Source organism: Pseudomonas gingeri (genome assembly GCF_013386115.1).
GTDB lineage: Bacteria > Pseudomonadota > Gammaproteobacteria > Pseudomonadales > Pseudomonadaceae > Aquipseudomonas > Aquipseudomonas gingeri.
In genome coordinates, this window is the sequence record NZ_JACAOR010000011.1 from 228,992 (window position 1) to 284,048 (window position 55,057).

General features: G+C 64.1%; 56 protein-coding genes (2 of these 56 cut by a window edge). 30 read left to right on the plus strand and 26 right to left on the minus strand.

The window, feature by feature from the left end:
• The 5 genes from HX881_RS22110 to HX881_RS22130 form a co-directional block, all read left to right on the plus strand.
• Positions 1–136 carry the 3' end of a class I SAM-dependent methyltransferase gene (locus tag HX881_RS22110; protein WP_017129540.1) on the plus strand. It extends 623 nt beyond the left edge of the window, so only the last 136 of its 759 coding nucleotides appear in the window; its start codon lies off the left edge, out of view; it ends in the stop codon at positions 134–136.
• Between the two features lie 90 nt (positions 137–226).
• Positions 227–679, plus strand: a complete 453-nt coding sequence (gene rnhA / locus HX881_RS22115) for a ribonuclease HI (RefSeq protein WP_017129539.1) — start codon at positions 227–229, stop codon at positions 677–679.
• On the plus strand, positions 672–1,427 hold the full coding sequence (gene dnaQ, locus HX881_RS22120) for a DNA polymerase III subunit epsilon (protein ID WP_017129538.1): 756 nt from the start codon (positions 672–674) through the stop codon (positions 1,425–1,427). Before rnhA ends, dnaQ begins: the two co-directional genes overlap by 8 nt.
• A 118-nt stretch (positions 1,428–1,545) precedes the next feature.
• Complete coding sequence (locus HX881_RS22125) at positions 1,546–3,801, plus strand: Orn/Lys/Arg family decarboxylase (RefSeq protein WP_177086588.1); 2,256 nt, start codon at positions 1,546–1,548, stop codon at positions 3,799–3,801.
• 14 nt (positions 3,802–3,815) lie between these two features.
• Positions 3,816–4,376, plus strand: a complete 561-nt coding sequence (locus HX881_RS22130) for a GNAT family N-acetyltransferase (protein ID WP_042937128.1) — start codon at positions 3,816–3,818, stop codon at positions 4,374–4,376.
• 31 nt (positions 4,377–4,407) lie between these two features.
• Here HX881_RS22130 and HX881_RS22135 read toward each other — a convergent pair whose 3' ends face one another.
• Positions 4,408–5,304 (minus strand): LysR family transcriptional regulator, encoded by an 897-nt coding sequence (locus HX881_RS22135; protein ID WP_177086590.1) that lies wholly within the window; start codon positions 5,302–5,304, stop codon positions 4,408–4,410.
• A gap of 100 nt (positions 5,305–5,404) precedes the next feature.
• Positions 5,405–5,644, minus strand: a complete 240-nt coding sequence (locus tag HX881_RS22140; RefSeq protein ID WP_017129534.1) for a hypothetical protein — start codon at positions 5,642–5,644, stop codon at positions 5,405–5,407.
• 217 nt (positions 5,645–5,861) lie between these two features.
• Between HX881_RS22140 and HX881_RS22145 the strand changes: the two genes are divergently transcribed.
• Positions 5,862–6,419, plus strand: coding sequence for an NADPH-dependent FMN reductase (locus HX881_RS22145; RefSeq protein ID WP_177086592.1), 558 nt, complete (start codon positions 5,862–5,864; stop codon positions 6,417–6,419).
• Positions 6,420–6,422: 3 nt separating this feature from the next.
• Here the strand turns inward: HX881_RS22145 and HX881_RS22150 are convergent, their stop codons facing one another.
• Entirely contained in the window at positions 6,423–7,085 is a 663-nt protein-coding gene (locus tag HX881_RS22150) for a TetR/AcrR family transcriptional regulator (protein WP_017129532.1), read from the minus strand.
• A 55-nt stretch (positions 7,086–7,140) separates the two neighbouring features.
• Here HX881_RS22150 and HX881_RS22155 point away from each other — a divergent pair, with 55 nt between their 5' ends.
• The gene (locus tag HX881_RS22155; protein WP_017129531.1) at positions 7,141–8,244 is read left to right on the plus strand and encodes a DUF2855 family protein; all 1,104 of its coding nucleotides are present in this window, start codon (positions 7,141–7,143) and stop codon (positions 8,242–8,244) included.
• A 22-nt stretch (positions 8,245–8,266) separates the two neighbouring features.
• Here the strand turns inward: HX881_RS22155 and phnX are convergent, their stop codons facing one another.
• Together phnX and HX881_RS22165 are read right to left on the minus strand one after the other, a co-directional pair.
• Positions 8,267–9,094 carry a phosphonoacetaldehyde hydrolase gene (gene phnX, locus HX881_RS22160; protein WP_177086593.1) on the minus strand — a complete coding sequence of 276 codons (828 nt, stop codon included), beginning with the start codon at positions 9,092–9,094 and terminating at the stop codon, positions 8,267–8,269.
• A 5-nt stretch (positions 9,095–9,099) separates the two neighbouring features.
• Complete coding sequence (locus HX881_RS22165) at positions 9,100–10,269, minus strand: 2-aminoethylphosphonate--pyruvate transaminase (protein WP_177086596.1); 1,170 nt, start codon at positions 10,267–10,269, stop codon at positions 9,100–9,102.
• 113 nt (positions 10,270–10,382) lie between these two features.
• Between HX881_RS22165 and HX881_RS22170 the strand changes: the two genes are divergently transcribed.
• On the plus strand, positions 10,383–11,240 hold the full coding sequence (locus HX881_RS22170; protein ID WP_177086598.1) for a LysR substrate-binding domain-containing protein: 858 nt from the start codon (positions 10,383–10,385) through the stop codon (positions 11,238–11,240).
• A gap of 28 nt (positions 11,241–11,268) precedes the next feature.
• Here HX881_RS22170 and HX881_RS22175 read toward each other — a convergent pair whose 3' ends face one another.
• Positions 11,269–13,152: a type VI secretion system Vgr family protein gene (locus tag HX881_RS22175; RefSeq protein WP_177086600.1), complete on the minus strand. Its 1,884-nt coding sequence runs from the start codon at positions 13,150–13,152 to the stop codon at positions 11,269–11,271.
• 216 nt (positions 13,153–13,368) lie between these two features.
• On the opposite strand from HX881_RS22175, the gene HX881_RS22180 reads away from it, so the two are divergent.
• Positions 13,369–14,073, plus strand: a complete 705-nt coding sequence (locus tag HX881_RS22180; protein WP_017129527.1) for a YebC/PmpR family DNA-binding transcriptional regulator — start codon at positions 13,369–13,371, stop codon at positions 14,071–14,073.
• 179 nt (positions 14,074–14,252) lie between these two features.
• Here HX881_RS22180 and HX881_RS22185 read toward each other — a convergent pair whose 3' ends face one another.
• Positions 14,253–15,563, minus strand: coding sequence for a leucine-rich repeat-containing protein kinase family protein (locus HX881_RS22185; protein ID WP_017129526.1), 1,311 nt, complete (start codon positions 15,561–15,563; stop codon positions 14,253–14,255).
• Positions 15,564–15,633: 70 nt separating this feature from the next.
• A complete protein-coding gene (gene zapE, locus HX881_RS22190) occupies positions 15,634–16,773 on the minus strand; it encodes a cell division protein ZapE (RefSeq protein WP_177086602.1) in 1,140 nt (379 codons plus the stop codon).
• Positions 16,774–17,105: 332 nt separating this feature from the next.
• Here zapE and HX881_RS22195 point away from each other — a divergent pair, with 332 nt between their 5' ends.
• The 8 genes from HX881_RS22195 to HX881_RS22230 all read left to right on the plus strand — a co-directional run bounded on the left by HX881_RS22195 (position 17,106) and on the right by HX881_RS22230 (position 24,081).
• Positions 17,106–17,444 (plus strand): hypothetical protein, encoded by a 339-nt coding sequence (locus tag HX881_RS22195; RefSeq protein ID WP_177086603.1) that lies wholly within the window; start codon positions 17,106–17,108, stop codon positions 17,442–17,444.
• Positions 17,445–17,692: 248 nt separating this feature from the next.
• Entirely contained in the window at positions 17,693–18,205 is a 513-nt protein-coding gene (locus tag HX881_RS22200; RefSeq protein ID WP_017129523.1) for a Csu type fimbrial protein, read from the plus strand.
• 102 nt (positions 18,206–18,307) lie between these two features.
• A complete protein-coding gene (locus HX881_RS22205) occupies positions 18,308–18,832 on the plus strand; it encodes a Csu type fimbrial protein (protein WP_017129522.1) in 525 nt (174 codons plus the stop codon).
• Positions 18,833–18,852: 20 nt separating this feature from the next.
• Positions 18,853–19,389: a Csu type fimbrial protein gene (locus HX881_RS22210; protein ID WP_042937119.1), complete on the plus strand. Its 537-nt coding sequence runs from the start codon at positions 18,853–18,855 to the stop codon at positions 19,387–19,389.
• A 5-nt stretch (positions 19,390–19,394) separates the two neighbouring features.
• On the plus strand, positions 19,395–19,895 hold the full coding sequence (locus HX881_RS22215; protein WP_177086607.1) for a Csu type fimbrial protein: 501 nt from the start codon (positions 19,395–19,397) through the stop codon (positions 19,893–19,895).
• Positions 19,896–19,930: 35 nt separating this feature from the next.
• The gene (locus HX881_RS22220) at positions 19,931–20,725 is read left to right on the plus strand and encodes a fimbrial biogenesis chaperone (protein ID WP_177086609.1); all 795 of its coding nucleotides are present in this window, start codon (positions 19,931–19,933) and stop codon (positions 20,723–20,725) included.
• 58 nt (positions 20,726–20,783) lie between these two features.
• Positions 20,784–23,093: a fimbria/pilus outer membrane usher protein gene (locus HX881_RS22225; RefSeq protein WP_177086882.1), complete on the plus strand. Its 2,310-nt coding sequence runs from the start codon at positions 20,784–20,786 to the stop codon at positions 23,091–23,093.
• A 16-nt stretch (positions 23,094–23,109) separates the two neighbouring features.
• On the plus strand, positions 23,110–24,081 hold the full coding sequence (locus tag HX881_RS22230; RefSeq protein ID WP_177086611.1) for a Csu type fimbrial protein: 972 nt from the start codon (positions 23,110–23,112) through the stop codon (positions 24,079–24,081).
• A gap of 18 nt (positions 24,082–24,099) precedes the next feature.
• Here HX881_RS22230 and HX881_RS22235 read toward each other — a convergent pair whose 3' ends face one another.
• From HX881_RS22235 to HX881_RS22265, 7 genes are read right to left on the minus strand one after another with little or no spacing between them, the layout of a single operon-like run.
• Positions 24,100–25,152, minus strand: coding sequence for an ABC transporter substrate-binding protein (locus tag HX881_RS22235; RefSeq protein WP_017129516.1), 1,053 nt, complete (start codon positions 25,150–25,152; stop codon positions 24,100–24,102).
• Positions 25,153–25,185: 33 nt separating this feature from the next.
• A complete protein-coding gene (locus HX881_RS22240; protein WP_177086613.1) occupies positions 25,186–26,301 on the minus strand; it encodes an NAD(P)/FAD-dependent oxidoreductase in 1,116 nt (371 codons plus the stop codon).
• The gene (locus tag HX881_RS22245) at positions 26,298–27,653 is read right to left on the minus strand and encodes an NAD(P)/FAD-dependent oxidoreductase (protein WP_177086615.1); all 1,356 of its coding nucleotides are present in this window, start codon (positions 27,651–27,653) and stop codon (positions 26,298–26,300) included. Before HX881_RS22245 ends, HX881_RS22240 begins: the two co-directional genes overlap by 4 nt.
• Entirely contained in the window at positions 27,650–27,940 is a 291-nt protein-coding gene (locus HX881_RS22250) for a (2Fe-2S)-binding protein (RefSeq protein WP_017129513.1), read from the minus strand. Before HX881_RS22250 ends, HX881_RS22245 begins: the two co-directional genes overlap by 4 nt.
• A gap of 7 nt (positions 27,941–27,947) precedes the next feature.
• On the minus strand, positions 27,948–28,742 hold the full coding sequence (locus tag HX881_RS22255) for an ABC transporter permease (protein WP_017129512.1): 795 nt from the start codon (positions 28,740–28,742) through the stop codon (positions 27,948–27,950).
• The gene (locus HX881_RS22260) at positions 28,743–29,618 is read right to left on the minus strand and encodes an ABC transporter permease (protein WP_017129511.1); all 876 of its coding nucleotides are present in this window, start codon (positions 29,616–29,618) and stop codon (positions 28,743–28,745) included. It lies immediately after the preceding gene.
• The gene (locus HX881_RS22265; RefSeq protein WP_177086617.1) at positions 29,615–30,643 is read right to left on the minus strand and encodes an ABC transporter ATP-binding protein; all 1,029 of its coding nucleotides are present in this window, start codon (positions 30,641–30,643) and stop codon (positions 29,615–29,617) included. Before HX881_RS22265 ends, HX881_RS22260 begins: the two co-directional genes overlap by 4 nt.
• Positions 30,644–30,884: 241 nt before the next feature.
• On the opposite strand from HX881_RS22265, the gene HX881_RS22270 reads away from it, so the two are divergent.
• Positions 30,885–31,724: an IclR family transcriptional regulator gene (locus HX881_RS22270; protein WP_177086884.1), complete on the plus strand. Its 840-nt coding sequence runs from the start codon at positions 30,885–30,887 to the stop codon at positions 31,722–31,724.
• 58 nt (positions 31,725–31,782) lie between these two features.
• On the opposite strand, the gene HX881_RS22275 is transcribed toward HX881_RS22270, so the two are convergent.
• Together HX881_RS22275 and HX881_RS22280 are read right to left on the minus strand one after the other, a co-directional pair.
• On the minus strand, positions 31,783–32,532 hold the full coding sequence (locus HX881_RS22275; RefSeq protein ID WP_177086619.1) for an anti-sigma factor family protein: 750 nt from the start codon (positions 32,530–32,532) through the stop codon (positions 31,783–31,785).
• Positions 32,529–33,035 (minus strand): RNA polymerase sigma factor, encoded by a 507-nt coding sequence (locus HX881_RS22280; protein ID WP_042937213.1) that lies wholly within the window; start codon positions 33,033–33,035, stop codon positions 32,529–32,531. Before HX881_RS22280 ends, HX881_RS22275 begins: the two co-directional genes overlap by 4 nt.
• A 181-nt stretch (positions 33,036–33,216) precedes the next feature.
• On the opposite strand from HX881_RS22280, the gene HX881_RS22285 reads away from it, so the two are divergent.
• Both HX881_RS22285 and HX881_RS22290 read left to right on the plus strand, forming a co-directional pair.
• Positions 33,217–34,296, plus strand: a complete 1,080-nt coding sequence (locus tag HX881_RS22285; RefSeq protein ID WP_017129506.1) for a catalase family peroxidase — start codon at positions 33,217–33,219, stop codon at positions 34,294–34,296.
• Positions 34,293–34,832 carry a cytochrome b gene (locus tag HX881_RS22290; protein ID WP_017129505.1) on the plus strand — a complete coding sequence of 180 codons (540 nt, stop codon included), beginning with the start codon at positions 34,293–34,295 and terminating at the stop codon, positions 34,830–34,832. The genes HX881_RS22285 and HX881_RS22290 overlap by 4 nt, the downstream gene beginning before the upstream one ends.
• 140 nt (positions 34,833–34,972) lie before the next feature.
• Here the strand turns inward: HX881_RS22290 and HX881_RS22295 are convergent, their stop codons facing one another.
• Positions 34,973–36,187 carry an MFS transporter gene (locus HX881_RS22295; RefSeq protein ID WP_177086621.1) on the minus strand — a complete coding sequence of 405 codons (1,215 nt, stop codon included), beginning with the start codon at positions 36,185–36,187 and terminating at the stop codon, positions 34,973–34,975.
• Between the two features lie 98 nt (positions 36,188–36,285).
• Between HX881_RS22295 and HX881_RS22300 the strand changes: the two genes are divergently transcribed.
• A complete protein-coding gene (locus tag HX881_RS22300) occupies positions 36,286–36,729 on the plus strand; it encodes a winged helix-turn-helix transcriptional regulator (RefSeq protein WP_103033061.1) in 444 nt (147 codons plus the stop codon).
• Positions 36,730–36,805: 76 nt separating this feature from the next.
• Here the strand turns inward: HX881_RS22300 and HX881_RS22305 are convergent, their stop codons facing one another.
• On the minus strand, positions 36,806–37,522 hold the full coding sequence (locus HX881_RS22305) for a FadR/GntR family transcriptional regulator (protein WP_177086623.1): 717 nt from the start codon (positions 37,520–37,522) through the stop codon (positions 36,806–36,808).
• Between the two features lie 349 nt (positions 37,523–37,871).
• Here HX881_RS22305 and HX881_RS22310 point away from each other — a divergent pair, with 349 nt between their 5' ends.
• Both HX881_RS22310 and gudD read left to right on the plus strand, forming a co-directional pair.
• Entirely contained in the window at positions 37,872–39,227 is a 1,356-nt protein-coding gene (locus HX881_RS22310) for an MFS transporter (protein ID WP_177086625.1), read from the plus strand.
• A gap of 28 nt (positions 39,228–39,255) precedes the next feature.
• Positions 39,256–40,608: a glucarate dehydratase gene (gudD, locus tag HX881_RS22315; protein WP_177086627.1), complete on the plus strand. Its 1,353-nt coding sequence runs from the start codon at positions 39,256–39,258 to the stop codon at positions 40,606–40,608.
• Here the strand turns inward: gudD and HX881_RS22320 are convergent.
• Positions 40,605–41,258, minus strand: a complete 654-nt coding sequence (locus tag HX881_RS22320; protein WP_177086629.1) for a carboxymuconolactone decarboxylase family protein — start codon at positions 41,256–41,258, stop codon at positions 40,605–40,607. The two genes, gudD and HX881_RS22320, sit on opposite strands and share 4 nt — an antisense overlap.
• 165 nt (positions 41,259–41,423) lie before the next feature.
• On the opposite strand from HX881_RS22320, the gene HX881_RS22325 reads away from it, so the two are divergent.
• Positions 41,424–42,416: a diaminopimelate epimerase gene (locus tag HX881_RS22325; RefSeq protein ID WP_177086631.1), complete on the plus strand. Its 993-nt coding sequence runs from the start codon at positions 41,424–41,426 to the stop codon at positions 42,414–42,416.
• 196 nt (positions 42,417–42,612) lie between these two features.
• Complete coding sequence (locus tag HX881_RS22330) at positions 42,613–43,203, plus strand: hypothetical protein (RefSeq protein ID WP_017129497.1); 591 nt, start codon at positions 42,613–42,615, stop codon at positions 43,201–43,203.
• A 6-nt stretch (positions 43,204–43,209) separates the two neighbouring features.
• Here the strand turns inward: HX881_RS22330 and HX881_RS22335 are convergent, their stop codons facing one another.
• Positions 43,210–44,181, minus strand: coding sequence for a hypothetical protein (locus HX881_RS22335; RefSeq protein ID WP_177086633.1), 972 nt, complete (start codon positions 44,179–44,181; stop codon positions 43,210–43,212).
• Positions 44,182–44,264: 83 nt separating this feature from the next.
• On the opposite strand from HX881_RS22335, the gene HX881_RS22340 reads away from it, so the two are divergent.
• Entirely contained in the window at positions 44,265–44,723 is a 459-nt protein-coding gene (locus HX881_RS22340; protein ID WP_177086634.1) for a GNAT family N-acetyltransferase, read from the plus strand.
• A gap of 19 nt (positions 44,724–44,742) precedes the next feature.
• Here the strand turns inward: HX881_RS22340 and codA are convergent, their stop codons facing one another.
• On the minus strand, positions 44,743–45,981 hold the full coding sequence (codA, locus tag HX881_RS22345; RefSeq protein ID WP_177086636.1) for a cytosine deaminase: 1,239 nt from the start codon (positions 45,979–45,981) through the stop codon (positions 44,743–44,745).
• Between the two features lie 26 nt (positions 45,982–46,007).
• Positions 46,008–46,784 (minus strand): AraC family transcriptional regulator, encoded by a 777-nt coding sequence (locus HX881_RS22350; RefSeq protein ID WP_177086638.1) that lies wholly within the window; start codon positions 46,782–46,784, stop codon positions 46,008–46,010.
• A 109-nt stretch (positions 46,785–46,893) separates the two neighbouring features.
• Between HX881_RS22350 and HX881_RS22355 the strand changes: the two genes are divergently transcribed.
• Positions 46,894–47,703 carry a sulfite exporter TauE/SafE family protein gene (locus HX881_RS22355; RefSeq protein ID WP_177086640.1) on the plus strand — a complete coding sequence of 270 codons (810 nt, stop codon included), beginning with the start codon at positions 46,894–46,896 and terminating at the stop codon, positions 47,701–47,703.
• A 51-nt stretch (positions 47,704–47,754) separates the two neighbouring features.
• Here the strand turns inward: HX881_RS22355 and uvrB are convergent, their stop codons facing one another.
• Positions 47,755–49,770 carry an excinuclease ABC subunit UvrB gene (uvrB, locus tag HX881_RS22360; protein WP_017129491.1) on the minus strand — a complete coding sequence of 672 codons (2,016 nt, stop codon included), beginning with the start codon at positions 49,768–49,770 and terminating at the stop codon, positions 47,755–47,757.
• A gap of 325 nt (positions 49,771–50,095) precedes the next feature.
• On the opposite strand from uvrB, the gene HX881_RS22365 reads away from it, so the two are divergent.
• Positions 50,096–51,292, plus strand: a complete 1,197-nt coding sequence (locus tag HX881_RS22365; RefSeq protein ID WP_017129490.1) for an amino acid aminotransferase — start codon at positions 50,096–50,098, stop codon at positions 51,290–51,292.
• Between the two features lie 122 nt (positions 51,293–51,414).
• Here HX881_RS22365 and HX881_RS22370 read toward each other — a convergent pair whose 3' ends face one another.
• A complete protein-coding gene (locus HX881_RS22370) occupies positions 51,415–51,876 on the minus strand; it encodes a DUF1640 domain-containing protein (RefSeq protein WP_177086641.1) in 462 nt (153 codons plus the stop codon).
• A 376-nt stretch (positions 51,877–52,252) separates the two neighbouring features.
• Here HX881_RS22370 and cfa point away from each other — a divergent pair, with 376 nt between their 5' ends.
• Positions 52,253–53,440 (plus strand): cyclopropane fatty acyl phospholipid synthase, encoded by a 1,188-nt coding sequence (gene cfa, locus HX881_RS22375; RefSeq protein ID WP_017129488.1) that lies wholly within the window; start codon positions 52,253–52,255, stop codon positions 53,438–53,440.
• Here the strand turns inward: cfa and HX881_RS22380 are convergent.
• A complete protein-coding gene (locus tag HX881_RS22380; protein ID WP_177086643.1) occupies positions 53,422–54,117 on the minus strand; it encodes a helix-turn-helix transcriptional regulator in 696 nt (231 codons plus the stop codon). The two genes, cfa and HX881_RS22380, sit on opposite strands and share 19 nt — an antisense overlap.
• 278 nt (positions 54,118–54,395) lie before the next feature.
• Between HX881_RS22380 and HX881_RS22385 the strand changes: the two genes are divergently transcribed.
• Positions 54,396–55,057, plus strand: partial view of an aminotransferase class I/II-fold pyridoxal phosphate-dependent enzyme gene (locus tag HX881_RS22385; RefSeq protein WP_177086645.1) — the 5' portion only. The gene runs 472 nt beyond the window's last position; the window shows 662 of its 1,134 coding nt (coding positions 1–662); the start codon lies at positions 54,396–54,398; its stop codon lies off the right edge, out of view.

Here is a 55,057-nt window from a genome sequence, read left to right on the forward strand (position 1 = left end):
CGGTGGCTTCTATCTGTTGGTGGCGCGCAAGATCGTGGTCGGCCTGCGGCCCGTGCGCCAGGTGCGACGCGAACCGGTCGGCAAGCTGGTGCCGTTGCCCATGGCCAAGGTCAACCGCCGCCACAGCGAACCCTAGGTGTTTTTTCCAGGGACCGGGTTCTCCGGTCCGGGCGTCGTCGGCCAGCTGCCGACGGGCCACAGGGCAATTTTCGATGGAAAGGTTGTAATGAGCGATAGCGTTGAACTCTTCACTGATGGTGCCTGCAAGGGCAATCCCGGCCCCGGCGGCTGGGGCGCACTGCTGGTCTGCAAGGGTGTCGAGAAAGAACTCTGGGGCGGCGAGCTCAACACCACCAACAACCGCATGGAACTGCTGGGCGCGATCCGCGGCCTGGAAGAACTCAAGCGGCCGTGCGAGGTGCTGCTGGTGACCGACTCCCAGTACGTGATGAAAGGCATCACCGAGTGGATGGTCAACTGGAAGAAGCGCGGCTGGAAGACCGCGGCCAAGGAGCCGGTGAAGAATGCCGACCTGTGGCAACTGCTCGACGAGCAGGTCAACCGTCACACCGTGAAATGGAAATGGGTACGCGGGCATATCGGCCATCATGGCAACGAGCGCGCCGACCAGTTGGCCAACCGCGGCGTGGATGAAGTGCGAGGAATCAAACATGCGTAGTGTGGTACTCGATACCGAAACCACCGGTATGCCGGTCACCGACGGCCACCGGATCATCGAGATCGGTTGCGTCGAACTGATGGGCCGCCGCCTGACAGGCCGGCACTTCCATGTCTACCTGCAACCGGACCGCGAAAGCGACGAGGGCGCGATCGGCGTCCACGGCATCACCGACCAGTTCCTGGTGGGCAAGCCACGTTTCGGCGAAGTGGCCGACGAGTTCTTCGAGTTCATCAAGGGCGCGCAGCTGATCATCCATAACGCGGCGTTCGACGTTGGCTTCATCAACAACGAATTCGCCTTGCTGGGGCAGCACGACCGGGCCGATATCAGCCAGCACTGCAGCATCCTCGATACCCTGATGATGGCCCGGGAGCGGCACCCGGGACAGCGCAACAACCTCGATGCGCTGTGCAAGCGTTATGGCGTCGACAACTCCGGCCGCGAACTGCACGGCGCCTTGCTCGACTCGGAGATCCTCGCCGACGTCTACCTGACCATGACCGGTGGCCAGACCAGCCTGTCCCTGGCCGGCAACGCCACCGACGGCAATGGTTCCGGCGAAGGTTCGGGCAACCAGGCCACCGAGATCCGTCGCCTGCCGGCGGACCGCAAGCCGAGCCGGATCATCCGTGCCAGCGAGAGCGAACTGGCCGAGCACCTGGCTCGCCTGGAAGTGATTGCCAAGTCCGCCGGAGCGCCGGCGCTGTGGACACAACTGGCCGAAGCCGAGTCGCAGTTGCACTAGGGATTTTCAGCGGGCTTTTGTTACAAGAGATCTCGCTTCAGTTCACATGTAGGGCAAACAGCTTCTACCCTGAAGGAATAGGCGGACAACGTTCCGCCGCTTCAGGACTGAAAAGCCCATGTACAAGGATTTGAAGTTTCCGATCCTGATCGTGCACCGCGATATCAAGGCGGACACTGTCGCCGGGGATCGGGTACGGGGAATCGCCAAAGAGCTGGAGCAGGAAGGCTTCAGCGTTTTCTGCGCCGTCGATTATGCCGAGGGGCGCCTGGTCGCCTCGACCCACCACGGCCTGGCCTGCATGCTGATCGCGGCAGAGGGCGCCGGGGAAAACACCCACCTGCTGCAGAACATGGTCGAGCTGATCCGCCTGGCACGGGTCCGTGCCCCCGATCTGCCGATCTTTGCCCTCGGTGAACAGGTCACCCTGGAAAACGCGCCGGCCGATGCCATGAGCGAGCTCAATCAGTTGCGCGGCATCCTTTACCTGTTCGAGGACACCGTGCCGTTCCTGGCGCGCCAGGTGGCCCGGGCCGCGCGCAATTACCTGGATGGCCTGTTGCCGCCATTTTTCCGGGCGCTGGTGCAGCACACCGCCGACTCCAACTATTCCTGGCACACGCCGGGGCACGGTGGTGGCGTGGCCTACCGCAAGAGTCCGGTGGGGCAGGCGTTCCATCAGTTCTTCGGGGAAAACACCCTGCGTTCCGACCTGTCGGTGTCCGTACCGGAGCTGGGTTCGTTGCTCGACCACACCGGCCCGCTGGCCGAGGCCGAGGCGCGGGCGGCGCGCAACTTCGGCGCCGACCACACGTTCTTCGTGATCAACGGCACTTCGACCGCGAACAAGATCGTCTGGCATTCGATGGTCGGGCGCGACGACCTGGTGCTGGTGGACCGCAACTGTCACAAGTCGGTGCTGCATTCGATCATCATGACCGGCGCCATCCCGCTGTACCTGTGTCCGGAGCGCAACGAACTGGGAATCATCGGCCCGATTCCCCTGGGCGAATTCAGCCGCGAGTCGATCAAGGCGAAGATCGATGCCAGCCCGCTGACCCGGGGCCGGGTGCCCAAGGTCAAGCTGGCGGTGGTTACCAACTCGACCTATGACGGTCTCTGCTACAACGCCGAACTGATCAAGCAGAGCCTGGGCAACAGTGTCGAAGTGCTGCATTTCGACGAGGCCTGGTATGCCTATGCCGCCTTTCACGAGTTCTTCGCCGGGCGCTATGGCATGGGCACCTCGCGAACCCCGGACAGCCCGCTGGTGTTCACCACCCATTCGACCCACAAGCTGCTGGCGGCCTTCAGCCAGGCCTCGATGATCCATGTGCAGGACGGAGGCGCGCGACAACTGGACCGCGACCGTTTCAACGAAGCCTTCATGATGCATATCTCCACCTCGCCGCAGTACAGCATCATTGCCTCCCTGGATGTCGCCTCGGCGATGATGGAAGGCCCGGCGGGGCGCTCGCTGTTGCAGGAAATGTTCGATGAAGCGCTGAGCTTCCGCCGGGCCCTGGCCAACCTGAGGCAGCACATTGCCGCCGATGACTGGTGGTTCAGCATCTGGCAGGCGCCACGGGTGGAGGGTATCGACCGGGTCGAGACCGCCGACTGGCTGCTGGAGCCGCAGGCCGACTGGCATGGCTTTGGCGATGTCGCCGAGGACTACGTGCTGCTGGATCCGATCAAGGTCACCCTGGTGATGCCGGGCCTGACCGCCGGCGGAGCGCTGAGCGAACGCGGGATTCCTGCGGCGGTGGTCAGCAAGTTTCTCTGGGAGCGCGGCCTGGTGGTGGAGAAGACCGGTCTCTATTCGTTCCTGGTGCTGTTCTCCATGGGCATCACCAAGGGCAAATGGAGCACCCTGCTGACCGAGTTGCTGGAGTTCAAGCGCAACTACGACGCCAATGTCGGCCTGGCCAGTTGCCTGCCGTCCGTCGCGAAACAGGGGCCGCAGCGTTATCAGGGGATGGGTTTGCGCGACCTGTGTGATCAACTGCACGGCTGTTATCGCAGCAATGCCACGGCCAGGCACCTCAAGCGCATGTACACGGTGCTGCCGGAAATTGCCATGAAACCGGCCGATGCCTATGACCGCCTGGTCCGTGGCGAGGTCGAGGCCGTGTCGATCGACGCACTGCAAGGTCGGGTCGCGGCGGTAATGCTGGTACCTTACCCGCCCGGCATCCCGTTGATCATGCCCGGTGAGCGTTTCACCGAAGCGACCCGTTCGATCATTGACTACCTGGCCTTCGCCCGCGCCTTCGACAGCGGTTTTCCCGGCTTTGTCGCGGACGTGCACGGCCTGCAACATGAAGACGACGGCCATGGCCGCTGCTATACCGTCGATTGCATCAAGGATTGAGGACAGTTCGCCCTATGCATTTAGTCATGAACCCGAAAGACCCCGACGTCTCGGTCCGGGTGGCCGACGAGGGCTTCTCCGAGTACATCTGGGGCAGCGATTTCAGTTTCGAAGTCAAGGCCTATGGCCGCGCCGAGATGAACCGCAAGGTCGACCAGTGGCCACTGGTCGCGGTGGCACCGTATCGCAAGTGCTATGGCATCGACCCCGAGGAGTTCGCCAGCTATCGGGGCGCGGCGGACAGTGCGATCTTCATGGCCTATCTCGATGGGCGGGCGGTCGGGCATGTGGTGGTCAGCACCAACTGGAACGGTTTCGCCCATGTCGACGAACTGGCGGTGGATGCCCGCGCGCGCCGCCATGGCGTGGCCAAGTCGCTGCTGGATGTGGTGCGGTTCTGGAGTCACAAGAAAAACCTGCCGGGGATCATGCTGGAAACCCAGAACAACAACCTGGGGGCATGCCGGCTCTATGAACGCTGCGGTTATGTGCTGGGCGGAATGGATCACCTGCGTTATCGCGGAATCGATGCCCAGACTTCCGAGGTGGCACTGTTCTGGTATCTGCTGTTCTAGCCACGGCCCTGCCTGACCGTCGATCCGCAGATCAGGACGGTGCCAGCATCGCCGTGGCTTTTTCGCCGACGATTTCCAGCAGGGCCTTGTGTGCCGCCGAAGGCTCGTGCTCCTTCAGGGTCAGGGCGTACAGGGTGATGGGAATGGCCGGCGACAGCGGACAGGCATCCAGCCCGCCGTCCCGGGCACCCACGGCGGTGAACGGGTCGACAATCGCCAGGCCTTCGCCGGCTTCGACCATGCTGCGCATCATCTGGTAGGTCTGGACCCGCGTCTGCACCAGCGGCTGCGGACGCAGGGCCTGCAGCTTGCCATCGAGCAGCAGGCTGAGGGTGTCCTGTTCCTCCAGGCCAACCATCGATTGTCCCGCCAGGTCCTGCAGGGAAATGTATTTCTGCCTGGGCTGCAGCCAGCCGTGGGGGGCGAGCAGTTGCAGTTTGCCCTGGGTCAACGCTTCGCACTGGATCTGCGGGTGTTCGGGGTTGTGCAGGCTCAGGCCAAGATCGATCTCGTGCAACAGCAGGCTGCGGACGATGTCGCGGGTGTGCTGGCTGGACAGTGTGCAGGGCGTTTCGCGAAAGCGTCGGCGCAGGGCCGCGATACTTTGTGGAAGCAGGTGCTGGGCGAGCGTCGGGGTACAGATCACCCGCAAGGGCGGCTCCTGATGCTGGCGCAGCTCACCGGCCAGGCGGCGCAGTGGCTCCAGCTCCCGATACAGGCGGTTGATCAGCGGTTGCAGTTCGCGGGTTTCACGCGTCGCCTGCATCCGTCCGCGCACGGTGGCGAACAACAGGAAGCCCAGTTGCTGTTCGGCATCCTGCAAGGTGGTACTGAGCGTGGACGCCGGCAGCTGCAGCAACTCGGCGGCGGCGCCGAGGTTGCCGGTCTGCAGGATGGCCTGGATTGCTTCGATATGGCGTAAACGCATGCGTGAAGTCCATGTCCAGCACAGAGGAGGTCAGTGGACTGATCCTAACTCAAGTTGGCGCGCAAGACTGCAGCTCAGGGTGACGGCTGATAACGATGAGTTATGAAGCGACAACGTTGCTCTCTGGCTCGCGGATGATGGTTATCCCCGATTGCACCAGCAGGAACTCGTTGTCGTCGAGTTTATTGACGCGGTCGCCAATGGCGAGCTTGTAGGTGGTGACTGGCTCCGTGCCGGCCAGGCCTTCGGCTGAAGGCGTGGATTCCTGGAACTCATGCACGGAATAGACGCGACCTTCCGCGTCCCTGGCATGAAATTGTCCGACGAGTACTGCGGCCATCTGTTTAGAACCTCTGGAAATGAACACCCGATTAGCGGCTCAGTAGACCGTGGTTTGGCGGGGGAAGTTTTGCACTATGGAAAAAATAGTCCGCTTATCCTACAGACTTCCGGTTTCGCGCGGGGTAATGCCGGACTGGCGGGAAGAAAATAGCGCGAGCCATGGCGCCTGATCATCTATAACTAAAGCTCCCTTATCCCGACTATCAGGAATGTCCATGAGTACTGTCCATACCGTCGCTGTCCTGGTCGGCAGCCTGAGAAAAGAATCGCTCAACCGCAAGGTCGCGCTGGCCCTGGCCGCTCTCGCGCCAGCCAGCCTCACGTTGAAGATCGTCGAGATCGGCGACCTGCCGCTCTACAACGAAGATATCGATGGCGCGCCGCCGGCGGCCTATACGACGTTCCGCCAGCAGGTCGCCAGTGCCGATGCGGTGCTGTTCGTGACCCCGGAATACAACCGCTCGGTGCCCGGCGTGCTGAAGAACGCCATCGACGTCGGTTCCCGGCCCTATGGCAAGAGCGCCTGGAGCGGCAAGCCCGGCGCGGTGATCAGCGTATCGCCGGGAGCCATCGGGGGCTTTGGTGCCAACCATCACCTGCGCCAGTCGCTGGTGTTCCTCAATGTGCCGTGCATGCAGCAGCCGGAAGCCTATTTCGGCGGCGCGGGCAGCGCCTTCGATGAGTCAGGCAGGCTGGCGGAACAGAGCAAGCCGTTCCTGCAGGGCTTTATCGATGCCTACGCGCAGTGGGTCGAGCAGCACAAGAAGGCCTGACCTTCAGGTCGCAGGCTCCAGGTGCCGGGTGACCAGCGCCTGGGTCTGCGCCAGCCAGTTGTCCATGGCCGCCGCTGACAGCTGCGCGAGACGGCAATAACGTCGTCCGCCCCAGACCAGTACCAGCCAGGCGTCGACCTGCCCGGCGGTCGGTGGCTGTGCGAGGTCGGTGCAGGCCGCGAAGGCCTGGTGCCAGGCCCTGGACAATTCCTCGAAGACCCGCTGGTGGTGCTTGGGCTCGGCGATCTGGTGTTCGAGCATCAACAACTCGTAGTCGAACAAGGGCTGGTCCGGCGCGGCGGGATGGCCGCTCAGGCGTATCAGGCGTTCTACCCGGGTCCGCCAGTCAAGGTCCGTGGGCTGGATCACCTGTGCGTCGAGCTGTTGCAGCAGGCGCTCGACACTATGGCGCACATACCCCGAGAGCAGGGCTTCCTTGCTCGGGAAGTAGTCGTACAGGGTGCCGACGGCCACCCCGGCTTCCAGGGAAACCGCGCGGGTGGTCAGGGCCTTCCAGCCGTCGCGCCGCCAAATCCGAACAAAGGCCTGGTAGATCGCCTCGACGGTAAAGATCGCCCGGGCCTGGCTGGGCCGCTTGAGCGGTTTGGCCCGGGGCTTGAGGCTGCTGGCAGTGGGCCTGCCGGCGTTTCCGAACCCGTTTTTCATGGTCTGCCATTACTCTGAGTGCATTCGCCATTATCCAAGCCAAAGGAGTTTGACCATGCCAAGTACCAGCACGGTAACACGGCTGCTCACCCGCAAAAATGCCCTCGACCGCAGCCTGCTCGATCAGGTGCAGCGCAGCCTGGTACCCGGGCCGGGTGAGGCCATCCTGAAGGTCGAGCGCTGTGCGCTGACCACCAATAACATCACCTACGCGGCCTATGGCGACTCGATGAACTACTGGGGATTTTTTCCTACCGGCGAGGACGACTGGGGTCATATGCCGGTGTGGGGTTTCGCCGATGTGCTGGCGTCGAATGTCGAAGGGGTGACGGTCGGTGAACGTTTCTACGGTTACTTCCCGATTGCCAGTCACCTGTGGATGAAGCCGGAGCGGGTGACCGAGCGCGGATTCTACGATGGTGCGGCGCACCGCCAGGAACTGACCTCGGCCTATAACCAGTACACCCGTTGCAGTTGGGACCCGTACTACAGCCCGGCGACCGAGAACCTGCAGATCCTGCTCAAGCCGTTGTTCCTCACCTCCTCGATGCTGGCGGACTTCCTGGCGGACAACCAGTTCTTCGGTGCCACGCGCCTGGTGTTTTCCAGTGCATCGAGCAAGACCGCGTTCGGCACCGCCGTCTGCCTGGAAGGGCAGTCGGGAGTGCAGCGCATCGCGTTGACATCGACGGGCAACAAGGCGTTTGTCGTGGGCCTGGGCTGTTACGAGCAGACCCTGGGCTATGACGAACTGAGTGAGCTGACGCAAGAGCAGCCGACGCTTTATGTGGACTTTTCCGGTGACCTGCAACTGCGTGACCGGGTCCATCGGCAGTTGGGCGGACGGCTGGTCTACAGCTGTTTCGCCGGCTCCGCGCAGACCACCGGCGAGGCCCGGTTGACTGCCATGGAAGGGCCCACGCCGGTGTTCTTCTTTGCGCCGATCCAGATTCGCAAGCGCAATGCGGACTGGGGCCCGGGACGTGTCAGTGCACATATCGGCGAGGGCCTGCAGCGGTTCTACCGGTTTGTCACCCAGGGGCCGCAACCGCTGCTGGAGGTTCAGGTGGATGAAGGTTATCCGGCGGCACGGCAAGTGATCTCGCAGCTCTGTCACGGCCAGGTGCCGCCTGACCGTGGACATGTCATCAAGCTCTGATATCGCTGGCGGGCCGTTCCGGTCAGCTGGCCTGGGGCATTTCCCCGTTTGCCAGGCGCTGGTTGATCGCCGCGATCACCTGGGGCAGCTCGTTGATGGTGTCGATCAGGTAGTGCGGACGCGAGCCTGCGAAGAGGCCGTGGATACGCTGGCGCTCGGCGGCAAGGCTGGCGCTGTCCAGCGCGCGATAGGCCTCGTGGGTCAGGCCGAGGGCATTGCCGGAGCACACCAGGGCGACGGTCCACATGCCGGCGCGACGTCCTTCGAGGATTCCCGGAACCGTGTCGTCGACCTTCACGCAGGCCGCGACATCGTCGATGCCCAGGGCGATCACATTGGCCAGGGCCTGGGCCGGCCACGGGCGGCCGTTCGGCACTTCGTCGGTGGCGACCACATGGTCGGCCACATAGCCGTTGCCGGCCGCCAGTTCGACGACCTTGGCCATGACCTGGGCCGGATACCCGGAGCACGAGCCGATCTTCAGGCCCTGCTGGCGCAACTGGGCAATGGTGTCGAGGGCGCCGGGGATCAGGGCCGAATGTTCGGCGATCTTTTCGATCTGCAAGGGCATGAAGCGCTGGTAGATGGCCGTGACATCGGCGTCGTTCGGCACGCGCCCGAATACCTGGCGATAGCGCTCGGCGATCTGCGGCTGGTCGCACAGGTTGCGGATATGATCCCACTTGCCCATGCCCATCGGGCCCCGGGCTTGCTCGATGGACACCTGCACGTCGAACTCGGCGAAGGCTTCGACGAAGATCTGGGTCGGTGCGAAGGAGCCGAAGTCGACGACGGTGCCGGCCCAGTCGAGGATGGCTGCCTGCAATCGGGTCGGTTGGGTGTAGTTCATGGTGGTTACCTCAAGGACGAAAAGTAATGATCGGCTGGGCGTGATCGAATTGAGACAGCCAGGACTTCCATTTCCCGCAGCACGTCGCCGATCGCCTGGACGGCGGCCCGCATGTCACGGCTGTCGATGTGGCCGATGCAGCCCACGCGGAAGGTCTCGACTTCGGTCAGCTTGCCCGGATAGAGAATGAAACCCTTGGCCTTGACCCGTTCGTAGAACGCCTTGAACTGATAGCGCGGGTCCTGCGGTGCATGCACGGTAACGATGATCGGCGCCTGGATCGCGCTCGGCAGGAAACTGCGCAAGCCCAGTTTGCCGAGTTCCTCGAGCAATACCCGGCAGTTGTCCGCATAGCGTCGATGGCGCGCCGGCTGGCCGCCTTCTTCGCGATACTGCAACAGGGCCTCGTGCAGGGCCGCGACCACGTGGGTCGGCGGCGTGAAGCGCCACTGGCCGGTCCGCGCCAGGTAGTCCTGCTGGTCATGCAGGTCCATCGCCAATGAATGGGAGTTGCCGGCCGCCATGGCCAGCGTGGATTGGCGGGCGAGGACAAAACCCATGCCCGGCACGCCTTCCAGGCATTTGCCGGAGGCGGCGATCAGCGCGTCGAACGGCACCTGCCGGGCGTCGATGGGCAAGGCGGCGAAGGAACTCATGGCATCGATGATCAGGCGTCGGGCGCAACGGGCCACCACCTCGGCGATCTCCTGCAGCGGGTTGAGAATGCCGGTGCTGGTTTCGCAATGGATCAGCGCGACATGGCTGATGGTCGGATCGGCGAGCAGCAGGCGTTCGATCTCGGCGGCATCGCTCGGCTGGTCCTCGGCGGTTTCCAGGGTGCAGAAGGCCCGGCCCAGCACCTTGCAGATCGTCGCCAGGCGCTTGCCATAGGCGCCGTTGATCAGCACCAGGACCTTGCCGTCACGGGGCACCAGGGTGCCGATGGCCGCCTCGACGGCAAAAGTCCCGCTGCCTTGCAACGGGATGCAATGGTGGGTCCCGGTGCCGTTGACGATGTCCAGCAACTGTTCGCAGACACTGGCGGTCAGCCGGTTGAAGCGCTCGTCCCAGGAACCCCAGTCCTGCAGCAGCGCCTGGCGGGTGCGGGCCGAGGTGGTGAGCGGGCCGGGTGTGAGAAGAACAGGGCCGGACATGACGGGAGCGGCGGTACTCATGGGGTTTCCTTGCAGCGCTGATCATTGACGGGATACAGGGCATAAATTGCAGTTTGCCTTGTCATCAATCAAATTGTTTGTTGTTATGCGAGCTATAAGTGAGGCCGATAGCAATGAACCTGTTCCAACTCCGCGCATTCGATGCCGTGGCCCGCGAGGGCAGCTTTACCCGTGCCGCCGCCCGGCTGTTTATCAGCCAGCCGGCGGTCACCGGGCATATCAAGGCCTTGGAAGAGCACTACCAGATCACCCTGTTGCGTCGTACGGCACGGCGCGTGGAACTGACGGAGCAGGGCACCCGCCTGGCAGCCATCACCCGGGCGATGTTCGGGCTCGCCGAGGAGGCGCGGGTCATGCTCGAAGCCAATCGCCAGTTGCTCACCGGGCGCCTGGAAGTGGCGGCGGATGGGCCGCACATGGTCATGCCGATGCTGGCCAGCCTGCGTGCGCGTTATCCGGGAATCACCGTCAACCTGCGGCTCGGCAATGCCCAGGAGACATTGGCGGCGCTGCTCGCGGAGCATGCCGATGTCGCGGTGCTGACCGAGGTCGAGCCACGCAAGGGGCTGCACCTGCAAGCCTTGAGCGAGTCGCGGATCTGTGTCCTGGTGCCCGCCGGGCATCCCTGGGCGGCCGAGCGCGAAGGTATCGCCCTGCAGCGCCTGGATCAGGTGATCATGGTGTTGCGCGAGCCTTCGTCGATTACCCGCCGGACCTTCGACCAGGCCTGTGGGCTGGCCGGGGTCATCCCGCGGGTGTTGCTGGAGCTGGACAGCCGCGAGGCGGTGACCGAGGCAGTGGCGGCCGACCTGGGACTGGGGATCGTCTCGTCCCTGGAGGTCAGCCATGACCCGCGCATCCGCGCCGTGCCGATCATCGGTGATGGCTTGCGCAACCGGCACATGATCGGTTGTCTGGAGCGGCGTACCGAACTGCGCCTGATCCAGGCGTTCCTCGGGCTGGCGCCCTGAGGGACCGTTCAATTCGGTCCAGCCCGGCTCAGTCTGGTCCGGCAGGCTTGATCAACCATTCATAGATGCTGTTCAACTCGTCACGACAGGGCGTGCAACTGTCGTGCGGGCTGCCCTGGAGCAGGGCCTGGCGTTGAGCGGGGCTCCAGTGTTGCGTCAGGTAGTCGTGCAGGGCCACGCATTGCCCGGGGTAGAGCAGCCAGAGCTGTTCCGGGGTATTACCCAGCTCCAGCGCCAGCCGGTGTTTCTGGTACGCACTGAGCATGGCGACGCCGCGGGCATCGCTGCGGCCTTCGAGCAGGATGTCGTCACGGCCCAGGCGTGCCAGTTCCTTGAGGCCCGGGCGAGGCATGCGCACGATGTACCAGATGCTGTCGCACAGGCAGCGGCCAGGGTTCTGCGGCTGTTCGTAGAGGTGGATCTCTCCCGGTGCATCGGCTGCGCCCGACGCCGTGACGGGATGGCAGGGGTCCTGCTGGCGTATCGGCGGTTGCTCGGCAGGCATGGCAGCGGGGGGCATATCGCTCTCCCGCCCGGCCAGGAAACCGCAGATCACCAGTTGGTCCGGGTCATGGTCGACACAGTCGATCAGCACCTGGCTGCCTACCGGCGGAGCTTTTCCTTCGGCCATCCCCAGGGGAATCCAGCAGCCGGGAAGGTGGTCCGCCGAGTGCAGGGCACCCTGCAACCGGACAGGCAGGCGTCCCTGGGCATCCGCCTGCGCCGACTGTCCTGGCGGGCCGAGCACGGTGCCCAGTTGATAACCCTGTTGCCGCGGTCGTTTCTGGCGCAGGGCCGGGCGAAACGGTGTGGCCCAGGGGATCGCCCGGAAGTGATTGCCGTAGCCCCCGGCCTCGAAGTGCTCATCCGACAAGGGTGTCTGCCCGTATTCGTCACCGAGCGGCCCGAGTGCCTCGCCATTCAGTCGTTGCTCGCCCCAGTGCTGGACTTCGATGATCAGCCACTGGTCGTTGAGTGTCGCACGGGGGTGGCCGCTCAGCCGGTGTACATCGCCGCTGTGCAGTTCCCCCAGGTTGCTGTTGCCCAGGACCTGCCGGCCTTCGCAGCGCAACCGCTCCAGGGTTCGCCGGCTGCGTTGCAGGGCATGCCGTTGCTGCGGATCGGCAATCGCCGGGGGCGGGCCATAGGCCCCTGCCTGATTGGCCGCACCGTCAGGCTCGGGTGCAGGGTTCCAGGCCTGTTCCGACCAGTGCGGACAAACGACCCCGGCCGGCCGCTGAGGGTCGGCGTGGGAAAGCATCGCGTGGCGTTCGTGAAGTCGGCTGATCACCGGCTGCCCGTCGTCAGGCGGGGTTTCACGGTAGGGTACGGTACCGGCGCGCTCGGGAAAGGCCTGGGGATCTTCGGCGAATACCACGACATGCTGTCGGGGACTGTGTTCGAAGTGATAGTGAATGCCTTCCTCCTCGCATAGCCGGTTCAGCCACTGCAGGTCGTCCTGGTCGTGTTGCTGGCATTGCGGACGCGGTGGGTAGATGCCCTGGTGGAGTTCGAAGCGATAGTCGGCGGCGGTCAGGCCGTGGCTCTCGAGCAACTGGCGAAGAATCTCGGGGACGCTCAGGTCGTAGAACACCCGGCGCCTGGCATTGCGTTCGAGAAGCTGGAGGCGCGGGCCCAGGACCATCCGGTAGTGGCACAGCTCCGGGTTGAGATGGCGACGACTGACTTCATGGATCAGGCCGTGGGCACCTTCCCGGGCCCGGCCGAAACTGAGGAATGCCGGCTGTTGCAGCAGCAGGTTCAGGTCCAGCTCGGGATCATCGCCCAGCAGTTCGATTTCAAAACGATAGGGCCGGTTCAGGGCCTCGCGCCCGCTGAAGTGAATGACCTGGAAGGGCGTCGCGAAAGGGAGGATCGCCAGTGAGATCAGTCGTTCCTTGTCCTGAGCCATTGCATCTCTTCTTATAGGGGATTTTGCGGCAGAGGGTACGAAATGCCGCGGACGCCTGGACATAGCAAAACGGCTTTTGGGAATTTGCCTACGATGATCTGGGTAGAGTCGTAGCGATTGTCAGGTTTTGGTCGATCAGCGACTTTTTGCCGTATAAACTGCGCGCAAAGCGTCGGCCAATAGATGTCACGACGCCACTGATCGAGAGAGTGAGTAATGGGCGCACAGTGGAAGGTTAAACACAAAGAGGCGGCAGCCAACGCCAAGGGCAAGCTGTTCGGCAAACTGGTCAAGGAAATCACCATCGCCGCGCGCAATGGCGCGGACATCACCACCAACGCGCACCTGCGCCTGGTGGTGGAGCAGGCGAAAAAGGCCTCGATGCCCCGTGAGACCCTGGAACGTGCGATCAAGAAAGGTTCCGGCCAACTGGGCGAGACCGTGCAGTACCACCGTGTGACCTATGAAGGCTTCGCCCCCCATCAGGTGCCGCTGATCGTCGAATGCGTCACCGACAACATCAACCGTACCGTGGCGGAAATCCGCGTGGCCTTCCGCAAGGGCCAGCTGGGTGCCTCGGGTTCGGTGGCGTGGGACTTCAACCATGTCGGCCTGATCGAAGCCGCGCCGGATACCCCGGATGCGGACCCGGAAGTGGCGGCCATCGAAGCCGGCGCGCAGGATTTCGAGGCGGGCGAAGAGGGCGCGACCCTGTTCATCACCGAGCCGACCGATCTCGACGCCGTGCAGAAAGCCTTGCCCGAGCAGGGTTTCACCGTCTTGTCGGCCAAGCTGGGCTACCAGCCGAAGAACCCGGTCAGCGGCTTGAGCGACGAGCAGATGGCGGAAGTCGAAGCCTTCCTCGAAGGCCTGGACAACCATGATGACGTGCAGGACATGTTCGTCGGCCTGGCGGGCTGATTTCAGGCTATGTACGGCTTGCTGCAGGAGCCGTTCTTAGTGGCCTTATCGCCAGCAAGCCGGCTCCTGCAGGGCCGTGGGCACACTGATATCTTGTGGTGCGACGAACTTGCAGGAGCCGGTTGCTGGCGATAGCGGCCTGACCGGCAAGGCCAGTCTCAGCAGGCCTCCCGCTGCTGCTACAGCAAATCCGCGCAGATCGCCTCGAACCCCGGCCGGGCCAGTACATCCGGCTGGACGCAGCGCAACTGCAAGGCCTGCAGCGACTCAAGCGCGGGCCGGTCCATTTCCCCGTCGATCCGCTCCAGCAACTCCCCCAGGAAAATGCCGAACGCACGCACCTCGATACGTTGCAGGGCGCGGGTTTCCAGGCTGTCGGTCGGGGCATGGAACGATGCGGCGCCAAAATCCCCGAGCAGACAATCCCCGGCTTCGTTGTAGAGAATATTGTGGGCGTACAGGTCGCCGTGGCACAGCCCCAGGCGATGCAGGTGCGCACCCACCGAGGCGATTCCCCGCGCCATGCGCAAGGCCTGATCGGCGCTGAAGCGGGTCTCGTCCCGGTACACATCGCGGCTGCACGAGTCGAGGCTGGGCAGCGCCGCGAGATTGGCGAATTGCGGATCGATCAGTTCCATCACCAGGCCGGCCTGGCCATCGGGATGATCGACGATACGACCCTCGACCCGGATCAGGTTCGGGTGCAGGCCGGCGGCGATGCAGGCATTCATTTCATTCTGGGGCGAACCGTCGCTGGTCATGCTGCCCTTGTACAGCTTGACCGCCACGGCCTGGTCCGGTGCCGAAGGCCGGGTCCACAGGGCCTGGCTGATGACGCCGGAAGCACCTTCGCCCAGCCGTTGCCCGAGCTGCAACCGGGCCCAGCCGATATTCGGCGTGCTGTCACCGGCCAGGACCTCGCCGGTGTGATCGAGTTGCGGATTACCGGCATAGGCGATCCAGGCCAGGCTGGGCAGGGTCAGCAGCCACTGCGGCAGTTCGCTCAACTGGTTGGCGGCGATGCGGATCAGTTCGAGCTTGTGGCAATCGGCCAGGGTCGCCGGCAGGTGTCGCAGGCGATTGCCCGCCAGCATGAGCTTTTGCAGCAGGGGGCGGCGGCCCAGTTCATCGGGCAGTTCGCCGATCCGGTTGTCGGTCAGGATCAACCAGCGCAACAGTGGCGGCAATGCCGCCGGCGGCACGTGTTCGATGCGATTGGCCTTGAAGGCGACCATGCTCAGCCGGGCGCACTGGCCCAGGCAGGCGGGCAGCTCGGTGAACAGGTTGTCGGAACAGAACAGGATGCGCAGGTGCGGCAGGCGATGCAGGTCATCCGGCAGGCTGCTCAACTGGTTGCCGCTCAGGTTGAGGATTTCCAGGGAGTCGGCCAGCTGGAAGATTTCCCGGGGAAACTCGGTGAGCCCGCAGGACAGGTCGAGTCGCTTGATGCCGGTCAATTGGCCGGCGCGCAGTTGGGCAAGGGTATCCATAAGCGGAGGTCCGTACGGGTCACGATCAGCGAAAAAGGCCGCCATCATAACGGTGTGGAGGCGACCTTGCTCATGGTTGCGTTCGGGGACCGACTTCCACCAGCTGGCCCAGGCGGCTACGGGTGCGCGCCAGGTCGATGGCATTGCCGCCGAGACTGTCGCGCAGCGGCTGTGCGCCGATCAGCAGCAGGCGCTTGTCCTGGTCGTAGAGGACGTCGATCAGGTTGATGAAACGCTGCTGGGCGGCGATCGAGCAGTTCTCGAGGCTGGGCAGTTCGTCGATGATCCAGGTATCGAAACGCCGGCACAGCTCCAGGTAGTCCATCACCGCGGTGGGTTCTTCGCACAGGTCGGCGAACTCGAAGCGCACGTGGCGATCCTGGTTCTGGCGCACCCTCAGTTGACGCGCACCGACCACCAGCGGGGAGGCCGCGGCCCCGCGCTCCGGCAGTTGCAGGGCCTGGCGTTGTTCGAGGCTGCCGGGCCAGATGTACTGGCCGTGGGTGAATTGCTGCTGGGCATGACTGCGCGGCTGGCTGCGGTAGTCGTGGGGGCCGCCGACTTCCATGACATCCATCCGCGCGTGGATCAGATCGATCACCGGTTTGAACCGCGCGTGATAGAGCGGGTTTGGCAGCAGGCCCTGGGGCGGGTAATTGGACGTCACCACCAACAGCACGCCGCGCTGGAACAGCGCCTTGAACAGCCGGGTGATCAGCATGGCATCGCCGATGTCATGGACATGGAATTCGTCGAAGCACAGCAGCCGGCATCCCTCCAGCAGTTCGTCGAGTGTGCGGCCGAGGGCATCCGGTTCTTCGCGATGGATAAACATGCCCTGGTGCAGGCGGGCGAAGAAATCGTGGAAATGCAGGCGCTGTTTCTCGGCAATCGGCACGGCCTGGAAAAAACCGTCCAGCAACCAGCTCTTGCCGCGACCGACGGCACCATATAGGTACAGGCTGCGCTGGCGCTGCTGGGGCGAGGCCTGCAACAGCGCGGTGGCCTGCTGGGCCATGCGTTCGATGACCCGCTGCTGGCTGTGGCTCAGGGTATAACCCTGATGGCTGGCCTTGTGCCGGAAATACTCGTGCACGTCATGGTGCGGCGCTACCACGCCGGCCTTGCCGGAGAGGGCCTTGCCGAACAACCGGCGCAGGGCCGGCCAGCGGGATTTCACGCCGGGGCGATGAGGAGGTAGAGCGGCCAACGGAGAAGGTCCCCTTAGGTGAAAATCCTGATCGTCCCGGTCATGGTGTCCTGGCAAGCGTCGTCGCGCAGATGGCGCAAGGCTATCTTGGCGACAGTCGCGCTAATTTAACCATACAAAATGTGGCAGTCAGCAATTCCTGAAGGGCGCGCGACGATGTTTTGCGCTGCCATATGTCGGCTTGCACATAAAACCAATGCAGGCATATGGCCATACCGTTTATTCTGAGGCGCTTTTCATCGCTCGGCTTTTTTCGTCAAGGTCCCCGCCGCTCAAATGGATTGAGCCATTGAGCGGAGCCCGTGCGAATGCCTGAAGAACGGGACCGACCCATGCACTCCATCCATCGACTGTTGCTCGCGCTGGGCGCGTTCTGCCTGCTGCCCGACAGTGCCCGGGCGGCTGTTGGCGGGCATATCGAGGCCCGCCTGGTGATCACTGCCGGTTGTGAAGTCAGCCACGCCGCCGGTGCGGGCCTGGATCGAAGCAAGCCGCTCGACCCCCGATTGCCCGGGATCCGGGACAACCTGGCGGTGAGCTGTGGTTCTTCGCCCAACAGTCCGACCCAGTTCACCGTCAAGGTCGACCCCCGGGTCCATGATCTTGATAGCGCTCGCACGCGGACTGCCGGACCCTACCGCGATACGGTCGTCGTGACGCTGGGTTGGTAGCCGAGTCGCTCGCCTAATCGAAACAAAATGTTCCAGGCCGTTCCGTTGAATCCCGGCACCTCTGAACGAAATTCTACTGTGAATACAGCTTTTTCCGAGAAGAACTACAGGGTCTTGAGTGAAAAGACCTAGGAAAAGTACTGCAAATATGTGGCTGAATTTCTGACTCGGCTGGCAGCTTTGTCCTTCACTGCTAACCTGATGTTAGCAAGCCATCCCTCAAAAGGATTGAGGCCGTGAAAGGACCTATGGTTTTGGCAGTCGTGAGCGCATTGTGCAGCGCCCAGGCGTTGGCCGCGCAGCTCCAGGTGGAGGTGCGGGTCAATGTGATGCGTGGCTGCCAGTTGGTCGGCGTGACCCGCGAGGCGGGCATCGACCAGTTGGGCGTGCTCGACTTTGGCAACACCGCCCGTCTCAACGATCCGGCGGGGCCCTTGAGCGCCGCGCTGACCAGTGCCCGCCTGCCGCGCCTGGAATGCAATCCCGACACCCCTTATCAAGTGCGCATCGACGGTGGCCTGCACGGCGGCATCGGTGAAGTGCGTTACCTGGCGGGCGATTCCCGCAGCAGCCCGATTCCCTATCGACTCTACCGCGATGCCGCGCGGCGTACTGCGCTGCCGGTCAACGAAGCCTTGAGCGGCACCGTGCCCGACAGCGGTTCGGTGGAGCTGCCGTTGTATGCGCGGATCGAACCCCTGGCCCAGGTGCCGCGCGTCAGCCGTTACACCGATATCGTGAAGGTGACCGTCACCTGGTAGGCGTTTGCAGCAACCTCTGCCGGGTGGACCCGGCAGGAAAAGGAATGTCGCCCGCGAGCGGGCGGCCAATCGGTTTTATCCTGATGGAAGTAGGATCGGCATATGAAATACCGCAACCGCGTCGTGCTCGCCCTCGCGCCCCTGCTTTTGCTGGCGGGCGGTGCCGAGGCGGTAATGACCGGGACCATCCAGGCCCGGCTGGTCATTTCACCGGCCTGCGAGGTGAATGCCGGGGTGGCGCCCATGCCCGGGAATCTCGGGCGACTGGATTTCGGCAGTTCGGGGCCGACCTGGACCCGTCCGCTGAACGCAGCGATCACCGGCAGCGGTGGGGCCCTGCAAGTCACCTGCAATACCTCGGTCAGTGGCTTCACCGTGACCATCGATGGTGGTGTCAACGGTGACGGCACCACCCGGCGCCTGAGCAACGGCCGCCAGACCATTCCCTACCGACTCACCGTCGATGCCGCCGGCACCGACAGCTACAGCATCGGGCAACAACGCAATTTCGCCGTCAGCACCGGAGCCCAGAGGCCGATTCCGGTCTATGGCGCCGTGGTGGCGAATACCAACGCACTGCCGGCAGGTACTTACCGCGACACGCTGACGGTCACGTTGGACTGGTAACTCAACAGAGGATGAGCATCATGCAGCAACTTGCTTCGCGTCTTGTTTTATCAGTGCTCGGCCTGGCACTGGCCACCGCTGCCCAGGCTGCGACCACCGTCACCGGGCAGATCAGTTCGACCCTGATCCTGACCAGCAGTTGCCTGGTCAACGGCGGGGCCGGTGCCACCAACCTGAACTTCGGTACGCTGAATTTCGGTACCACCGATAGCCTGTTCACCCAGACCGGCACCCAACTGGTGGCCGCCGGCGGTGGCGCGGTGTCGATCCAGTGCTCGGCCGGCACCACGCCCACCGTGACCATCCAGGGCGGCCTGCACGACGGGCAGTCCACCGGTGGGACCCGGGCCCTGTACGACGGGGTGTCGCACTTCGTGCCTTATGACCTCTACACCGACTCCGGGTACAACAACATTCTGGCGAGCAATGGGGTGATCAACCTCGCGGCCAGTACCGGCGCGGCCCAGACCATCAATCTCTGGGGCAAGGCGGTGGGTAAACCCGGGCTGCCGGCCGGGACCTACAGCGACACCATCTCCGTGCAATTGAGCTTCTGAGTGCGATGGCCGGCCATGGATGCGCCTTCGTGCTGCTGGCCTGCGCGAGCAGCCTGCCGTTGCCGCTGGCGGCGGTTACCAGTGCGAGTTTCCAGGTCAGTGCCAGCATTATCGCCGGTTGCCTGGTGGTGGGCGGGGGCTCCAACTACGGCAACCTGAACTACGGCAGCTACTCGGCGTTGTCGACCAGTACGGTGTCGACCTCGCTGACCAGCGCAGTGCAATTGCAATGCACGCCGGGGGTGACCCTGAGCATGAGTGTCGATGGTGGGCAGAACAACAACAGTGGCCGTCACCTGAAGCTCAACAGCGGCACCGCCCTGGTGGCGTACCAGCTGTTCAGCGACGCCGGCCTGAGCCAGGCGCTGGGGATCAGCCAGAGCGTGAACGTGGCCTACGGCAATGCGAACAACATCAGCCTGCCGATCTACGGCAGGGTGGTATTACCGGGGAATCAGCCGGCGGGAACCTACAGCGATGTGCTGCAGGTACAGCTGTCCTGGTAGGGGGCGGTTCAATTGAAGCGACAAGGAGTTTGCGTATGTATTCACCCTCCCGGCACTTGCGGGCCGTGCGTGACGGAGTGCTGGCCATGGTCTTGCTGGGCGCGGGCCAGGCCTGGGCGGCAAGCTCGGTATTGATCTGGCCGATCGACCCGGTCCTGGAGGCCGACCAGCAGGCCAGCGCGCTGTGGCTGGAGAATCGCGGCAATGAAACCACCAACCTGCAGATCCGGGTCTTCGCCTGGAGCCAGAACGGGTTCGACGACCAGTACCAGAACCAGCGCGAGGTGATCGGCAGTCCGCCGGTGGCGCGCATCGAGCCGGGCCAGAAGCAGTTGGTGCGCCTGACCCGGACCCGCGACGTGCCACCGGGACGGGAGCAGGCCTACCGCATCATCATCGATGAGATCCCCTCGGCGAAATCGCCGGATACCGCCGCCTCGGAAGGCAAGACGGCGGCGGCGATCCAGTTCCAGATGCGTTACTCGGTGCCCTTGTTCACCTATGGCGCGGGGCTCTGGAGCAAGGAAGACCTGACGCGCCAGCGCGACCCGAAAAGTGCCGGGGTCCCTGACCTGAGCTGGCGCAAGGTGGCGGAGGGCGGGCGTTCCTATATCGAGATCCGCAATCGCGGCGCGGTGCATGCGCGACTGACCGATGTGGCGCTCAGGCAGGGCGGCCAGCCCCGGCCGGTGGTCGAGGGCCTGATGGGGTATGTCCTGCCGGGGGCGACCATGCGCTGGCCGGTGCCGGAACCCCTGGCCGGCGGCCAGGAACTGCTGTTGCGGGTCAATGGTGCACCACAGGTCCAGAGCGTCAAGGCGGATCAGTGAAGAACAGGGAGTGAGCTGAGTGTGGGCTCGTCATATCCACTATCTGCCATGGCTGGCCATGGGCTGTTGCTGGCTGGTGTTCCTCCCGCGGGTCGGGGCCGGTGAACTGCCGCCGCCACCCACCAGCCTGGAGGCCATCCCCGATGCGCAACTGTACCTTGAGCTGCTGGTCAACCAGATGGACACCGGCAAGGTCATTGTCGTCGAGCAGCGGGCCGGCCAGTTGTTCCTGTCGGCCTCGGACCTGCAGGCGATCGGCATGAAACTGCCGCCGTCGGTCTCCGCCGAAGTGGCCCTCGACCAGTTGCCGGGCCTGCACAGCGAATACGACAGCCATGGCCAGCGCCTGCTGCTGACCGTACCGGCGGACTGGCTGCCGGCGCAGTTCCTCGGCAACCGCCAGGCCTATCCGCGGACCCAGGCGCTGACCAGCTTTGGCGCGATGCTCAATTATGACCTGTACCTCAATGACACCGACGACGCCGGCACCTACCTGGCGGCCTGGAACGAAGTGCGGGTGTTCGACACCTGGGGCACCCTGTCCAACACCGGGCAGTACCGCCGCAGTTTCGGCGCGAATACGGGCGGCGGGCTGGACAACGGTTATCTGCGCTACGACACCACCTGGCGTTATTCCGACGATGAGCGCCTGCTGACCTACGAGGCCGGCGACGTGGTCAGCGGCGCCTTGCCCTGGAGCAACTCGGTGCGCCTGGGCGGTGTGCAACTGTCCCGGGATTTCGGTGTGCGCCCCGACCTGGTGACCTATCCGCTGCCGCAGTTCGCCGGTGAAGCGGCGGTGCCGTCCTCGGTGGATCTGTTCATCAACGGCTTCAAGTCGTCCAGCGACAATGTGCAGCCCGGTCCCTACACCCTGACCAATATCCCCTTCATCAACGGTGCGGGCGAGGCGGTGGTGGTGACCACCGATGCCCTCGGGCGACAGGTGTCCACCACCGTGCCGTTCTATGTCACCAGCACCTTGCTGCAAAAGGGCCTGGCGGATTTCTCGGTGGCCGCCGGTAACCTGCGCCGCGATTATGCGCAGCGGGATTTCGGCTATGGTCCGGGCGTGACCTCCGGCAGCCTGCGCTATGGCCTGAGCGACAGCTTCACCCTGGAAAGCCACGCCGAGGCGTCCAGCGACCTGGCCCTGGGCGGTGTCGGCGGCAACCTGCGCCTGGGCAACTTCGGCGTGCTCAACAGCGCTTTCAGCCAGAGCCGTTTCGACGGTCGCCAGGGCCAGCAGGTCAGCCTCGGCTACCAGTACAGCAGCCAGCGCTACAGCCTGTCCTACCAGCGACTGGAGCGTCACGATCAATACGCCGACCTGACGGTCATCGACACGCCGTCGATCAGCCTGAGCAAACGCAGCGAGCAGGTCACGGCCAGCCTCAACCTTGACAGCTGGGGCAGCCTGGGCGCCGGTTATTTCGATATCCGTGCCGCCGACGACTCTCGCACCCGCCTGCTCAACCTGACCTGGAACCGTCCGCTGTGGGGCAACAGCAGTTTCTACCTGTCGGCCAACCGTGAAATCGGCGACAGCAACTGGGCGGTGCAGGCCCAGGTCGTGATTCCCTTCGACCTCAACGGCAGCCTGAGCATGAGTGTCGAGCGTGACAAGAGCGGCGCGAGCCTCGAGCGGGTCAATTACAGTCGCGCCGTACCCAGCCAGGGCGGTGTGGGCTACAACCTCGGCTATGGTCATGGTCGGGGCCCGGATTACCGCCAGGCCGACCTGACCTGGCGCCTGCAGTCGGTGCAGTTGCAGGCCGGCGTCTACGGCAGCAGCGAGGCCGAGACCCGCTGGGCCGATGCCAGCGGTTCGCTGGTGTGGATGGACAAGCAGGTCTTCGCCGCCAACCGCATCAACGACGCATTCGTGGTGGTCAGCACCGACGGTTACCCGAAGGTGCCGGTGCGCTACGAAAACCAGCTGGTGGGCGAGACCGACAAGTCCGGGCGGCTGCTGGTGCCCTGGAGCAGCGGCTACTATCGCGGCAAATACGAAATCGATCCGCTGAACCTGCCGGCCAACGTCCAGAGCCCGACGGTCGAGCAGCGCGTTGCGGTCCGTCGCGGCAGCGGCTACCTGCTGAAATTCCCGTTGAGCCGGATCGTTGCCGCCAGCGTCGAACTGGTGGATAGCCACAACCAGCCGTTGCCCCTGGGGGCCAACGTCATCCATGAGCAGACCGGGGCGGCGGCCGTGGTGGGCTGGGATGGCCTGGTCTACCTGGAAAACCTGGCGAAGCAGAACAGCCTCAAGGTGACCCTGGCCGATGGCGGCACCTGCCGGGTGCAGTTCGCCATGCAGGAGTCTGCCGAGCAGGTGCCTCTGGTCGGCCCGCTGGTCTGTCGATAGACACAGGAGGTGTCGAATGAAGGTGCGTAGTCTGGTCTCGGTTCTGCTGTTGAGCGGGTTGGCGTCCCAGGCCCAGGCGTTGTGTTCGGTGGTTGCCACGACAGCGGCGGGTTTCGGTCCGGTGAGTTCGATCCTGACACGGACCACGGTGCAATCGACGTCGACCACCAATGCCGGGCTGAGGTGTACCGGTTCGCTGCTGACCCTGCTGACCACCAACGATCACTTCTATGCCACCATCAGTTCCAGCACTGCTGGCATGGTCGGTCCCACCGGCGATGTCATCAGCTACAACATCTACGCCAGCAACAATACCGGCGCGGCCTACCTGATCACCCGGAACACGCCCTATGATTTTGCCCGCAATGGCATCATCGACCTGCTGGGTCTGCTCGGCGGCTCGACGCCCAAGACCGTGCCGATCTACTTCGGGACAATAATCGGCAGCAACGTCGCGGCGGGGATCTACACCGAGACCCTGAGCATCTACTGGGATTGGAATTATTGTGCCGGCATCGGTGCGCTGGGTATCTGCCTGGGGCGTGACGTCAGCACCGGCACGGCCAGCCTGACCGTGAACATGACCGTCAGCAACGACTGCACGGTGAGCGCGCCGAATATCAGTTTTGGTGGCGCCCCGGTGATCAGCGCCTTCGGGACGATCAACCAGACCATCAATGTGTCGTGCACCAAGGGCAGTCCCTACACGGTCGGCCTGGACCCCGGCCAGAACGCCAGCGGCGGCCGGCGGCGGATGGTCTCGGGGGGCAACTTCCTGTCCTACGACATCTTCAAGAGTGCCGGCACCACGGTCTGGGGCAGCGTCGGGCCGGCCCGTCGCTCGAGCAGCGACGCCGAGGTCAGTCCGGGCAACGGCCTGGGCCTGGGCAGCCAGGTGTTCAACTACAACGCCAAGGTCTACCCCGACCAGAACACGCCGCCGGCCGGCACCTACACCGACAACGTGATTCTCGACGTGGGGTTCTGACGGGCCCGGTCGCGCAGGCTAGCGCTCGATGCTGCGGTTCCAGCGGGCGTTCCATTCCGGGCGCAGCAGGTTGACCTGGTCCCAGTCGATGGCCACCGCGGTATCCAGGTATTTTTTCATGGCCTCGACCTGGCCGCGGGTACGGTCGGTGGTCGGCGTGTTGGGGTTGGACGGAATCTGGTCGCCATCCTCCAGCGCCGCCGCCTGGGCTTCGGGCGTCAACAGGAACTCGGCGAGTTTCTGCGCCAGTTCGGGCTGGGTGTTGTTGGCAATCGCGCACTCGGCCACGTTCAGCACCACCGCGCCCTCCTTGGGCTGGGCGTATTCCACCGGGATCCCCTTGAGCTTGAGCGCGGTGACCTGGGTCGGGGTCAGCGGGAACAGCGCTGCCTCGTCGGTCTGGACCATCTCCGAGAGCTTGGCCGAACTCGGGATGTACTCCAGCACGTTACGCCCGACACTGTTCGGCCAGGCCTTGAAGCCCGGGTCGACATTGGTTTCGCTGCCGCCCTGCAGCCGGTTGAACATCAGGAACCCGTGCAGGCCGAAGGTCGAGGACGACATCGACTGGAACACCAGCTTGTCCTTGTACTTGCTGTCCGCCATGTCCATCCACGAGGTCGGCGCGGCCCAGCCTTTTTCCTTGAACAGGCGTGTGTTGTAGGCAAGTCCGGTCACGCCCAGGCTGACCGCCACCGCTTCGTCCTTGATCCGTCCCTTGGCCGGGATCTGCGCCAGGGTCGGGTTGTCGGCGAGCTTGCTGCACAGGCCCATGGAGATCGCCCGGTACATGATCCCGTCATCGAGGAAGATCACGTGCATCTGCGGGTTGTCCTTGCTTGCCTGGACCTTGGCCAGGATGTCCGCGGAAGTGCCGGGGACGATGACCACCTTGACGTTGTTGGCCTTTTCGAAGGGCGGCAGCACCTTGTCGCTGTACAGGCGTTCCATGGTCCCGCCGTTCATGCCCAGGTACAGCGTGGGCTCGGCCCGGGCCGGCGCGGCGAGCAGCAGGGCAGTGAGAGGCAGGCAGGACAAACCGATCAGGGCATTGCGTGGGGCATTCTTCATGGCGCGATCTTCCTCTGGGTTCTGACGGCCCGCTCAGACGGCGGGAGTGGCGTGGAAACGGGTAATGGAAAACGCCTCGATCGGCGTCGACGAGCGGCCCTGGCACACCAGCTCGGCGAGGACTTCGCCCACCGCCGGGCCGATCTGGAAACCAGCCCCGGCAAAGCCGAAGGCGTGCAGCAGGCCGGGTTGGGTTGCGCTCGGGCCGATCACCGGCTGGCGGTCGGGCAGGTAACCTTCGGTGCCGCTCCAGGTGCGAATCGCCTGGGCACCTTCGAGAAACGGATAGAGTTCGACGGCCTGGCGCAGAATCTCCAGTACGGCGGTCTGCCCCGGGCGGGCCCGGGCATCATCAAGGGCAAAACCCTGGCCGCCGCCCAGCACGCAGTTGCCGCGAGCGACCTGGCGCGCATAGATGCCGCCGCCCTCGACACCGGTGCTGGCGTCCATCACCAGCGGCAACGGTTCGGTCACCAGCATCGCCGGGTGACCGGAGTGCAGGGGCACGGCTTCACCGAATTGCGCGGCGAGACTGCCGGCCCAGGCGCCGGCGCAATTGAGCAGCCAGGCGGCACGGATCTCGTGGCCGTTGCGCGTGCGCAGGCGAAAGTGCCGGCCATCATGCTCGACCTGGCTGACCTCGCTCTGTTCCAGTACGTTTGCCCCGAGCTGGCGGGCCGCACGGGCAAACGCCGGGGACACCAGTCGCGGGTTGGCGTGACCGTCATCGGGGCAGAACGACGCACCCTCGGCGATCTGCCCGACCCAGGGGAAACGCCGGTGCAACTGTGCGCGATCGAGTATCTGCAGGTCGAGGCCGAAGCCCTGGCTGCTGTCGGCGTAGGCCTGCAGGGCGGCCAGGTCGTCGAGGCTGCGGGCCAGCTTGAGATGCCCGGAACGCTGGTATTCGCCGTCGATGCCGAGCAGTTCCGGCAGGCGGCTCCAGATCCCGTGGGCACGTTGCGACAGCGGCAACTGCGACAGCGGCCGGCCCTGGCGACGGACGCCACCGTAGTTGACACCGCTGGAATGGGAACCGCAGAAATCCCGCTCCAGCAGCACCACGCCGCGGCCCTGGCGGCTCAGGGCCAGGGCCGCCGATGCGCCGACGATGCCGCCGCCGAGAATCGCTACTTCGACGTCGATCATGGCGCGATCTCCACGCCGAACGGCAATGGCTTGATCGGCGCCTGGGCACGCAGGCGGCCGATGGTGTCGAGGGCCAGGCCGCTTTCGCTGGCGATGATTTCCGCCGCCGCCGCGCCGCAGATCCGCCCCTGGCAGCGGCCCATGCCGACCCGGCAATGGGCCTTGACCCGATTGATCTCCCAGTGGCCCTCGCGGACCACCGCCCGGACGTCGGCGACCCGCACCTCCTCGCAACGACAGAGCATCAGTTCGTCCGGGGCGTCCTGTGCCCATTGCGAGGGAAACGGGAAGGCGCTTTCCAGGCCCTGGCGAAAACCCTCGATGCGGGCCAGGCGTTGTTCCAGGCGGCTGCCGCGTGCCGGGTCGACGCTGTGCCCCAGGTCTTCCAGCAGCGCTAGGGCCGCACGTTCACCGGCCATTTCCGCCGCGTCGGCGCCCATGATGCCGGCGCCATCGCCCGCCAGGTAAATCCCGGTCACGCTGCTGCGACCGGCGCGATCGCGGTCCGGCAGCCAACTGCGGTTCAACGGGTTCCAGCTGAAATGGCAACCCAGCAGGTCCGCCAGTTGGGTCTCGCTGCGCAGGCCATGGGCGAAGGCCACGGCATCGCACTCGAGCGACTGCAGGCGACCGGCCTGGCGCCAGTGCAGCGCACGGACACGTTGCTCGCCTTCGATCTGTTCCAGTTGCACGCCCTGGTGCACGGGGATGCCATGCGCGCTCAACCAGCCCCGGTAGTACAGGCCCTTGGCGAGGGTCAGCGGCTGCCCGAGCAATCGCGGCAGGGCCTTGCACTGTGCGGCGAAGGGCGAGCTGTCGAGGACCGCGACGACCCTGGCCCCGGCCTTGGCATACTGATAGGCCACCAGGTAGAGCAGGGGACCGCTGCCGGCGAACACCACCTGCTGGCCGATGGCGCACCCCTGGTATTTCAGGGCGATCTGCGCCGCGCCGAGGCTGAACACTCCCGGCAGGGTCCAGCCGGACACCGGCAGCACGCGGTCGGTGGCCCCGGTGGCAACGATCACGGCAGCGTAGTCGAGGCGTCCGGCCCGACCTTGTTGCAGGGTATCGAGGGCGTTGTCCTCGGCGTTCCACACCAGCGTATCGGGACGGTAGTCGAGTTGCCCGCGCAGGTTATCGAGGCTCTGGTGAATCGCGTCGGCCTTGCGGGCTTCGAAACCATACAGTTGTTGCGACGAGCGACGGAAGTTCTCCGGCTGGCGCCGATAGATCTGGCCGCCACCGCGGGCGGACTCATCCAGCAATACCGGGCGCAGGCCATGCTCGACCAGGGTCTGGGCGGCACGAATCCCGGCCGGTCCGGCACCGACGATCACCACAGCGCTCATGAGCGTACGCCTCCTTCACGACTGACCTGTTGCCCGGCTTCGAGCAGGGTCGAACAGGCCCGCACCCGACGCCCGTCGGCCAGTCGAACCCAGCAGTCCTGGCAGGCGCCCATCAGGCAGAAGCCTGCGCGGGGCTCGCCGCTGAAGTCGCTGTGGCGCAGGTATTCACCACGGGTGAGCAGCGCGGTCAGCAGGGTATCGCCCAGCAGGCCGCTGGCCGGCTCGCCGTCGAGGGTGAAGTCCAGGGCCGGGCGGTCGCCTTCGGCCAGTCGTTTCAGCAGCGCCATATCGCCCTCATTGTTTTCCTACCAGTACCCGATCCAGGCCATAGACCCGGTCGAGCAGAATCATCGTCAAGGCGGTCAGCGCGATCACCAGGGCCGAAACGGCCGCCATCATCGGGTCGATGGATTCGGTGGCGTACACGTACATGCGTACCGGCAGCGTCTGGGTCGCGGGGGAGGTGACGAAGATCGACAGCGTCACCTCGTCGAAACTGTTGATAAAGGCCAGCAGCCAGCCGCCGGCCACGCCGGGCAGGATCATCGGCAAGGTGATCTGGCGGAACAGCGTGAAGCGTCCGGCGCCGAGGGATTCGGCGGCCTGCTCGGCGCTGCGGTCCAGGCCGATGGCGGCGGCCAGGACCAGGCGCAGCACATAGGGCGTGATCACCAGCACATGGGCGAAGATCAGCCAGCTGAAGCTGCCGTTGACCCCCATCAGGGCGAACAGCCGCAACAGCGCCACCCCGAGGACCAGGTGCGGGATGATGATCGGCGAGAGGAACAGGCCATTGAGAAAGTCCCGCCCGGGGAACTGATGGCGGGTCATCGCCAGGGCGGCCGGGACGGCGATCAGGGTTGCCAGGGTGGCGGCGCTGAAGGCCAGGATCAGGCTGTTGTAGAACGCCTGGACGAAGTCTGCGCGTTCGAACACCGCGCGGAACCAGCGCAACGAGAAATCCGTGGTCGGCAGGCTCAGGGTGTTTTCCGGAGTGAAGGCCACCAGGCACACCACCACCAGCGGGGCCATCATGAACACCACGATCAGGCTGTGGAACAACAGGGCCAACGGGCCGTTTCTGGACATTTACGCGGCCCCCAGGGATTTCTTGTAGCGACGCTCGATCATCCGGTTCCACGACAGCATGATCAGCAGGTTGAGCAGCAGCAGCGCCACGGCGATCGCCGCGCCCATCGGCCAGTTGAGTTCCGACAGGTACTGGTCGTAGACCAGCGTCGCGACCATCTTCAGCCGTCGCCCGCCGAGCAGGCCGGGAATCGCGAAGGAACTGGCGGACAGGCCGAACACGATCAGCGTGCCGGACAACACCCCGGGCATGACCTGTGGCAGTACCACCAGGCGCATCACCTTGGCGTGGCTGGCGCCGAGGGACAGCGCGGCCTGTTCGGCGGCGGGGTCGAGCTTCTGCAACGAAGTCCAGACCGGGATGATCATGAACGGCAGCATCACGTGGACCAGGGCGATCACCACCGCGAACGGCGTGTAGAGCAGTTTCATCGGCGCCAGGCCGATGGCTTGCAGGCTCTGGTTGACCAGGCCGTCGGCACCCAGCAGGAGGCTCCAGCCAAAGGCCCGGACCACCACCGAAATCAGCAGCGGCGTGAGGATCAGGATCAGGAAGATCGAGCGCCACGGCGTGCCCATGCGGCTGAGGATGTAGGCCTCGGGCACGCCGATCACCACGCAGAGCAGGGTGGTCAGGCCGCTGATCCAGAAGGTGCGCAGGAATATTTCGTAGAAGTACGGGTCGCTGAGCAGCACGCCGTAGTGTTCCAGGGTGTAGGCATCGCCCTTGATGCCGGTCTGGTAGTCGAAGACGTTGAACGAGAGGACGGCGGTCAGTCCCAGCGGCAGCACCAGCAGGCCGATATACAGGGCCAGGGCCGGTGCCGACAGCAGGTAGCCGTGGCGTCCCTCGCGCATGCGGGCCAGCAGGCTCATGCCGGCACCTCGCCGCTTTCCAGGACCCGCAGCAGTTCGCTCGGCCAGTCCAGGCCGACCGCGACGCCTTCGTCCAGGGGCGCCGAACCGTCATTGCGACGGACCACGGTGACTTCGCCGATCATGCTGTCGACGCGGTACAGCCACTGGCTGCCGAGGAAAAAACGACTGAGGATGCGGCCTTGCAGACGTCCGCGGCCGGCTTCCAGCAGGTCGATCTTTTCCGGGCGCAGGCTCAGGGTCAACGCCCCGTCGCCCGGCAACTGGCGCACTTGCGGACAGCCGCTGGCGTCGCGGTCCCCGGGCAGCAGGTTGGCCTTGCCGACAAAACCGGAAATGAACCGGGTGCGCGGGTGTTCGTAGAGTTTGTAGGGCTCGTCGATCTGGGTGATACGCCCGGCCTCCATCACCACCACGCGATCGCTGATGGACAGCGCCTCGGCCTGGTCGTGGGTGACCATCAGCGTGGTGATGCCGACTTCGCGCTGGATGCGGCGAATCTCGAACTGCATCTCTTCACGCAGATTGGCGTCGAGGTTGGACAGCGGCTCGTCGAGCAGCAGCACCGGCGGCTCGATCACCAGGGCCCGGGCGAGGGCGACGCGCTGGCGCTGGCCGCCGGACAGCTCGCGGGGATAACGCTCGGCGTGGCGGTCCAGGCGTACCAACTGCAGGACCTTCGCCACCCGCTGCTGGACTTCGGCCGTCGGCACCTTGCGCATGCGCAGGCCGAAGGCAACGTTGTCGTGCACCGTCATATGGGGAAACAGCGCGTAGCTCTGGAACACCACGCCGAGGCCGCGGCTGCTGGGCTTGGCGTGGGTGATGTCGCGGTTGTCGAGCAGGATCCGGCCGGCGCTGACTTCGACGAAGCCGGCGATCATCTGCAGGGTCGTGGTCTTGCCGCAACCGGAGGGACCGAGCAGCGAGACGAACTCGCCCTTGTCCACGCAAAGCTGGGTGGCGACCACCGCTTCGATGGCGCCATAGCGCTTGCACACGCCTTCAAGTCGTAGAAAGGCCATAACTGCGTTCCACCTGTATTTGTTGTGCACGCCGGGGCGCGCTTTTTTGTCATGGGCAGAGACGAAAGGACGTTGCGGGGGTGCGTGGTGCTCGACGTGTGTCGGCTACCGGTGTTGTTCGAATCGCCCCTTGTGGACGCAGAGTAGGACGAAGCCTAGGATGTGCGAAAGCCTGAATTTCACTGAAGGAATGACTATTTTAACTTTCATTCATTCAGCAAATTTAAACATTGGAAATACGCTGATGAATTCCACTGAGCGGAATGAAAATAAAAATGAAGTCGGTGTCGGTGCGGTGTCCCGGCTGTTCGCGGTACTGCGCAGCCTGGGACAGACACCGGAAAACGGCGAGCGGGTGACCCAGCTGGCGGAGAACATCGGCTTGTCCCAGCCAACCACCCACCGCCTGCTGCGCAGCCTGGTGGAGGAAGGGATGGTCGAGCAGGACGGGCGCAGCAAGCGTTATCGCCTGAGCCTGGAGTTCTTCGCCCTGGCGGCCCGGGCCGGGCAGAGCGGCAATCTGCGCGAACTGGTGCGTCCGGCATTGCTGCGTTTGTCGGCCTCCCTCGGTGACTCGCTGTTCCTGCTGGCGCGCAGCGGTTTCGATGCGATCTGCCTGGACCGCAGCGAAGGGCCGTTTCCGATCCGCACCTTTACCGGTGATATCGGCGGTCGCGTGGCGCTGGGCGTCGGCCAGGGCAGCCTGGCGATCCTGGCCTTCCTGCCGGAGGATGAGCGGGAGACGGTGATTCGCTACAACCTGCCGCGACTGCGGGATTTTCACCTGTACGACGAGGTCTTCCTGCGTTCGGAAGTGGAGAACGTACGCAAGCTGGGGTACGCCGGGCGCAATACCGGCGTGTTGCAGGGAATGGCGGGGGTGGCGGTGCCGATCCTCGATCGCGAGGGCCGGGCGGTCGCCGCCTTGAGCGTGGCGACCATCAGTGACCGCCTCGGGCCGGACCGCCTGCCGACGGTGGTGGAATTGCTCAAGCGTGAAGCGGCGGTGATCGGGCCGCGGATCAATCCTTTCGATCCGCTGCTGCGCCGGCCTTCGCAGATCTTCGGCGCGCCCGAGTAGTCGGGCGCGCCGGATTCGAGGAGCGTTGCCACGCTCTGCGCGGGAGCGATCAGTGCGCTCAGAACTGCGTGGTCTGTTGCAGCACCTGTGCCGCCGGTGTGTCGGCCGGGGTGACCATCGCGTAGTTGTAGCCGCCGCCGGACCAGTACTCGGCCTGGAGTTCGCCGTCACGCCGCCGGCCACGCTCCAGCAGGTGGTTCTGCGGTCCTGGCGGACGCATGTAGTAGGTGATCCGCCGCCCCTGTGGGTCTTCGTAGAGGACCATCGCCGCCGCGCCCTGCTCGGTGCTCAGCAAGCGCGCGCTGACCGGCTTGAATCCGGCGCCCTGCAGGTTCGGCAGGCGGTTGGCGCGGGTGAAGTAGCGGTCGAGCCAGCCTTGCAGGTCGCCGTTCTGTTCGACCTTGAAGTCCGCCGGCAGGATGTCCTGGGTGGCGAACATGCGGTAGGCCTGCACCGCGTCGGCCATCGGTGCCGGGGTCGGGTAGCTCATCTGCCGCGCCTGCCAGCCGCCGAGGCCACCGACGCTCACGGCGATCAGCAGCACGGCCGCGCTCGCCAGGTGACGGCGCGACTGGCCGCGCAGGCGTTGGCGGATCATCGCCGGGTCCAATTGCGGATTGGCCGGCATCTGCAGCGCCCCGCCGAGGGCGGCACGCAGGTGCTGGGCATCGCGCTGCCAGTCGCGGACCTGCCGGGCCAGTTCCGGGTGGGTGGCCAGGTAGGTGTCCATCATTTGCCGGTCGGCATCGCTGAGCTGATGGTCGACATAGGCGTGCAAATCGCGTTCGCTGGGAGGAATCGTGATCATTTCAGTATCCGCAGGGAAGGGCTGGTGATTTCGCCGTCGCTGATCTGGCGCAAGGCCTGGCGGGCGCGGGACAGGCGGGACATCACGGTGCCGGTGGGGACGTCGAGGATCTCGGCGACCTCCTTGTAGCTCAAGCCTTCCACCGAAACCCAGAGCAGCAGGGCCCGTTGCTCGGTGGGCAGTTGCTCGAAGGCTTCCAGGGTCGATTGCGCCACTACCGTGCGCTCCACCGACGGCTGGGCATCGTCGCGCCCGGTGAAGAACTCGAGCATCCGCGCATACCGCCGGTTGCGGCGGTGGGCGTCGAGGAATTGCCGGTAGAGGATCGAGAACAGCCAGGCCCGCAGATCGCCCTCGGGACGTTTTTCGCCCCAACTGGACAGCGCCCGCTCCAGGCTGGCCTGGACCAGATCGTCGGCGCTGCTAGGATTACGGGTCAGCGACACGGCGAAGCGCCGCATGCGGGGAATCAGTTCACGTAGCTGTTCGTCGAGATCGTTCATGGAATCCTGCAGGTTCTTCACCTGTCATCTTGGACTAGCAAGACGTCTGGACTCGAAGGTTATTCCAATGGCCGGAAAATAAATATTCGAAAAATAAATCTGGGCGCCTGGAATAAACCATCGCGACCTTCGTCTTATAGCTCCTTCACCGTGTGGCCGCCTGAGGCCCTGGAGTTTTTTCATGGTAGATCACACCCCGCCGCCCCTCAGCGGTTCGAGCAAGGCCCTGCGCCTGGCCGCTATCGCCGTGGTGGTCGCGGCCCTGGCCGGGGCCTTTGCCTACGTCAGCGGCCGGCTCGACCCGCAGCGCCTGACACCGACGCGTATTGTCGATACCTTCGAGAAAAACAATGGCCTGCATCCGGGGTTCCGGCGCAACCATGCCAAGGGTGTGTGCGTCGCCGGTTATTTCGAAAGCAGCGATGAAGCGCGGCCGTATTCGATTGCCAAGGTGTTCGCCGCGGGCAGCGTGCCGGTGGAAGGACGTTTTGCCCTGCCCAGCGGCAACCCCTACGCGCCGGACAGCAGTGTGCCGATCCGCAGCCTGGGCCTGCGTTTCATCCTCGCCAACGGCCAGCAATGGCGCACCGGGATGAACAGCATGCCGGTATTCCCGGTGGGCACGCCGGAAGCCTTCTTCGAGCAGCTCAAGGCTTCCGCGCCGGACCCGACTACCGGCAAGCCGAACCCGGCGGCAATGGCGGCGTTTTTTGCCGGTCACCCGGAAACCGCGCCGTTCCTGCAGTGGGTCAAGACCGCCAGGCCATCGGCCAGCTATGCCACCGAAAGCTACAACGGGCTGAACGCCTTCTACCTGGTGAACGCCGCCGGCCAGCGCCAGGCGGTCCGTTGGGGGTATGTACCGTTGAGCCAGGATGCCCCGGGTGCCGTGGCCCCGGCAGGTGCCGATTTCCTGAACCAGGACCTGGAACAGCGGCTGGCGGCCGGCCCGTTGAAATGGCAATTGCGCATTACCCTGGCCAATCCCGGCGATCCGACCGATGACGCGAGCAAGGCCTGGAGCGGCGAGCACAAGGTACTCAACGCCGGGACCCTGGTGCTGGAGAGCACGCAACCGCAAGACAGCGGCGATTGCCGCGACATCAACTACGACCCGCTGGTACTGCCCAGTGGCATCGAGGCCTCGGCCGATCCGTTGCTGGCGGCGCGCTCGGCGGCCTATGCCAGTTCCTATCTGCGTCGCACCAGTGAAGTCGGCCAGCTGCCTGCCGGTCACGCCAAACAGGAGTCCCGCCCATGAGCGCCCCTTCGAAGCATTTCGCCCCCCTGGCGCGCCTGCTGCACTGGCTGATGGCGCTGATGATCCTGGCGATGCTGTTTATCGGTGCCGGGATGGTGGCGTCGGTGTCGGCCCGGCATGAGTGGCTGATCCATCTGCACAAGCCGCTGGGCATCGCGATCCTGGCGTTGGTGATCGTGCGTCTGGTCGTACGCTTCAGCACCCGGCAACCGCCCTTGCCAGAGGATCTGCCGGGCTGGCAGGTGCTGGCGGCAAAGCTGTCCCACGTGTTGCTATACGCCTTGATGCTGGTATTGCCGCTGCTGGGCTGGGCGATGATTTCGGCGGCCGGTGATCCGGTGATGCTCAGCAGTTCGATTGAACTGCCGCCACTGCTCTCGGCCAATGCCACGACCTTTGCCTTCCTGCGCAAGGCCCACGGCTACCTGGCGTACCTGTTGTTCCTGACGGTGCTGATGCACCTGGCGGCAGCCTTGTTCCATGGCTTGATTCGTCGGGATGGCGTGCTGGAAAGCATGGTGCGCGGCAAGGATTGAAACCCTTGGGCGCCAGGGCTGGCGCCTTCGCGGGCAAGCCCGCTCCCACAGGGACAGCGGGGTGTACGGTATTTGTGGTTGGCCCGCCCCCTTGTGGGAGTGGGCTTGCCCGCGAATAGGCCGGCCCAGGCGGCCCTTATTCAAGGATTTTTCACCACCCGCAGTGACCACCCCCAGTACCCCAGCGCCAGGGCATTGATTCCCGCCCCCAGCAGGCACACGCCCAGCCAGCCCGCCCACGCGTACATCGCCGTGGCCCCGAGGGCCCCGGCTGCGCTGCCGATCGAATAGAACAGCATGTAGCCCGCCGCCAACCGGCTTTGCGCCTGTGGCCTGACGCTGTAGATCAGGGCCTGGCTGGTGACGTGCACCGCCTGCAAGCCCAGGTCGAGGGTGATCACCCCCAGCAGCAAGGCCCAGAGCGACGATTGGGTAAAGGCGATCGGCAGCCACGACAACAGCATCAGCAGCAGCGACAGGCCGCTGGTCCATTGCGCCCGGCCGCGATCCGCCCAGTGTCCGGCGCGGGCGGCGGCCAGGGCGCTGGCTGCCCCGGCGAGGCCGAACAGGCCGATCTCGGTATGCGACAGCGACAGCGGCGGGGCGCTCAGGGGCAGGACCAGCGGTGTCCACAGCACCGTCCCGGCGGCGAAGATCAGCATCGCCAGCGCGGCCCGGTCACGCAGGATCTTTTCCTCCCGGAACAGACTGAACACCGACAGGATCAGCGCTCCGTACGCCTGCCGCGCCTTGGCCGGTTCGTGCCTGGGCAACACCCGCCAGAGCGCCAGCGCCATGACCAGCGTCAGTCCCGACGACAGCAGATAGACCGAACGCCAGCCGGCCAGGTCGGCCATGCCGCCGGAAACGCTGCGCGCCAGCAACAGGCCGACCACGATGCCGCTGGTCACCGTGCCGACCACCTTGCCCCGTTCACCCGCCGCTGCCAGTTGGGCGGCATAGGCCACCAGGGTCTGGGTCACCACCGCCAGCAGTCCGACCAGGCCCATGCCCAACAGCAGCCAGAAGCTGTCGGGAGCCAGGGCGCTGAGCAGCAACGCCAGCACCGACACCAGCATCTGCCCGACGATCAGCCGCCGGCGGTCGAGCAGGTCGCCGAGGGGCACCAGCAACAGCAGTCCCAGGCCGTAGCCGACCTGGGTCAGGGTTATCACGCCGCCCACGAGGGCGTGGTCCATGGCAAAGGTCTCGGCCATGGCATCCAGCAGCGGCTGGGCGAAATAGACATTGCCCACCGAGAGCCCGCAGGCGACGGCGAACAGCAGCACGACTGCCGCGCCAAGCCCCGTGGCCGGGGCTTGTGTATCGGTGGTGAGTGGGACTTCCAATGCCATGATGGGCTCCTGGTGATCTGGTTGCTTTTTAAAACCAGTTGTACCCTAGAGGGAGTGGTTTTATATTGCAACCACATTTTTCCGCAGGAGCCCGAGCCATGGTCAAGCGTTCCAGCCTGGAAGCCGCCGAATGCCCGGTAGCCCGTTCACTGGATGCCATAGGCGACGGTTGGTCGCTGCTGATCATCCGCGACGCCTTCGACGGCATCCGGCGTTTTGGCGAGTTTCAGCGCAACCTCGGTCTGGCCAAGAACATCCTTGCCGCCCGTTTGAAAAACCTGGTGGGGCACGGCGTGTTGACGGTCGTTCCGGCCTCGGATGGCAGTGCCTACCAGGAATATGTGCTGACGGAAAAGGGCAGGGGGTTGTTCAATCTGATCATCGGCTTGCGCCAGTGGGGCGAGACCTATTTCTACGGCCCACAGGAACAGCATTCGCGGATGGTCGACCGCGAACAGGGCTTGCCCCTCAGGCCGCTGGAGCTGCGGGCTGCAGACGGGCGACTGCTGGGGCCGGAGGACTGTCGACGGATTCCGGTCTGAGCGTTTTGCGTCACAAAAGCGGACGCAGCGTGTCCAGTGAGGCATTCCCCCGCAGGGCGTGGGAACGATCGGCGTGTTATTCCCGGGAGAACCGTTCCCGACTGTTGCTCAGGTGGGTCCACATCGCCGCCCGTGCCGCATCGGCATCCTGGCGCTGGATCGCATTCAGAATCGCTTCATGCTCCTGATTGGCCAACTGCCCCAGTTGCGCAAGGTCGGCGTCGCCGCGCTCGGCCCCCTGCACCTGGGTCCGCGGGATCATCGACTGCCCCAGGTGCAACAGGATCTCGGCGAAATACGGATTGCCGGTGGCCTCGGCGATCAACAGGTGGAAGCGTTGGTCGGCGGCCACGCAACTGTCGTTGTTGGCCAGCAGGCTCTGGTATTCGTCGAGGGCTTCGCGCATCTGCCGCAGGTGTTCGGCGCTGCGCCGCCGTGCCGCCAGGGCGACGGCCTGGGTCTCCAGGCCCAGGCGCAGTTCGAGGATGTCGCGCACGCTCAGCGCGGTGTCGGCGCTCAGGCGCAGGCCATGGGCTTCCTCGCGTTCCAGCACGAAACTGCCGACCCCGTGATGGGTTTCCACCCAGCCCGAGGCCTGCAGCTTGGAGATCGCCTCGCGGACCACCGTGCGGCTGACCTTGTGTTCACGCACGATGGTGCTTTCCGAGGGCAGCTTTTCCCCCGGTTTCAACTGGCCCAGGCGGATCTGTTGGGTCAGGTGATTGACCAGGTCGGTAGCCAGGTTGGGCGTGCGCTTGCGGCGTGGTGCAGGGAGGTCGGTATCAAGGCTCATGGTCGTGTCGCGCAGGAGTGAAGCATGAGCTTAACACTCGTCAGACAAGCTGTGCACAGGGCTGTTAAACATGTATGACAAGCTTGGTTTTTGCAGCCGTTCCCTGGTGATTTTCTGATGATTTTCAAACGATGATAAGCTGTATGATGCGATGATCTGTTCGGTTTATCTGATAAATTTATAATAAAAACAATAGGTTGATTATTGTTCTGTCATTGCTTTGAAAAATCGCCAAGCACCAGGCAATCCGAAGGGACTTGTTAGCAGATTTTTCTACTCGTATGATGACTGTCGACTGGTTCGGCTGAGCCAGCACCCCGCACACAAAAATAACCCGTGGGAGACCGTCGTGAACAACACCCTCGATCCGTCCGGAATACCGGAGCGTGATTCACTGCTGGCCGTCGCCGTGGCGAAGGTCAAGCGCCATGTACTGCCGCTGTTCGTCATCATGTTTATCGTCAACTACATCGACCGGGTGAATATCGGCTTCGTGCGCACGCACCTGGAGCATGACCTGGGCATCGGCGCCGCGGCCTACGGCTTTGGCGCCGGACTGTTCTTCATCGGTTATGCCTTGTTCGAAGTGCCTTCCAACATGTTCCTGCAGAAGGTCGGGGCGCGGCTCTGGCTGACCCGCATCATGTTCACCTGGGGCCTGGTCGCCACGGCGATGGCCTTTGTCCAGAACGAAACCCACTTCTATATCCTGCGTTTCCTGCTCGGTGTGGCCGAGGCCGGGTTCTTTCCCGGAGTGATCTACTACTTCACCCGCTGGTTGCCCGGTGTGGAGCGGGGCAAGGCGATTGCCATCTTCCTCAGCGGTTCGGCCGTGGCGTCACTGATCTCCGGCCCGTTGTCGGGGGCCTTGCTACAGATCGAGGGTTTCGGCTGGCACGGCTGGCAATGGATGTTCATCATCGAAGGCCTGGCCTCGGTGGTGCTCTGCGGTTTCACCTGGTTCTGGCTCGACTCCACGCCCCGCGACGCCAAGTGGCTGAGCGCCGCCGAGCAGGACGTGCTGGTGCAGGTGATCGAGGATGAACAGCGTGCCCGCGAGGCGGCGATGCCGGTCAAGCCGTCGATCTGGACCCTGCTCAAGGACCGCCAGATCGTGCTGTTCTGCCTGTTGTATTTCTGCATTCAACTGACCATCTATGCCGCGACCTTCTGGCTACCCAGCATCATCAAGAAAATGGGCGATCTGAGCGACCTGCAGGTGGGCTTCTTCAACTCCATTCCCTGGCTGATCTCGATCATTGCCATGTACGCCTTCGCGGCGGCCTCGGGCAAGTGGAAGCACCAGCAGGCCTGGGTCGCCACGGCGCTGCTGGCGGCGGCGGCGGGGATGTTCATGTCCACCACCGGCGGTCCGGTGTTCGCCTTTGTCGCCGTGTGTTTCGCCGCCATCGGCTTCAAGTCCGCCTCGTCGCTGTTCTGGCCGATTCCCCAGGCCTACCTGGATGCGCGGATCGCAGCCGGGGTCATTGCCCTGATCAACTCCACCGGCAACCTTGGCGGATTTGTCGCGCCGGCCACCTTCGGCTTGCTGGAGGAGCGCACCGGTTCGATCCAGGGCGGCCTCTACGGCCTGGCCGCGACCTCGGTGCTGGCGGCGATCCTGGTGTTCTATGCCCGCACCCGGCCCAAGACTTCCCACGCGCTGCCGGGGATCGTCAGCCCGGCCCTGAACAAACCCCATTGAACGACGCTTTTGCCGACAGGTACGAACCATGACTACACAGCCCCTCAATGCCGCCGGCCAGACGCCGGTGATCAGCGGTTTCCAGGTTATCCCGGTGGCCGGCCACGACAGCATGTTGCTGAACCTCAGCGGTGCCCACGGCCCGTTCTTTACCCGTAATATCGTGATCATTACCGATAGCAGCGGGCGCACGGGCGTCGGCGAAGTCCCCGGCGGCGAGCGGATTCGCGCCACCCTGGAGGATGCCCGCTCGCTGCTGCTGGGCCAGTCCATCGGCAATTACCAGAAGCTGCTCAACCAGGTCCGCCAGACTTTCGCCGAACGGGATTCGGGCGGGCGCGGGCAACAGACCTTCGACCTGCGTATCACCATTCATGCGGTGACGGCGCTGGAGGCGGCGTTGCTCGATCTGCTCGGCCAGTTCCTCGGCGTGCCGGTGGCGGCGTTGCTCGGCGAGGGCCAGCAGCGGGAGGCGGTCAAGGTTCTCGGTTACCTGTTCTATATCGGCGACCGGGCCCGGACCGACCTGGCCTATCGCAATGAAGCCGAGGCCGACGACGCCTGGTTGCGCCTGCGGCATGAGCAGGCGATGACCCCCGAAGCCATTGTCCGTCTGGCCGAGGCTGCCCAGACACGTTACGGTTTCAATGATTTCAAGCTCAAGGGCGGCGTGCTCGACGGTGCCCGGGAGATGGAGGCGGTGACGGCCCTGGCCGAACGTTTCCCCCAGGCGCGGATCACCCTCGACCCCAACGGTGCCTGGTCGCTCAAGGAAGCGATTGCCCTGTGCCGCGACAAGCATGATGTGCTGTCCTACGCCGAGGATCCCTGCGGTGCGGAACACGGTTACTCGGGGCGCGAGGTGATGGCCGAGTTCCGCCGCGCCACGGGGCTGCCGACGGCGACCAACATGATCGCCACCGATTGGCGGGAAATGGGCCATGCGATCCAGTTGCACGCGGTCGATATCCCCCTGGCCGATCCGCATTTCTGGACGATGCAGGGCTCGGTCCGGGTTGCCCAGATGTGCCATGAATGGGGCCTTACCTGGGGTTCGCACTCCAACAACCACTTCGACATTTCCCTGGCGATGTTTACCCATGTCGCGGCCGCGGCGCCGGGTGAGATCACCGCCATCGACACCCACTGGATCTGGCAGGACGGCCAGGGCCTGACCCGCGAGCCGTTGCAGATCGTCGACGGCTTTATCCAGGTCCCGCAAAAGCCGGGCCTGGGCATCGAGCTGGATCTGGACGCGGTAGCCAGGGCCCATGAGTGCTACCGGAACATGGGCCTTGGCGCCCGGGATGACAGCGTGGCGATGCAGTTCCTGATCCCGGGCTGGTCGTTCGACAACAAGCGTCCGTGCCTGGTGCGCTAGTCGGGGGTGAAGAGCGTCACGGCGACGATCTGTTCGCCCTCGACGCGAAACTGCAACACGCCACGGGGGGCCGGCTGACCTGCCTGGTAGCATTCCACCAGCACCCGGTCCGCCGCCGTGGCGGTGGCCTGGAGTTGATGGGGTTTACGCAACAGATCCCGTGCTGCCGGTGGGAGCGGGAAAGGGCTGTGGTCATGGTTTTCCCGCACCGTGTCACAGAACGCCAGCACCACGGCCCTTGGCGGCCTGGCCGGTGGCGAAACCATTCCGGCGTCGGCAAACAGATGGTTGAGCTGGTCGGCGGTGGCTACCGCGCGTGGGAAGCCGGTGAAGGCAGAGGCCTGCAACAGCAGTTCGGTGTATTCGCCGGGAGCCAGGCCCGAAGCCAGGCCGGTCTTGAAATGCACGCTGAGCGGTGGCCCGACCATGCCGGCGGCAACGATGGCGGCGAAGGTCGCGGCTTCGCGCAACCGCGGATCGAGACCGGGGCGCTCGTGCAGATGGCCGTAGACGACGCCGACCGCCAATTCGCCCAATGCCGGCGCGGTATGAAACAGCGCATCCAGGCGTGCGCCGCCATCAGGTACCAGCTCGATAAACTGCTTGCGGCCTTCACGGTACAGCTCTGCCACGGGGTCCTTGCTGTTCATGGTATGTCCTCTGCGAAAGATAGGGGTTCGCGCGTCGACGACAGCAGGACATCGACAGACAGGAGCCTAGCCAATCCGCGGGAAAATGCCTGCGCGGGAATATTTTTTCCGCGACCGATCAAGGCTAGAGTGGTGGGCTCCAGTGAACGCTTGCAGAGAGGGCGTATGCCGACGTTTTACGACGCACGCGGGAATATCTATGCCGTGGCGAGCCCCGATGAAGTGCGTGGCCTGGGCTTCGAGGTGCCGCTGGACGCGGCGCAGGCGGCCTCGCAGCGGCTGACCTGGACCGCGGGGGCGGTGGAGGCGTTGTGCGGCTGGGGCGACCAGGCACCCGGGCGAGGTGGCAAGCACCATCGTTCCGATGGACTGCTGGTGGGGCCGTTCCAGTCCGCAGCCCCCTTCGATCTGCTGATCATCAATACCGACGGCACCCTGGCCGAACGCAGCGGCAACGGCTTGACGATTTTCGCCCAGGCGCTGGCCGAGCAAGGCCTGCTGCTGGCGCAAGGAAGCTGTCGGTTGCGGGTCCATCACGATCAGCCGGGCGGCGGCTCTCCCGTGGTCACGGTGGTCGAGCCGGCACAGGTCGAAGGTATCCAGGGTTTCTGGCTGGCGTTGGGGAAGCCGGCGTTCGGTCCTGCTGCCGTCGCGGCCGCCGGTATGGGGGATGCCGGGTCGAATGGCCGCCACCTGAGCCATATCCCGGGTCTGGCGAGGCTGAACAGCGCCTGGCAGCGCAGCCAGTTCGTGCGGATCGGCAATCCCCATTGCGTGACCCTGGTCGACGAGGCATCGGCGTTGCCGAGCAATGCGCAGATGCTCGAACCGGCCCTGGAAACCGGCTTGACCGCGATTGCCTTTGCGCCGCCCGTGGGGACTGGCGTGCCGTGTCCGGCCGGTGTCAATTTGCAGTGGGCGACGCTCGCGGGCCCCGGGCACCTGCAAGCGCGGGTGTTCGAGCGCGGCGAAGGGCCGACCGCGTCCTCGGGCACCAGCGCCAGTGCCGTGGCCTGTGCGGCCTGGCGAGCCGGCTGGGTCGCGGCGGGCGAGGTCCGGGTCAGCATGCCCGGCGGCACCGCGCCGATTCGCCTGGTGGCGCAGGCGGGCGAGCTGCAGAGCGTCCATCTGTTCGGCGCTGCCCGGCGCCAGGGCTGACGACCGGCACGGGCGCGGTTCGACTCCGACACCGGGATCGGACTCGCCCGTCCCGCGGCGGTGCGGTTGTGCTCTTGTCCGCAGCGGGCGGTTTTGGCTTGAATGAGTCGATGGGGTGAAGGCCGATGACGGCCTCGCCCGGATCGGGCCGTGGAGACGGGCCCGGGTTTTCGATTCATTCAAAGGGAATTCGTTGATGAGAGCTGTCAGAGGTTTATTCAGTACATGGCTGTGTGCCGGCCTGGTGTTCACGGCCTGTTCCAGTAGCGCGCAGCCGGGGCCCGGGCTGGACTCCAGCGACAGGATCGCGGCATCTTCCACCGCCACCGACGGCATCGAGTCCACGCCGGCGGAACTGCTGGTGGGCAGTCGCACCGATTATTTTTCCTGCTCGGTGGGACGCTTTCGCGGGGAGCTGGAGGCCAGGGTGGTGTTCGCCTCCGCCGGCAACACGGCCTATTTCGATGTCAGTGCGGTGCGCTACCGGATCGTCCGCAGCGACGGCCAGGGCGGCGGCAACAAGGCCAATATCAATTTTCACCTGGATACGCTGAACCGGCAGGGCGTGGTCAGGGGCAGCGACGCCTATCACTCGCCGGACTCATTGAAGCAGGATGGCAGTTGGCACATGCTCGATATCAATCGCATCGTGCGCACGGATTATCAGGGGGCGGTGACGTTTGAGTTCGTCTTCGACCGCTCCAAGGCCGCCGACACCCGCTGCGCGGCCCACAAGACCTACCAGTGGGCGGGGCCCTCGGCCGGTCTTTCCACCGCGTCCGAGTGAGCCGGTTCAACCCGCGTCGAGTCCTGGCGCCTGGCGAATCAGGAAGTGATCCAGGTTCTCGATTTCACAACTGAAGACACTGAAGGTCTGCTCCGGGTTTTTCTTGCTCGGCACCTGTTTCAACTCCGGGGTGACGCCGTAGAAGAAGCAGTAGAGATCGTCGGCCTGGTCGATCACGCTTTTGATTTCGGCAAGAAACGCCGTGCGCTGGCGGTAGCTTTCGATCAGGCCCTTGCTCAGGTAGACATTCACCGAACAGCGCTTCTTGTCGGCCCAGACCGGTTTGTCGAAGACGATGCTGAAGCTGCTCCCGTAATCCTTGATTTCCTTGATCCGGCCCCAGTAGATCAGGCCCTTGCGGTCCTGGCAGTACTCGACTTTCTTGAAGAAGGCCTGGTAGTTCAGGCTCTGCTCGCCGATGGTCAGCGGCATGCGCTTGAGCAGTTCCCTGTTGGCGAAGTTGGAGACAAAGCACTCCACCGGATGGGCAAATACGCTGGTGCGGTTCGGCACCGCCTTGGGCGCGTTGTCGGCGCTGCTCTCGGCTGGCGGTAGTACGACATCGGGTGCCGCCGCCGGCAGGCGGGTGTCGTTGCCGGCGGGCGCCTTGCGCGTGTAGACGCGGCGGGTCAGCAGCAGTTCGACCGGGAAGTTCTGTTCGCCCTCGATCTCGTCCTGCGGATGGTCGGGATCGAGGACGCCGGGGGCGGTTTCCGGGCTCAGGTACGGACAGTCCGCCAGGTGCCGGGTGCTGGGCATGTTCCTGAAGTGCGGGGTACGCTTGAAACGCACATTCGTGGCATTGTAGGTGGTCAACTGGTTGGTGCTGTCGAAGGCCGTACGGCAGGCATCGTTCGGGCACTGGAAGCATTCCCTGGCCGAATCGAACGCCACGGTCTCGTCGAAGTTGAGGTCGCGGACATCGTAGATCGTCAGTTTCTCGTCCAGGCTGACGCAGTAGGCTTTGTCGAATTTCATGCTCGGTCCATCGGCGGCGGAATAAGGCATTAATATCAGGCAATCTTTTTCCATGCACCTGCCGATCAAGGAAAGTCCCCACTATGCAATCGATCATGCGCCTGGCTGAAGCACGCGACCTGCCCCGGGTCGAGGCCATCGTGGATGCGGCCTACCGCATCTATATCCCGCGAATGGGGCGAGAACCCGGCCCCATGCTGGAGGACTATGCCGCCGTGCAGCAGGCCGGGCACCTGTTTGTGCTGGAGATGTCCGGGCAAGTGGCCGGGATCCTCGTGCTGATCCGCGAGCAGGGTGTCATGTTGCTCGATAACGTGGCGCTTGCTCCTGAATATCAGGGGCGCGGGCTGGGTCGGGTGTTGATGGCGTTCGCCGAACAGGCCGCGCTCGATGCGGGGTGTCCGGCGATTCGTCTGTATACCAACGAGGCCATGAGCGAGAACCTGGTGCTGTATGCGCGGCTGGGTTATGTCGAAACCCACCGCGCCGCGGACTCGGGTTTTCAGCGGGTCTACATGACGAAGAACCTGAAGCCGCTGTAGCGATCCGCTGCTGTGTGGATCACTCCAGCAGTTCCACCCGCGCCGGTTCGCGTCGCATGAGTATTTTTCCCTGGCGAATCGAATACAGCGGCAGCCCCTGGCTGCGGATCACTTCGTAGTCGTTGTCGGCCGGGAGGATCAGCAGGTTGGCCGGGCGCCCGGCTTCCAGGCCGTAGCGATCGCCCAGAGCCATGGCCCTGGCACTGTTGTCGGTGACCAGGTCCAGGGCGTTCTGCAGATTGCGATAACCGAGCATGTGGCAGATATGCAACCCGGCCTCCAGCACCCGCAGGATATTGCCGTTGCCCAGTGGATACCACGGGTCGACGATGGAGTCCTGGCCGAAACAGACATTCATCCCGGCTTGCAGCAACTCATCCACGCGGGTCACGCCGCGGCGTTTCGGAAAACTGTCGAAGCGGCCCTGCAAGTGGATGCTTTCGGTGGGGCAGGAGACAAAACTGATGCCCGAGGCCTTGAGCAGGCGGAACAGCTTGGCGCAGTAGGCGTTGTCATAGGAACCCATGGCCGTGGTGTGACTGGCGGTCACCCGCGAACCCATGTCACGGCTGCGGGCCTCTTCGGCGAGGACCTCGAGAAAGCGTGAGTGCGGGTCGTCGGTTTCGTCGCAATGCACGTCCACCAGGCAGCCGGTCTTCTCCGCCAGGTCCATCAGGAACATCACCGACGAGACGCCCTGGTCGCGGGTGTATTCGAAATGGGGAATACCGCCGACCACATCGGCGCCGAGATTGATCGCCTCGACCATCAGTTCGCGGCCATTGCGATAGGACTCGATGCCCTCCTGGGGAAAGGCCACGATCTGCAGGTCGATCAGGTGCCGGGTTTCCTCGCGCACCTCGAGCATGGCCTTGAGCGCCGTCAGTTCCGGGTCGGTGACATCGACGTGGGTGCGTACATGCTGGATGCCGTGGGCGGCGAGGTTGCGGATGGTCTTTTTCGCCCGCGTCCTGGTGTCCTCGTGGGTAATGGTGGCCTTGCGTTCACCCCAGCATTCGATGCCTTCGAACAGGGTGCCGCTCATGTTCCAGCGCGGTTCGCCGGCGGTGAGGGTCGCGTCGAGGTGGATATGCGGCTCGACGAACGGCGGCACCACCAGGTTGCCCCGGGCGTCGAGGTCCGCCGGGCCGGCTGCCAGCAGGCCGGTTTGCGGGGTGATGCTCGCGATCCGTGCGTCCTCCAGGTGCAGGTCGTACAGGCCTTCGCGGTGGCGCAGCCGGGCGTTGAGGATATGCATGGGCGTGGTCCTTTTCGGGCATGTCGTCATAAGGTAGCCGAAGTGTGCAGGAAACTGCTGGGGGATCGACCCAGCACCCGGCGGAACATGGTGGAGAACGCCGCCGGGCTCTGGTAGCCGAAGTCCAGGGCGATCCGTGTCACCGCTTCGCCTGCGCTCAGGCGGGCCAGGGCCTGCACCACGCAGACACGCTGGCGCCAGTGTGAAAAGCTCAGGGCGACCTGCTCCTGGAACAGCCGGCCGAAACTGCGCAGGCTAAGATGCAGGCGGTCCGCCCAGGCCTGGGGCGACTGGCGGATATCCGGTTGCTCGACGAAGGCCTGGCACAGTGGCAGCAGGCGCGGGTCCCGGGGCAGGGGAATATGCAGTGGCAGGCTGCTGGCGCTGGCCAGTTCATGCAGCACCAGCGTGATCAACGCGCCATCGCGGCCCTGTTCGTCGTACGCCACCGGCATCTCGACGGCGGCGATCAGCAGTTGCCGCAGCAGGGTAGAGACTTCCAGCACCTGGCACGTCGGGCTCATCGCCCCGGCGGCCGTCGGCTCGATGTACAGGCTGCGGGTACTGACCCCGAGCATCAGCACCTGGTGTGGCACCCCGGGGGGAATCCAGACCGCACGCTGTGGCGGGACGATCCAGTTACCGTCATCGGTCAGCACATGCATCACCCCTGTGGCGCCATAGAGCAATTGCGCCCGCCGGTGCTGATGGCGGGCCAGCAGGTGACCGTGGGGATAATCGGTGCCGATGGCGATCACTGTTTGGGGCAGGTGATCGTAGAGGGCGAGGGCGGTATTGCGCATGGCGGGATTTGTCTGGCCGAAACTCAAACAGTATTGACTGGCTTGCGCAAGCACGCCAGATGTTGCCGGCTTAAGGTGGGCTTCTCTCTTCCAGAAAGGACCCGATGTGATGCTCTATGGGCTGTTGGCGCTGTTTGGTGCACTGGCTGGCATGACCAGCGTGCTGTTCGGTTTCGGTGGCGGTTTTGTCGTGGTGCCGTTGTTGTACCGCATCCTGGGCGACAGTCCGGACCCGGCGATCAGCGGAGCGGCGATGCAGATCGCCGTGGCGACCTCGACCTGCGTGATGATCGTCAATGCCCTGATCGCCACGGGCAAGCACCGGCGTGCCGGTAACCTGCGGCGCGCGTGGATCTGGCCCCTGGCGGGATTCATCGGCCTTGGCTCGGTATCGGGGGCGGTGCTGGCGAGCCTGGTGAGCAGCGAGACGGTACGCTGGGCGTTTATCGTTTACCTGGGCCTGACCCTGGTGGATTGCCTGGCGCGGCGCGGTTTCATGCAGCAGGCGCTGGCCTCCCCGGCGAAACCGCTCAAGCCTGCCGTCACGGTGGGCGGCGGCCTGTTGATCGGTGCCGTGGCGACCTTTCTCGGGGTCGGCGGCAGTGTCATGACCGTGCCGCTGTTGCGCCGCAATGGCCTGAGCATGACGCTGGCGACGGCGATGGCCAATCCGCTGAGCGTGCCGGTGGCGGTGGTGGGGACCCTGACCTATGTCGCTCTCGCCGGGTTCCGCCCGCTGGGATTGGGGCCGTGGTTCGCCGGCTATGTGGATCTGCCGGCGTTCGGCGTGCTGATCCTCGGATCGCTGGCGGGAATGCGCCTGGTGAGCCCCCTGATCGGGCGCATTCCGGACCGCCTGCATGCCGGGATCTATACCGGCTTGCTGGCGTTGGTGCTGCTGGCGATGTTGCTGGACTGAACGGGCTATCAATAAGCCCGGCTCCCACAAGGGCTGTGGACAACCTCTGGATCAGACCGTCAGCAATCGCTCACGCAGCTTGCCGATCTCGTCGCGCATCTGCGCGGCCGCCTCGAACTCCAGGTCGCGGGCCAGTTGGTACATCTTTTCTTCCAACTGGCGAATGCGCTTGCCGATCTCGCTCGGCGAGCGCAGTTCGTTTTCGTAGCGGGCGTTTTCCTCGGCGGCCTTGGCCATGCCCTTGCGCTTCTTGCTGCGCGAGCCGGGCACGGTGGCGCCTTCCATGATATCGGCGACGTCCTTGAACACGCCCTTGGGGGTGATGCCGTTGGCCAGGTTGAAGGCGATCTGCTTGTCGCGACGGCGCTCGGTTTCACCGATGGCGCGCTCCATGGAGCCGGTGATCCGGTCGGCGTAGAGGATGGCCCGGCCATTGAGGTTACGGGCGGCGCGACCGATGGTCTGGATCAGCGAGCGTTCGGAGCGCAGGAAGCCTTCCTTGTCCGCATCGAGAATCGCCACCAGCGAGACTTCCGGCATGTCCAGGCCTTCGCGCAGCAGGTTGATCCCCACCAGCACATCGAAGGTCCCCAGGCGCAGATCGCGGATGATTTCCACCCGCTCGACGGTGTCGATGTCCGAGTGCAGGTAGCGCACGCGCACGCCATGGTCGGCGAGGTAGTCGGTCAGGTCCTCGGCCATGCGCTTGGTCAGGGTGGTGACCAGTACCCGCTCTTCCACGGCCACGCGCTTGGAGATTTCCGAGAGCAGGTCGTCGACCTGGGTCAGTGCCGGGCGGATTTCCACTTGCGGGTCCACCAGGCCGGTTGGGCGTACCACCTGTTCGACGACCCGGCCGGCGTGTTCGGCCTCGTAGTTGCCGGGGGTTGCGGAAACGAAGATGGTCTGCGGGCTGATGGCTTCCCACTCGTCGAAGCGCATCGGCCGGTTGTCCAGTGCCGAGGGCAGGCGGAAGCCGTACTCCACCAGGGTTTCCTTGCGCGAACGGTCGCCCTTGTACATGGCACCGACCTGCGGAACGCTGACGTGGGATTCGTCGATCACCAGCAGCGCATCGGCCGGCAGGTAATCGTAGAGTGTCGGTGGCGGTGCGCCGGCTTCGCGTCCCGAGAGGTAGCGCGAGTAGTTTTCGATGCCGTTGCAGTAACCCAGTTCGAGGATCATCTCCAGGTCGAAGCGGGTGCGTTGCTCAAGGCGCTGGGCTTCCACCAGCTTGTTGTTGCTGCGCAGGTATTCCAGGCGTTCCTGCAACTCCGCCTTGATCCCTTCGATGGCGTCGAGCAGGGTTTCCCGCGGCGTCACGTAGTGGCTTTTCGGATAGAAGGTGAAGCGCGGCAGTTTGCGGATGACTTCGCCGGTCAGCGGGTCGAAGGCCGACAGGCTTTCCACTTCATCATCGAACAACTCGATCCGGATCGCTTCCAGGTCGGATTCGGCCGGGTAGATGTCGATCACGTCGCCGCGCACGCGGAAGGTGGCACGGGCGAAGTCCATGTCGTTGCGGGTGTATTGCAGGTCGGCCAGGCGACGCAGCAGGGCGCGCTGGTCGAGCTTGTCGCCACGGTCCACGTGCAGGACCATCTTCAGGTAGGTTTCCGGGCTGCCCAGGCCGTAGATGCAGGACACCGTGGTGACGATGATGGCGTCCTTGCGCTCCAGCAGGGCCTTGGTCGCCGACAGGCGCATCTGTTCGATATGGTCGTTGATCGACGCATCCTTCTCGATAAAGGTATCGGAGGAGGGCACGTAGGCTTCCGGCTGGTAGTAGTCGTAGTAGGAAACGAAGTACTCGACGGCGTTGTTCGGGAAGAACGCCTTGAACTCGCCGTACAACTGCGCGGCCAGGGTCTTGTTCGGGGCCAGCACCAGAGTGGGGCGCTGGACTTGGGCAATCACGTTGGCGATGCTGAAGGTCTTGCCCGAGCCGGTCACCCCGAGCAGGGTCTGGTGGGCCAGGCCGGCGTCGATGCCTTCGACCATCAGGCGGATGGCCTCGGGCTGGTCGCCGGCGGGCTGGAAGCGGGTGACGAGCTGGAATTCGGACATAACGTACCTCTGGGTCACGCCTGCCCGGCAAGCCGCGCAGCAACGAAAAAGATCGCCTGCAACAGCAGGTCGCAGGGAAAAAGCATGATAAGCCTAGATGTGGTGTTGCGTCCGACAGCTTTCAAGGCGGGTGTCTGTCGGACGTTAATGTTGCATTTCGATTGTCGGTCGTAAAATAAATCAAAAAACTTGCCGGAATCCGACAATAGTCGGTCGCCCTCGCCGGTGATGGGCTCTATACTAGCTCCCCGTTTGTGCACCGCTCTAGTGCAATCGGCCGGAGCGTTGTCACCCCCTCCACCCCCCATTCAGAGCCGCCGCAATAATGAGCCTGTTCTCCGCTGTCGAAATGGCACCACGCGATCCTATCCTGGGCCTCAACGAAGCATTCAATGCCGATACCCGTACCGACAAGGTCAACCTGGGTGTAGGTGTTTACTGTGACGAAAGTGGGAAAATTCCACTGTTGCGTGCCGTTGTCGACGCCGAGACCCAGCGCGTGGCTCAGCATGCTTCCCGTGGCTACTTGCCGATCGACGGCATTGCCGCCTACGACAAGGCGGTACAAACCCTGCTGTTCGGTGAAGGTTCGCCGCTGATCGCCGCCGGTCGTGTACTGACCACCCAGGCTGTCGGTGGTACCGGCGCGCTGAAGATCGGCGCCGATTTCCTCAAGCAGTTGCTGCCGAACGCCACCGTTGCCATCAGCGACCCGAGCTGGGAGAACCACCGCGCGCTGTTCGAAGCCGCCGGTTTCCCTGTACAGAACTATCGCTACTACGATGCCGCGAGCAACGGGGTGAACCGTGCCGGCCTGCTGGAAGATCTCAACGCGCTGCCGGCCAAGTCGATCGTCGTGCTGCACGCCTGCTGCCACAACCCGACCGGCGTCGACCTGACCCCGGCCGACTGGCAGGACGTGCTGGACGTGGTCAAGTCCAGGGATCTGGTTCCGTTCCTGGATATGGCTTACCAGGGCTTTGGTGATGGCATCGAGGAAGACGCCGCCGCCGTGCGCCTGTTCGCCGGATCGGGCCTGACGTTCTTCGTTTCCAGCTCGTTCTCCAAATCGTTCTCGCTGTACGGCGAGCGCGTCGGTGCGCTGTCGATCGTCAGCGAATCGAAGGAAGAGACCGCCCGTGTCCTGTCCCAGGTCAAGCGCGTGATCCGTACCAACTACTCCAACCCGCCGACCCACGGGGCGAGCATCGTCGCGGCCGTGCTGAACAACCCTGAGCTGCGTGCCCAGTGGGAATCGGAACTGGCTGAAATGCGCCTGCGGATTCGCGGCATGCGCATGCAGATGGTCGACCTGCTGGCCCAGTATGGCGCCAAGCGTGACTTCAGCTTCGTCGGTCGCCAGCGCGGGATGTTCTCCTACTCCGGCCTGACGGTGGAGCAGGTGGCACGCCTGAAGAACGAGTTCGGGATCTACGCGCTGGATACCGGTCGTATCTGCGTGGCCTCGTTGAACCAGCGCAATATCGAAGCGGTGGTGAAGGCGATTGTCCAGGTGATCTGATGGGCGAATGGGCATTGTCCCTGTCGTACCACCCGATTGAAAAAAGCCCGCAGCGATGCGGGCTTTTTTATTGTGTGATCTTTCTATCCGGCAGGCCTGCTGCCTGGTCCGGTTGGGTTGGCTCAGCCGAGGAAAGCCTTGCTCAGGAAGTCGTAGGCCAGCTTGATGGAGGGAATGCTGATACAGAGAAAAATAATACCAAACTGCCAATGCACGAGCTTGTGATGGGCCTCCAGTGAGGTGATCGATGACCGCAGGTCCGCGCCTTGTTTCGCTATCGATTCTCGAAGCTCCGAGCCTTGTGTCGATATCAATTCACGAAGCTCCGAGTTCTGGGTCGCCATCGATTCTCGGAGTTCCGCGCCTTGTTCCTTGATCAACGCCCGCAGCTCCACACCCAGGGCGTTCATATCAGTCCTCAATTCCGAGATCGATGCGTTCAGGCGGGTCTCGGTGTGAAGCAGGTCCGATTTCGTAGCGAAATTCTGCATTTCGTCCTCCCAGGCATCCACCACGCCTTTGGCCTTGCCGGCTGGGATGCTGATGGCGGTCAGCGCGTCATACAGGTTGAGTGAGAATGTCATCTTGGCTCCTGCGATAACAATGGCCTGGAAACGCTCTCTGACTGCCGGTGCTGCCGACGATAGCGTTCTGAAACCAATCTTCGACTCAAACCTGTTGGATGATATAGCCAGCTATTTCCCCTGATTTTGTAGGCTCGTGCCTAGCTTCGCGTCTGTAAAGCAAACTCGCCTGCGTGCAGGGTTTGTTGCAAATTGTTGCAGATTGCGCAAAGCACTTTTATCAAATCCTCGTTTGTCTTGCTCCGAAGCCTCGACTTAAGCTTTCCCGAGCTTCGAAAGTCAACCTTGAGCGCCTGCGTCAACGGTTTGAACCATGATCGATTCGAACAATGGCCTCGCTGTCCACTTCAGTGCAAGCAAGAAGTAAGGATTCACGATGCAGTCAAAGTGCGAAGATTCATTAGCCACCCGTTCTTCCAGTACTTCCAGTGTCTCCACCGAGGATACGTCCCACAGCAGTTCCTACCGACTGGCCGAGGAGCTTCTGGACAAGGCCGGCCTGCGCCTGAACGGCAACGCGCCGTGGGATATGAAGCTGAAAAGGCCCGGGGTTCCCGAGCGGGCCTTGTCCGAAGGCAGCCTGGGCCTCGGCGAGGCCTACATGGACGGCGACTGGGACGCCGATCAGCTGGACGAGTTCTTTGCCCGCCTCATGCGTTCGGGCCTGGCCGATGGGGTCAACCCGATGGCCATGCTGTTTCATGCCGCACGGGTCAAGTTGCTCAACCTGCAGAACCGCAAGCGTGCCTGGCAGGTCGGCGAGCAGCACTATGACCTTGGCAGCGATTTCTACGCGAGCATGCTCGATCCGCGCATGACCTACACCTGCGGCTACTGGCGCGAGGCAACCGACCTGGTCGAGGCGCAGAACGCCAAGCTCGACCTGGTGTGCCGCAAGCTGCGCCTGGAGCCGGGCATGCGGGTCCTGGACATCGGCTGTGGCTGGGGCAGCTTCATGTCCTACGCGGCGCAGAACTACGGCGTCGAGTGTGTCGGCGTGACCATCTCCCGGGACCAGGCCGAGTGGGCCCGCCAGCGTTACGCCGGATTGCCCCTGGAGTTCCGCCTGCAGGACTACCGCGATGTCGACGAGCAGTTCGACCACATCGTCAGCATTGGCATGTTCGAACATGTCGGGCGCAAGAACCATCGCGTCTACATGGAAACCGCCGAGCGCTGCCTGAAGGACGACGGGTTGTTCCTGCTGCACACCATCGGCAAGAACCGCCGCAACTCCAGTACCGATCGCTGGATCGACAAGTACATCTTCCCCAACGGCGACCTGCCTTCCATCGGCCAGATCGGCGATGCCGTCGACGGTCTGTTCGTGGTCGAGGACCTGCACAACTTCGGGGCCGACTACGACAAGACGCTGATGGCCTGGTGCGAGAACTTCGAAGCGGCCTGGCCACGCTTCGCCGGGCAGATGGGCGAGCGCTTCTACCGCATGTGGCGCTACTACCTGCTGTCCTGCGCGGGGGCTTTCCGGGCCAGGGATATCCAGCTGTGGCAGTGGGTACTCTCGAAAAAAGGCGTGGTCGGCGGCTACGAGCGCGTGTCCTGAGCCGTCTTCCTCGTGCTCTTCCTGCTGCCGGCGGGAGCCTTGATCGTCGCCGTGCCGGCGGCAATCAACGGCTCCGGCACCGCCTTGAGGTAGTTGTAGACCGTTGCCCGGGAGATCTCGAAGTAGTCGGTCAGGTATTCCATGAAGTTGCGTATTTCCAGGAGCCCGCTGGCCCGGGCTTCGGCCAGCGCCAGGGTGATTTCGCGGCGGCCGAACTCGCTTTTGCGCACTGAGGTCTCGAGGGAAATCCGTTCGACGATCTCATTGAGCTTCTCTCTCCAGTCCGCCTTGAACAGCGCCTCCGGCCGGGTTTGCGTGTTGAACCCGGCGGCGAAGCTGCCCAGCAGTTGCTGCACCTGGTTGATCACCGACACATCGAAGTTCAGGCACAGGAACGCGATGATCTCACCATGGTCGTCCCGGGCGGCAATGGTGATCGAGCGCAGGACCCGGCCATTGATCCCGTTGCTTTCGTAGGGGCCGATCACATCCGGTCCGGCTTCGAGCTGCGGGATATCCTCGATCAGCGAGGGATCGCCGACCTTGCGCTTGGAAAAATTGTTGGCGATATGGGCGATCAGGCCCGTCCTGGCATCGTGTACCACGGCCTCCAGATGCGGGTAGAGCAATCCGGCGATGCCTTGTGCCGTGGCATTGATGAAATTCATGTAGGACATCTGCAAGCCTTCGATTCAGGTGGACAGCAACCGCGATGACAGGGAGGGCCGGTGCCTTTCGTCCAGGCGTGCGCACGTTACCGTACTCCCGGGCGATATTGGAACAGCCTTGAGCGGCTTGATAGGCAGGTGTTGAGCTTAATTTAGACATAAAAAATAAATTAGACAATATGTATAAGTCCGGATAGTGTCTTGCGGGTACTGCCACCGACCGGGCATCTGCGAGATCGTCCGCGGGCGGTGGACGACCTATCGCTCAGCTCAGCAGGGGACATCGCATGGCCACGCTTCCAGACTTCCGCCTGGAGACCTATTTCTCCAAATGGGAATTCACCGCCCGCTACCACATGACCGCTTCCGATGCCGAAAGCATGACGCTCTCGGAGTTGCTGGCCCTGGCCAGCGACAGTGACCGCGCCGCGTTCGAGAACCTTTCGCTGGGCTACACCCAGACCTATGGCGCTCCGGCACTGCGGGAGACGATCGCCGCGACCTACGACAAGGTCCGGCCGTCCGATATCCTGTGTTTTGCCGGTGCTGAAGAAGGGCTTTATGTGGCGATGCAGGCCTTGCTGGAAAAAGGCGACCACGCCATCGTCGTGACACCCAACTACCAGTCCGCCGAGACCATCCCCTTGAGCCTCTGCGAGGTCACCGGCGTGCCCCTCGACCCGGCGCGTGGCTGGACCCTGGATATCGACGCGGTGGCCGCGGCCATCCGGCCGAATACCAAACTGGTCTCGATCAACTTTCCCCACAACCCGACGGGCAAGATCCTCGAGCGCGAGCGCTTCGACGCGCTGGTGCAACTGTGCCGCAAACATGGCCTCTATCTGTTCAGCGACGAGGCCTATCGGCTGATCGGTGTCGGTGACTGCGAGCAACTGCCGGCGGTTGCCGACGTCTACGAGCGTGGCTTGTCGCTGGCGGTGATGTCCAA

Excerpts from the sequence above, each read along its gene's own strand:
- rnhA (WP_017129539.1), top strand. The coding sequence starts at position 227 with ATGAGCGATAGCGTTGAACTCTTCACTGATGGTGCCTGCAAGGGCAAT.
- dnaQ (WP_017129538.1), top strand. The coding sequence starts at position 672 with ATGCGTAGTGTGGTACTCGATACCGAAACCACCGGTATGCCGGTCACC.
- HX881_RS22125 (WP_177086588.1), top strand. The coding sequence starts at position 1,546 with ATGTACAAGGATTTGAAGTTTCCGATCCTGATCGTGCACCGCGATATC.
- HX881_RS22130 (WP_042937128.1), top strand. The coding sequence starts at position 3,816 with ATGCATTTAGTCATGAACCCGAAAGACCCCGACGTCTCGGTCCGGGTG.
- HX881_RS22135 (WP_177086590.1), bottom strand. The coding sequence starts at position 5,304 with ATGCGTTTACGCCATATCGAAGCAATCCAGGCCATCCTGCAGACCGGC.
- HX881_RS22140 (WP_017129534.1), bottom strand. The coding sequence starts at position 5,644 with ATGGCCGCAGTACTCGTCGGACAATTTCATGCCAGGGACGCGGAAGGT.
- HX881_RS22145 (WP_177086592.1), top strand. The coding sequence starts at position 5,862 with ATGAGTACTGTCCATACCGTCGCTGTCCTGGTCGGCAGCCTGAGAAAA.
- HX881_RS22150 (WP_017129532.1), bottom strand. The coding sequence starts at position 7,085 with ATGAAAAACGGGTTCGGAAACGCCGGCAGGCCCACTGCCAGCAGCCTC.
- HX881_RS22155 (WP_017129531.1), top strand. The coding sequence starts at position 7,141 with ATGCCAAGTACCAGCACGGTAACACGGCTGCTCACCCGCAAAAATGCC.
- phnX (WP_177086593.1), bottom strand. The coding sequence starts at position 9,094 with ATGAACTACACCCAACCGACCCGATTGCAGGCAGCCATCCTCGACTGG.
- HX881_RS22165 (WP_177086596.1), bottom strand. The coding sequence starts at position 10,269 with ATGAGTACCGCCGCTCCCGTCATGTCCGGCCCTGTTCTTCTCACACCC.
- HX881_RS22170 (WP_177086598.1), top strand. The coding sequence starts at position 10,383 with ATGAACCTGTTCCAACTCCGCGCATTCGATGCCGTGGCCCGCGAGGGC.
- HX881_RS22175 (WP_177086600.1), bottom strand. The coding sequence starts at position 13,152 with ATGGCTCAGGACAAGGAACGACTGATCTCACTGGCGATCCTCCCTTTC.
- HX881_RS22180 (WP_017129527.1), top strand. The coding sequence starts at position 13,369 with ATGGGCGCACAGTGGAAGGTTAAACACAAAGAGGCGGCAGCCAACGCC.
- HX881_RS22185 (WP_017129526.1), bottom strand. The coding sequence starts at position 15,563 with ATGGATACCCTTGCCCAACTGCGCGCCGGCCAATTGACCGGCATCAAG.
- HX881_RS22195 (WP_177086603.1), top strand. The coding sequence starts at position 17,106 with ATGCACTCCATCCATCGACTGTTGCTCGCGCTGGGCGCGTTCTGCCTG.
- HX881_RS22200 (WP_017129523.1), top strand. The coding sequence starts at position 17,693 with ATGGTTTTGGCAGTCGTGAGCGCATTGTGCAGCGCCCAGGCGTTGGCC.
- HX881_RS22205 (WP_017129522.1), top strand. The coding sequence starts at position 18,308 with ATGAAATACCGCAACCGCGTCGTGCTCGCCCTCGCGCCCCTGCTTTTG.
- HX881_RS22210 (WP_042937119.1), top strand. The coding sequence starts at position 18,853 with ATGCAGCAACTTGCTTCGCGTCTTGTTTTATCAGTGCTCGGCCTGGCA.
- HX881_RS22215 (WP_177086607.1), top strand. The coding sequence starts at position 19,395 with ATGGCCGGCCATGGATGCGCCTTCGTGCTGCTGGCCTGCGCGAGCAGC.
- HX881_RS22220 (WP_177086609.1), top strand. The coding sequence starts at position 19,931 with ATGTATTCACCCTCCCGGCACTTGCGGGCCGTGCGTGACGGAGTGCTG.
- HX881_RS22225 (WP_177086882.1), top strand. The coding sequence starts at position 20,784 with ATGGGCTGTTGCTGGCTGGTGTTCCTCCCGCGGGTCGGGGCCGGTGAA.
- HX881_RS22230 (WP_177086611.1), top strand. The coding sequence starts at position 23,110 with ATGAAGGTGCGTAGTCTGGTCTCGGTTCTGCTGTTGAGCGGGTTGGCG.
- HX881_RS22235 (WP_017129516.1), bottom strand. The coding sequence starts at position 25,152 with ATGAAGAATGCCCCACGCAATGCCCTGATCGGTTTGTCCTGCCTGCCT.
- HX881_RS22240 (WP_177086613.1), bottom strand. The coding sequence starts at position 26,301 with ATGATCGACGTCGAAGTAGCGATTCTCGGCGGCGGCATCGTCGGCGCA.
- HX881_RS22245 (WP_177086615.1), bottom strand. The coding sequence starts at position 27,653 with ATGAGCGCTGTGGTGATCGTCGGTGCCGGACCGGCCGGGATTCGTGCC.
- HX881_RS22250 (WP_017129513.1), bottom strand. The coding sequence starts at position 27,940 with ATGGCGCTGCTGAAACGACTGGCCGAAGGCGACCGCCCGGCCCTGGAC.
- HX881_RS22255 (WP_017129512.1), bottom strand. The coding sequence starts at position 28,742 with ATGTCCAGAAACGGCCCGTTGGCCCTGTTGTTCCACAGCCTGATCGTG.
- HX881_RS22260 (WP_017129511.1), bottom strand. The coding sequence starts at position 29,618 with ATGAGCCTGCTGGCCCGCATGCGCGAGGGACGCCACGGCTACCTGCTG.
- HX881_RS22265 (WP_177086617.1), bottom strand. The coding sequence starts at position 30,643 with ATGGCCTTTCTACGACTTGAAGGCGTGTGCAAGCGCTATGGCGCCATC.
- HX881_RS22275 (WP_177086619.1), bottom strand. The coding sequence starts at position 32,532 with ATGATCACGATTCCTCCCAGCGAACGCGATTTGCACGCCTATGTCGAC.
- HX881_RS22280 (WP_042937213.1), bottom strand. The coding sequence starts at position 33,035 with ATGAACGATCTCGACGAACAGCTACGTGAACTGATTCCCCGCATGCGG.
- HX881_RS22285 (WP_017129506.1), top strand. The coding sequence starts at position 33,217 with ATGGTAGATCACACCCCGCCGCCCCTCAGCGGTTCGAGCAAGGCCCTG.
- HX881_RS22290 (WP_017129505.1), top strand. The coding sequence starts at position 34,293 with ATGAGCGCCCCTTCGAAGCATTTCGCCCCCCTGGCGCGCCTGCTGCAC.
- HX881_RS22295 (WP_177086621.1), bottom strand. The coding sequence starts at position 36,187 with ATGGCATTGGAAGTCCCACTCACCACCGATACACAAGCCCCGGCCACG.
- HX881_RS22300 (WP_103033061.1), top strand. The coding sequence starts at position 36,286 with ATGGTCAAGCGTTCCAGCCTGGAAGCCGCCGAATGCCCGGTAGCCCGT.
- HX881_RS22305 (WP_177086623.1), bottom strand. The coding sequence starts at position 37,522 with ATGAGCCTTGATACCGACCTCCCTGCACCACGCCGCAAGCGCACGCCC.
- gudD (WP_177086627.1), top strand. The coding sequence starts at position 39,256 with ATGACTACACAGCCCCTCAATGCCGCCGGCCAGACGCCGGTGATCAGC.
- HX881_RS22320 (WP_177086629.1), bottom strand. The coding sequence starts at position 41,258 with ATGAACAGCAAGGACCCCGTGGCAGAGCTGTACCGTGAAGGCCGCAAG.
- HX881_RS22325 (WP_177086631.1), top strand. The coding sequence starts at position 41,424 with ATGCCGACGTTTTACGACGCACGCGGGAATATCTATGCCGTGGCGAGC.
- HX881_RS22330 (WP_017129497.1), top strand. The coding sequence starts at position 42,613 with ATGAGAGCTGTCAGAGGTTTATTCAGTACATGGCTGTGTGCCGGCCTG.
- HX881_RS22335 (WP_177086633.1), bottom strand. The coding sequence starts at position 44,181 with ATGAAATTCGACAAAGCCTACTGCGTCAGCCTGGACGAGAAACTGACG.
- HX881_RS22340 (WP_177086634.1), top strand. The coding sequence starts at position 44,265 with ATGCAATCGATCATGCGCCTGGCTGAAGCACGCGACCTGCCCCGGGTC.
- codA (WP_177086636.1), bottom strand. The coding sequence starts at position 45,981 with ATGCATATCCTCAACGCCCGGCTGCGCCACCGCGAAGGCCTGTACGAC.
- HX881_RS22350 (WP_177086638.1), bottom strand. The coding sequence starts at position 46,784 with ATGCGCAATACCGCCCTCGCCCTCTACGATCACCTGCCCCAAACAGTG.
- HX881_RS22355 (WP_177086640.1), top strand. The coding sequence starts at position 46,894 with ATGCTCTATGGGCTGTTGGCGCTGTTTGGTGCACTGGCTGGCATGACC.
- uvrB (WP_017129491.1), bottom strand. The coding sequence starts at position 49,770 with ATGTCCGAATTCCAGCTCGTCACCCGCTTCCAGCCCGCCGGCGACCAG.
- HX881_RS22365 (WP_017129490.1), top strand. The coding sequence starts at position 50,096 with ATGAGCCTGTTCTCCGCTGTCGAAATGGCACCACGCGATCCTATCCTG.
- HX881_RS22370 (WP_177086641.1), bottom strand. The coding sequence starts at position 51,876 with ATGACATTCTCACTCAACCTGTATGACGCGCTGACCGCCATCAGCATC.
- cfa (WP_017129488.1), top strand. The coding sequence starts at position 52,253 with ATGCAGTCAAAGTGCGAAGATTCATTAGCCACCCGTTCTTCCAGTACT.
- HX881_RS22380 (WP_177086643.1), bottom strand. The coding sequence starts at position 54,117 with ATGTCCTACATGAATTTCATCAATGCCACGGCACAAGGCATCGCCGGA.